This window comes from Kitasatospora sp. NPDC004723, assembly GCF_040609255.1.
Taxonomy (GTDB): domain Bacteria; phylum Actinomycetota; class Actinomycetes; order Streptomycetales; family Streptomycetaceae; genus Kitasatospora.
The window spans coordinates 1-56,243 of sequence record NZ_JBEXJT010000020.1 but is presented as its reverse complement, the minus strand read 5'-3'; the positions used below and the strand labels follow the sequence as shown (position 1 = coordinate 56,243).

Genomic DNA, 56,243 nt, shown 5'->3' with positions numbered 1-56,243 from the left:
GGACTGGGCGGAGGAGAACATGCCCGAGGTGCTGGCCCACCGGGAGGCCCACGACGCCCTGACCGGCTGAGCGGTCGGCAGGGTGACGGGCCATCAGGGGGCGGAGGTGGAGCCGGTCGTGGCAGGCTGACGGTATGGACACCGAAGAGCTGAGACTCGCGGTCTACCGTTCCTTCGCCGCCACCGGCCGGGCCCCCGGGCACGACCGGCTGGCCGCCGAACTGGGCGTCACCGCACCGGAGATCCGCGCCGGCCTGCGCCGGCTCGCGGACGCCCGGCACCTCGCACTCGGCCCCGACGACACGATCGTCATGGCCCACCCGTTCTCCGCCGTGCCGCTGGGCTTCTCGGTGATGGCCGGCGCCACCCTGTGGTTCGGCGGCTGCGCCTGGGACTCCTTCGCGCTGCCGCACCTGGTGCCCGGCGCCGATCCGGCACTGGTCGCCACCACCTGCCCGGCCTGCGGGCGCGCGCACGCCTGGACCGTCACCCGGCAGGCCCCGCCGGCGGGTGAGCAGGTGGCGCACTTCCTGGTGCCCGCGGCCCGGATGTGGCAGGACGTCGTCCACACCTGCGCCCACCAGCGGCTGTTCTGCTCCACCGACTGCGTCGACGACTGGCTCGCCGCCACCGGCAACCCGCGCGGCGCCGTCCTCGACCTGGCCACGCTCTGGCGGCTCGCCGCGCACTGGTACGAGGGCCGGCTCGGCTCGCCGTACACCCGGCGCGAGCCGGCCGAGGCCGCCGACCACCTGCGCTCGGTGGGGCTGAGCGGGGAGTTCTGGGGGCTGTGAACCGCTGACGCGGGCTCGAGCAACACCGAGGGAGCGCAGAAGGAGCGCCGAAGGAGGGTCGAAGGGACACCGAGGGAACGCCGAAGGCCCGTGCGGCCGCCGCCGTCGAGGCGGTGGCGGCCGCACGGGCCGGGGTCAGGAACGGAACGGCAGCGTCACAGGGCGCTGCACTGGCCGCCCTTCGGGCCGTTCACGGTGTTGCCGTGGCCGCCGTTGCCGGGGGCCGGGGTGTTGCCCGCGCAGTCCAGCGGACCGCGCACGGTGCTGCCGGCGACGGCGGTGCCGCCGGTGTTGAGGGCCAGGTGGGCCGGGCCGTCGACGGTCGACCAGAGCAGGGCGACCTGCCCGGTGGAGCCGCTCACCGCGACCGGGCCGGACACCTGGGAGTCGGTCAGCACGAAGGCCGCCGCGCCGCGGGCCGAGACCGGGCCCTTGAAGGTCGAGTTGTCGGCGACCAGCGCCGCGCCCGGCTGGACCAGCACCGGGCCGGTGACGGTCGCGCCGTCCAGGCAGGTGACGCCGGAGGTGACCGCGAGCTTCTTCTGGGCACCGCGCAGCGTGGTGGTGCACGCCGGGACCGAGCCGACGGTGAGCGCGCGCTCCGCCGTCACGCCGCCGACGGTGACGGTCAGCGTCGCGCTGCCCGGCCGCAGGCCGGTGAGCGTGCCGGTGGCCGGGTCGTACGCGGCGATGCTGCCGTGCGGGGCCTTGGCGGCCGGGCCGACGTGCACACCCCGCCCGCCCCACCGGGCGGTGACCGGCCAGGCGACCGGCACCGTCCGCTCGCCGTCCTGGGTGAACGTCGCGCTGACCGGCGCGGAGTCCAGCAGGCCGAGCGACTCGGGGGCGGTCAGCTGCACCGCGTCGGCGCGGGCCCGCACCTCGGCGCGCAGCCAGGCGGAGGCGTCGTCCGGCACCGCGTACGGGTCGGTGACCCTGCCGGCGGCCGGGTTGATGCCGAGCATCGTCCAGCCGGTGAAGCCGCCGCGGTCCGGCTCGGCGGCCGGGCCCTTGCCCGAGTTGCCGTTGATCAGGTACGGGACGCCGTCGACGCTGCTCGCGTGGAAGGCGCCGACGTGGCCGCTGACCATGGCGGCGGACTTGCCGCCCGCGCGGAAGCCGGCCAGCCACTGCTCGACCAGCGCGGCCTCCTTGCGGTCACCCAGCTGGCTGCCCTGGTCGGGCAGCGGGTCGCGGGTCGGGTGGTGGTCGAACAGCAGCAGACCGGTGACCGAGGGGTCCTGCGCGGCCTCGTCCAGGGTGGTGCGCAGCTTGGCGATCTGGTCGAAGCCGCTCGCCCGGAAGGAGCCCAGCGAGCTGTTCAGGGTGATGAAGCGGGTGCCCTTGACGTCGAACACCTCGCTGGTCTCGCCGAAGGCGGCCTTGAAGTTGTCGATGGTGCCGGGGCCCATCACCTCGTGGTTGCCGGGCACGTAGTGCCAGGGGATGCTGCGGCCGGTCAGCTGGTCGAACTCGTCCAGCACCTTGCGGGCGAGGGCGAAGTCGGCCGGGCTCGCCTCGTCGACCAGGTCGCCGGCGATGACCAGCAGGTCGGGCTTGGCGGCGGCGATGTCGCGCAGCGTGCGGCGGGCGGCCTGCACGATGTCGCTCTCCGGGGCGCGGGCGATGAACTGGGCGTCCGACATCACCGCGACCCGCAGCGGCTTGCCGTCCACGGTGCCGTCGGTGAGCACCACCGGGTCGGTGACCCGCGGGCGCACCGGCAGTTCGACGTCCGGCGCCACCTTGACCCGCAGGTCGGCCAGGGTCAGCGCGCCGGTGTAGGAGCGGGCGGCGCTGGTCTCCATCAGCCGGAAGCGCTGGAAGGTCAGCGGGTACTGCACACCGGCCGGGATCGGGAACTCGACCTTCTGCCAGCCGGTCCAGGTGACCATCGGCGCGTCCAGGTTGGCGGTGACACCGGCGGCGGTGCGGTACTGGATCCGCGGCCAGGCGCCGTTGCCGTCGCCCTCGATCCACATCGTGATCGAGCGCGGCTGGCCGGGCAGCACGATGCCCTCGGGGGCGATGGCGTACTGGCCGCGGGTGCCGGTCGACTTGGTGAAGTCGTAGGCCAGGCGCAGGCCCTTGCCGCCGTCGTGGCCGGCGGCCGGTGCGACGCCGCCGTCGGGCGCGCGGTCGTTGCCGGACTTCCAGGCGGCCGCGTCGGAGAAGTCGGCGAACGGCTTCTCGGTCATGCCGACGGTGACGGCGACGGCGGTCTCCAGGCCGCCCACGGTCAGCTTGAGGGTGGCGGAGGTGCCGTCGGCGAGCGCCTTGAGGGCGATCGATCCGTCGTCGGCGGCGGAGGTCCCGACGACGCCCGCGCCGCCGGTGACGGTGATGTCCGCGGCCTCGACCGGGGCGGCGTGGCCCTGGGCGTCGTAGCCGGTGACGGCGATCTTCGCGGTGGCGCCGGCGCCCTCCAGGCCGATCGGGTCGGTGCCGGCGGTGATCCGCACCGGAGCGCCGAGCACGGTCAGTGGCAGGGTGGCGGTCTCGGCGCCGTCGGCGGCGGCGGTGACGGCGGCCGGGCCGGAGGTGCGGCCGGTGACGACGGCCTCGGTGCCCTTGCCGGACACCTCGACGGCGCCGCTGCCCGGCGCGCCGCCGGTCGTGCCCTTGGCGGCCGACCAGCGGACCGGCGGGGTGGCACCGGCCACCGGGCCGAAGGTCTCGTCGTGCGGCAGCGCGCGGACGGTGCGGTGCAGGCCGGGGAAGACCCGGGCCGCGGTGTCCACGGTCTCCGCGGGCCGGACCCGGAAGCCCTTGACCTGGCCGGAGCCCGGCGCGGAGAACAGGCCCAGCCCGTTGGCGACGGCACGCTCCCCGCCGTTGTCGGACGGGCTGCTGACGGTGCCGGCCCGGGCGGTGCCGGGCAGCCGGGCGGCCATCGCCGCCGAGCCGCCGCCGTCCATGTTGAGCGCGTTCCGCGCGCCCATGTCCCGCATCAGCACCGCGAGGTCGGGCAGGCTGATGCCGGGGCTGTCGGCCTGCCGGCCGTCGATCGTGACCAGGTACATCCGCTTGTTGTCGGCGGAGAAGCCCACGGCGGTCCGGGCGTTGGGCTCGTTGCCGTCGTTCTCGCCGGGCCGCATCGCGACGCCGTCGCGGACCAGCACCTGGTAGCCGCCGACCGCCACCGCGACCTCGCCGAAGGAGGCGCGCGGCCGGTAGCCGGTGGAGACCTGGTCGCCGGGCTTGAGTTCGCGCAGCGCGCGGGCGCCGGCCTCCCGGCCGACCAGCACGGTGGCGCCCTCGGGCACGGCGGCGCCCGGCTGCTCGCGCACGGCGGTGACCCGGCCGTCACGCAGCTCCACCTCGACGACCTCGGAGGAGCCGTCGGCGACCTTGGCGCGGGAGGCCGTGCCCCAGGCGGGGGTGAACAGGCCGACGCCATCGGCGGGCAGGCCGTAGGTGTTGACGCCGTTGAGGGTCAGCTCACGGCCGCCGGGCAGGGCGGCGTGGCCCTCCAGGAACACCTCGGCCATCCGGGCGAGGCCGTCGGTGCCGACGGTCACGGCCTGGTTCCAGCCCTCGATCGGGGCGTGCACGAGGCCGCCCTCGCGGGAGACACCGACCCCGAGCGGCGCCTCGGAGGCGTTCATGTCGAAGTAGTCGCCGTTGATGGCGGCGACCGCCCCGGCGCCGCGGGCCATGTCGGTGACGGTCTGGCGGGTGGTCACCTGGCCGGAGGACAGGTAGTCGACGCTCAGGCCCTCGGTGGCGAGGTCGGCGACCAGGACCTTGCCGCGCAGCCAGCCGGTCTTCCCGAGCCGGTCGAAGGCGGTCATGGTCAGCCCGGGGGCGATCGGGGTGACCTCACGCCGGGTGACGACCGACTCCCCGGGGCGGTCGAGCACCAGGCCGGGTTCGGCGGCCGTGCGCTCGGCTCCGGCCGTGGCCGGTCCGCCGGGCGCGGCCCAGGCGCTGGAGGTGGCGAGGGCGGGCAGGCCGGCGGCGACCAGCGCGCAGAGCGCGACCACCGCGGCGGGCCGCCGGCGGCGGCCCGCGCCGGGTGCGGCGGCGGGTGCGGGAACGGGGGCGGTCGTCGTGGGGGTGACGGGCGGTGACATTCGGTGGTTCAGCTCCTCGTACTGCTACGGGACGTGTGTGCCGCCGGTGCGAGCGCAGGACACGGTCGGTGGCACGGGGCGCCGCTGGACGGCGCGGCCCGGGTGCATGATCACCGAGCCGACGGCAGCCAATCGTCCACGAAAGACCTTCACACCACGCGTCGGTGAACCGACCCGTTCGGCCGCGCGAACAAAAGCCCCATTCCTCTCGGGAACATGACACAACAGGACGTCCGGGCCATGGTGGTGAGGATCGCCGCTTTCCCGTCCTGCTGCAGAGTTCGACGCGCGCCGGGGGCGCACAGTGGAGCGCGCACCACCCCGTCCTCGTCAACGAGCCCCATCGGAGGGGAAGCCATGAGCATCCGTACCGCCGCCGCGGCCGTCGCCGCCACCGCCGCCCTCGCCGTCCCGGTCCTCGCCGCCGTCCCGGCCACGGCCGCGCCCGCCCGGGTGGCGACCTGTTCGACGTACAGCAACTACGTCAGTTACGGCGTGGCCTGCGACGGCACCCGCAGCTACTACGCCTGGGCCGTCTGCGCCAACAACCAGGTGGTGTACGGGGCCACCCGCTCGGGCGGGGTCTGGTCCTACGCCTACTGCAGCAACGTCGGTTCGACCTTCCGCAGCGGCGGCTACACGCTGATCTGACCGCCGGGGGAGCCGCCCGCGGCGGCCAGGGCGCGGTCCACGCGGTCGGCGAGCGTCGACCACGGACGGCAGTCGACCACCGGGAGCGCGTGCCGGCGGGCCTCGGCGGCGAGCCGGTGCGAGTACCGGGCACTGACCTCGGCGCGGTCCGCCTGCACGCCGCTCCCCGGTTCGCGGGCCGCGTAGTTGGCGGTGATCCGGGCGGCGTCGCCCTCGTGCAGGAACAGTGCCCGGACGTCCCGCCCCGCCGCCCGGCCCAGCGCGAGCGCGCGGGCGCAGCCGGCCGGGGTGAGGTAGTCGCCCTCGACGACGGCGGGGACCGGGACGGTCAGCCGGTTGCGCACCACCCCGAGCAGCGCCGGCTCCAGCGCCTCGGCGGTGGCGATCTGGAGGTCCAGCACCCGCTCGGGCGTCAGCTCCTCGACCGCGCCGCCCTCGCCGAAGTGGTGCAGGGCGGGGTGCTGTTCGGGGGTGGTGAGCTCCTGGACGGCGGCGACCACGTCGTCGAACTCGACGACGAAGGCGCCCGTGCCGGCCGCGATGCGGGCGGCGGCCAGGCTCTTGCCGACGCCGGAGGCGCCGCCGAGCAGGAGGAGGTCCCAGGTCCGGTTCGTCACCCCGCGACGCTATCGTGCGGGATCCGGTCGGATCATCCGGATTTCCCGGTCGGGTCCGCGCTGTGGTCGAGCCGCCGCTGCCACGTCGTCAGCAGGCCCTCCAGGGTGGCCGCCTCCTCGGGGGTGAGCAGGTCGAGCAGGCGGTGCTCATTGCGCATGTGGGCGGTGAACGCCTCGTCGATCAGCCGGCGGCCCGCCTCGGTGAGGGCGACCACCCGGCCGCGCCCGTCCGCCTCGCTGCGCCGGCGGGTGACCAGGCCGGCCCGCTCCAGCCGGTCGATCCGCTTGCTCATGGCGCCGGTGGTGACCATGGTGCGGGCGGCCAGTTCCCCGGGTGCCCGCTCGAACGGCGCGCCCGCCCGGCGCAGCGCGGCCAGCACGTCGAACTCGCCCTCGCCCAGCCCGTAGCGGCCGTAGACCAGGCAGAGCTCCTCGGTGAGCCGGCCGGCCAGCCGGTGCAGCCGTCCGATCACCGCCTGCGGGGAGACGTCCAGGTCGGGACGCTCACGGCGCCAGTCGGCCTGGATGAGGGCGACGCGATCGGGGGCCGGGTCCGTCGGGTGGCTGTCTCGGCTGCGCTCCATGTCCGGCATCCTAGCTCGATGGCTTCCCGGGAAGTTATATTGTCTTCCATGGAAGCAAGTTTTCGGTGGGTGCTGCTGACCGCCGTCGCGCCGGTGGCCTGGGGCGCCAACTACTACGTCACCCGCGAGTTCCTCCCGGCCGACCGTCCGCTGTGGGGCGCCGCGCTGCGCGCCCTGCCGGCCGGACTGCTCCTGCTGGCGCTGCGCCCGCGCCTGCCGCGCGGAGCCTGGTGGTGGCGCTCGGCGCTGCTCGGGCTGCTCAACACCGCGGGCTTCTTCGTCCTCCTCTACATCGCCTCGCAGTCGCTGGCCACCAGCGTCGCCTCCACGGTGATGGCGGCCTCACCGCTGGCGATGCTGCTGCTGGCCTGGGCCCTGACCGCCGCCCGTCCCGCCCGGGCCCATCTGCTCGGCGCGCTGGTCGGCCTGGGCGGCGTCGGGCTGATGCTGCTGACCCGGGCCGAACCGGCCTCCCTGCCGGGTCTGGCCGCCTCGGCGGCGGCGATGCTCGTCTCCTCGCTCGGCTATGTGCTGGCCGGCCGCTGGCGCGACGGCCCGGACGTGCTCGCCACCACCGCCTGGCAGCTGGTGGCCGGCGGGCTGGTCCTGCTGCCCTCGGCCGCGGTGGTCGAGGGCGCGCCCGCGGTGCCCACCGGGCGGGAACTGCTCGCCTTCGGCTACGTCGCGGTGGTGGCGACCGCGCTGGCCTTCACGGTCTGGTTCGCCGGCCTGCGCCGGCTGTCGCCCGGGACGGTCGGGCTGGTGGGACTGCTCAACCCGCTGACCGGCGTCCTGCTCGGCACGGCGGTGGCGGGCGAGGCGCTCGGTCCGCTCCAGTACGCCGGGCTGCTGCTGGTCCTGGCCGGGGTCGCCCTCGGGACCGTCTTCAAGGTCCCGCCCGCCGGGCGACGCCGGGAGGCCGAGGACGGCCCCGGCCGCCCGGGCCGGGGCGCTGCCCGGGCGAAGGCGCTCGGGCGGCGCGGCTGACCTCCCCTCCCGTCGCCGCCGGTTGACAGCCGGTCGGAGGGAATAACCGGGTGACCCGGGGCGGGCCGGTTCCTACACTCGACACCCAGAGGCGCGCCGCCCGGGATTCCGGCGGCGCGCGCCGTGACGAGTCGAGGGAGGACCGGTCGTGCGCCACCGCACCGCTGCCGTCGTCCCCTCGTCCCGGTTCGAGGTGATCCTGGTGTCCTCGTCCTTCCGGTGCCCGCCGCGCGGCCGGCACCGGGGGCGTGCGACGACCCTCTGACCCGGGCCCGGGAACACCCCTCGCCTCGCGGGTCGCCGTCGCCGCCGCAATCGCGCTGCCCTTCTCGTCCCGAGAGCTTCGAAAGGAACCGGGCCATGCGCACCGACGTCACCACCACCATCGCCGCCGTCCGCAACCTGGGCATCCTCGCCCATGTGGACGCGGGCAAGACCACCGTCACCGAGCGGATCCTCTTCCTGACCGGCGAGACCCACCGGCGCGGCGAGGTCCACGACGGCACCACCGTCACCGACTGCCACCCGCAGGAACGCGAGCGGGGCATCACCATCTCCGCGGCGGCCGTTGCCTGCGTCTGGGACGGTCACCGGATCAACCTCATCGACACCCCCGGCCACGTCGACTTCGCCGACGAGGTCGAGCGCTCCCTGCGGGTGCTGGACGGGGCGGTCGCGGTGTTCGACGCCGTCGCGGGCGTGGAACCGCAGAGCGAGAGCGTCTGGCGCCAGGCCGACCGGCACGGCGTGCCGCGGATCGCGTTCGTCAACAAGATGGACCGGGCCGGCGCCGACCTGGACGCGGCCGTCGCCTCCGTCCGGGAGCGGCTGCACCCCGCCCCGCTCGCCGTCCAGCTGCCGATCGGACGGGAGGGCGGCTTCACCGGTGTCGTCGACCTGCTGACGATGCGTGCCCTGACCTGGGACGACGGCCCCGACCGGGACGGCTTCCGGGAGGGGACGGTGCCCGACGGGCTGCGGGCCGAGGCCGGGCGACGGCGCCGGCTGCTGGACGAGGCGGTGGCCGGGCTCCATCCGGCCGCGCTGGAGGAGTACGTCGAGCACTCGGCGCTCTCCACCGTGACCCTGGCCGCGGCGCTGCGGGACCTCACCCGTAGCGGCGAGGCCGTGGTGGTGCTGTGCGGCTCGGCCTACCGCAACCGCGGGATCGAGCCGCTGCTGGACGCCGTCACGGCCTACCTGCCGTCACCGCTGGACGTCCCGGCGGTGCGCGGCGCCGCGGTCGGCACGGCGGGCGGGACGGCCGACGGTACGGAGGTGGAACGGTCCGCCGATCCCGGCGGGCCGCTCACCGCACTGGTGTTCAAGGTGAACGTCACCGCCACCGGCCGGCTCACCTATCTGAGGCTGTACGCGGGCACGCTGCGCAAGGGGGACACCGTGCTGGACGCCGGCACCGGTCGCACCGAACGGATCGCCCGGATCCTGCGGGTGCAGGCCGACAACCACACCGAGACGGACACGGCCGTGGCCGGGGACATCGTCGCGGTGATCGGCGTCAAGGCGGCACGCGCCGGCGCGACGCTCTGCGCACCCGCAGCGCCGGTGGTCCTGGAGCCCGCCGTCACGGCGGTGCCGGTGGTGACGGTGGCCGTGGAGGCGCGGCGCACGGTCGACACCGACCGGCTGGCCGTCGCGCTCGCCCGGCTCGCCGAGGAGGACCCGTCGCTGGTCGTCCGCACCGACCCGGAGACCGGGCAGCGGGTGCTGTCCGGGCTGGGCGAACTGCACCTGGAGGTGGCGGTGGAGCGGATCCGCCGGCTCGGACTGGAGGTGGCCGTCGGCCGCCCGCAGGTGGCCCACCGGGAGACCGTGGAACGCGGGGTCACCGGGCACGTCCACCGGCACGTCAAACAGGACGGCGGCGCTGGCCAGTTCGCCCACGTGGTGCTCGACGTGGCACCGCTGGACGGCCCGGCCGGGCAGCAGGAAGGGGGATTCGTGTTCGCGTCCGCCGTCACCGGCGGGCGGGTGCCGAAGGAGTACGTCCAGGCGGTCGAGGCGGGCTGCCGGGACGCGCTCGCGGAGGGCCCGCTGGGCGGCCACCCGGTCACCGGCCTGCGGGTCGTGCTGACCGACGGGGCCACCCACCCGAAGGACTCCTCGGAGCTCGCCTTCCGCACCGCCGGCCGGCTGGCGCTGCGCGAGGCCCTGCGGGCCTGCCGGATGGTGCTGCTGGAGCCGGTCGCCGAGGTGACGGTGACCGTGCCGCAGGAGTCGGTGGGCGGGGTCCTCGGTGACCTCGCCGCCCGCCGGGGCCGCGTCCGGGGCTCGGCCCCGCGCGGCGGGACGGCGGTGGTGACGGCCGTGGTGCCGCTCGCCGAGCTGTTCGGCTACGCGACCGCCCTGCGCAGCTGCACCCAGGGCCGGGGCACCTTCACCACCCGGCCGGCCGGGTACGCCCCGGCACCGGCCGCCGTCCGGTAGGGCGTGTCCTGGCCGGCGCCGGGCCGTCGGGAGCACCTCGGTGGCCCGGTGGCCCGGCGCCGGGTCTCCCGGAGGAGGTGCGACGCCGGACCGAGGCGTCCCTGACGGCCGGGCCGGCGGCTGCGAAACGCTCCGTCTCCCGGCAGCGGGTGACGGCCTCGCCACGGCAGGTCACCGACCGTTCCGTTGCCCCGGGGAACCGCTGCTGACCTGCGCGTCCGTTTTCGGCGGCGGCCCGCGGAGCCGCTACCGTGGCCGGGCGGCCGGGCCCGGCCGCCCGGCGCCGCGGGCGCCGTCGGCACCACAAGGGACGGACCGGAATGCAGTTCGACGACCAGGGCGACCTCGACACCTCGCAGGTGGACGACCGGCGCGGCATCCCCGGCGGGAAGATCGCCATCGGCGGTGGCGCGGTCGGTCTGGTCGCCGTGCTGATCGCGGTGCTCTTCGGCGTCGACCCCAGCATCCTCGGGCTCTCCGACGGCGGCGGATCGAGCGCCGGGTCCGGCCGGACCACCACCGCGGGGGAGGTGCAGCAGGCCTGCAAGACGGGTGCCGACGCCAATCGTCGCCAGGACTGCCGGATCGTCGCGGTCACCAACAGCCTCCAGGACTACTGGGGCGGCCAGCTGCCCAAGTCCGGCGTGGCCTACCGGCCCGCCGAGACGGTCCTGTTCACCGGCCGGGTCTCCACCGCCTGCGGCGCGGCGAGCTCGGCCGTCGGCCCGTTCTACTGCTCCGGCGACCGGCGCGCCTACTTCGACCTCGGCTTCTTCGACGAGCTGTCCACCCGCTTCGGCGCGCGCGGCGGCCCGTTCGCCGAGGCCTACGTCGTCGCCCACGAGTACGGCCACCACATCCAGAACCTGACCGGCACGATGCAGAAGGTCGGCCAGGACCGGCAGGGCCGGGACAGCGCCTCGGTCAAACTGGAGCTCCAGGCCGACTGTTACGCGGGCGTCTGGGCCCACCACGCCACCACCACCCCGCAGGCCTCCACCGGACGGCCGCTGATCAGCACTCTCACCGACCAGGACATCGCCCAGGGCCTGGACGCCGCGGCGGCCGTCGGCGACGACCGGATCCAGAAGCAGGCCACCGGCCGGATCGACCCCGACACCTGGACCCACGGCTCCTCCGACCAGCGCAAGACCTGGTTCACCACCGGCTACCGCACCGGCGACCCGGCCCGCTGCGACACCTTCGCCGCGCAGCGCTGACCGCTCCGCTCGCCCGCCGCGCCCGTCCCGCCCGTCCCGCCCGCCCCGGCACCCTGTCATCCGTCAGGGACCGGGGCGGGCGGCTGCTTCCTACGCTGCTGAGCACCGGCCGGACAACGGGCCGGACCAGCACCTGAGGGAGAACCACCATGCGCAAGATCCTGCACGCCGCCGCCGCGCTCGCCCTCGCGGCCGTTGCCGCCACCACGGCGGGGGCCTCCGGCGCCCGGGCCGCCGACGGCTCCTGGGACGGCTGTCCGTACGGGGCGGTCTGCGTCTACGCCCAGGACGCCGACACCAGCAGGCCGCCGACCGACGTCTTCTGGAGCTACGGCGCCCACAACCTCCGCAACCAGATCGGCCGGCACTGGGTGCTCAACAACCAGTCCGGCGGGGCGCACGCCCACCTGTGCACCGGCTCCAACGGCACCGGCTGCGGCGAGGACCTGGCCGCCCAGACGGGCGTCTACGCCGATCTGACGCCGATCAACTCCATCACGCTCGACCGCCCCTGACCCGCTGAGGGCCGCCCGTCCGCCGGCCGGCAACGCCCGCGGCGGGTCCTCCGGGGGGAGGATCCGCCGCGGACGGCCATGTCCGGGCGTCGGCCGGGGGCGGTCAGGGCCGGTGTGCGGCGATGGTCAGGAGTACCACTTGCGCTCGACCTGGTTCTGCGTGCCCAGGGTGAACAGGTCGATCCGGTCGGCGGCCCAGGAGACGGCGCCCGCCACCGGGACTCCGACGGCACCGACGTCGCTCCACTGGTGCCATCCGGTGGAATCGTAGGAGCTCTGCCAGATGTGGCTGCCCGGGCCGGCGGCGAAGACGTCCAGCCGGCCGACTCCCCGGGAGGAGAGCGCCGGGTTGCCGCTGATCTGGGCGGGAAGCGTCTCCCAGGCGGCCCAGAGGCCGTTGCTGTACCAGGTGTGGCGGAGCCGGCCGTCGGTGGCACGGCCGACGACGTCGATGCGGCCGGGGCCCCAGGAGACCGCGGCCGGCGCGCTGGCGAGGCCGCCGCCGAGGCTCTCCCAGCCGGTCCAGGCGCCGTTGGCGTAGGACCGGTGGAGCAGTTGGCCGTTGTCGATGAAGAGGTCGAGCTTTCCGAGGCCCTGGGAGCTGATGGCGGGGTTGACCGCCGTCACACCGCCGCTGAGGTCCTCCCAGTCGTACCAGGTGCCGTTGTCGTACCAGCGGTGGACCAGGTGGGAGCCGGTGTAGTCGGAGCCGACGACGTCGATGCGGCCGGGGCCCCAGGAGACGGCCGACAGATTGCCGGTCAGCTTGCCCCCGAGGGACTCCCAGGCGTACCAGGTGCCGTTGTCGTACCAGCGGTGCCAGAGGGCGTTGTCGCCACCGACGACGAACAGGTCGAGTCGGCCGGTGGCCCAGGACGAGACGGCCGGGGCGCTGATCGCCGCGCCGCCCAGGTCCTGCCAGTCGGACCAGCCGGCGGCGAGGACGGGGTTGGTGGCGGGGTCGAGACCGGCGGTCTGTGCGGCCTGCGTGGTTTCGGCGGTCGGTGCGGCCGGCGTTGGGACGGTGGCCGGTGCCGAGGCGGCGGCCGGTGCGAGTGCGGCCGTGCCCAGCAGGGCGAGCAGGACGGCGAGCAGTGCGGACAGCGGACGGTGCGACATCTCCCAGGTCCCCCCTCGGACGAATGGTCAAATCGGCTGGGCGTCAGATCAGTTGACGCTGCACGGGCAAGCTACCAGGGGGCCGCCACCGCCGTCCGGGGATCGCGAAGGGCGTGCGCCGGCCGGGGCGGGCGAGCTCCCGCGCTCCGGCGGGCGGGTCAGCCCGCCTCCGGTGACGGGCAGGTGAGGTCGTCGGGCGGAAGCGTCCCGGCGAGCAGGTAGGACTCCACGGTGGAGCGCACGCACGGGTTCGGCCCTGGGTACTGGCCGTGGTCCCCGTTGCCGGTGACCGTCACCAGGCGCGAGCCGCGCAGCGCCCGGTGCGCGGACAGCGCGGCCTCGATGGGGGTCGCGGGGTCGTGCACCGAGTTGAGCATCAGGGTCGGCGGCAGACCCGCGCCGGTGACCCGCACCGGCGGCGCCGTCGGCGCCGGCCAGGAGGCGCAGACCGCGGAGAAGGCGAGCATGCGGGCCCCGACCAGCGGCCAGCGCGCGGTGCTCTCGGCGCCCCGCTCCGCCCATACGGACAGGTCGCGGGTCCACGGTGTGTCGTTGCAGGTGACGGCGAAGTACTCGGCGAGGAACTCCGGGTCGAGGTACTGGCCGAAGACCAGCCGGGCGGCGGTGCGGGCGGAGGGCTCGGCGTTCGGCCAGTCGTCGAGCGCGGTCAGCGCGGTGGCCAGGAGGGGGAAGTTGTTCGCGCGGTAGACGACCTGGATGGCACCGTTGTCGAACTGGTTGGGCCCGATGGTGAGCGGGCCGTCGACGACCGGGTGCTCGCGCAGGGCCACCCGGCGTGCCTCCCAGCGGGCCTTCACCTCGGTGGCGGTCGTGCCGTAGTGGTAGGTGGCGTCCCGGGCGGCCAGCCAGGGCAGGAAGTCCTCCTCGAACCGGCGCTGGAAGCTCATCGGCAGCCGCTGCTGGAACCGCTCCCAGGTGCCGTCGAAACCGGTGTTGCTGTCCAGCACCATCCGCTCGACCCGCTGCGGGAAGAGCGTCGCATAGTACGCGCCGATCCTGGTGGCGTAGGAGGGCCCGAAGAAGCTGACCCGGCGCTCGCCGAGCAGGGCGCGCAGCAGGTCGAGGTCCCGGGCGGTCTGCTCGGTCGTCAGATAGGGGAGCAGGCCCTCGCTGCGCCGCTCGCAGTCGGCGGCGAACCCGCGCGAGGCGGCGATCACCCGGGCCCGGTCGGCCGGCGTGTCGTCGCGGAAGTCCCCGGCGAAGAACGCCTGGAACTCCGCGGGCGTCTGGCAGACGGCCCGGGTGCTCCGGCCGACGCCGCGCTGGTCGAAGCCCACGACGTCGTAGGCGGCGCCCAGCGCGGGCGCCTTGGTGACGAAGTCCGCCGGGCGCAGCAGGCCCTTGCCGCCGGGGCCGCCGGCGGCCGTCAGCAGGGTGCCGATCCGCCGGCCGGGCTCGCTCGCGCGGTGCCGCGAGACCGCGACGGTGAGGTCGGGGCCACGCCCGGGATGATGCCAGTCCCGGGGCGTGGTCATGGTGGCGCACTCCAGCGCGGCCTCGTCCGCGCAGGGCTGCCAGTCGAGCCGCTGGTGGGCGTAGCGGGCGGGGACGGCGGCCGAGGCCGGTCCGGTGGGGACCGCGACGGAGCCGGCCGTGCCCGCCGTCTGGGCCAGCGCGACGAAGGCGAGTAGCGCCGCGGTGCGTCGGCCGAGGGCGGAGAGCCCGGGGCGGCGCATCCGGCCGGTCCGTGCGGTGGGTGTGGTGGGTGCGGCGGAGGTGGTCCATGTGCTCGGCGTGGTCATGGGTCGATCATGGCCGCCGGAACGGTCGTGGTCGATCCAGTAGGCCCCCGTCTTCCCCCGGGTGCCTGGACCACCCTTGACGGTAAGTCAGCTTCAGGTCGGCCCCCCTCCCGGGGGAGGCTTCAGTAGCCGACGGTGAAGCGGAGGCGGTGGTGGGCGGGGTGCTCGGCCTCGTCGAGGAGGGCGACGGCGAAGTCCTCCATGGAGATGGCCGAGGTGCCGTCCGGGCCGACGAGGAGTTCGTCGCGGCCCAGCCGGTAGCGGCCGGTCCGCTCACCCGGTTCGAGCAGGGCGGCCGGGCTGAGGTAGGTCCAGTCGGCCTCGGCGTCCGCGCGGCAGAGGGCGAGCTGCTCGCCGCAGGCGTCGGCGATCGGGCGCAGGGCGGCGGGGAAGTCCGGGGCGTCCACCAGGGTGACGCCGTTGCCGCCGGGCAGGGTGAGGCTGCCGGCGCCGCCGACGACCAGCAGCCGCACGCCCGTTCCGGCCAGGCCGGCCAGCAGGCCCTTGGTCGCGGTGGCCAGTTCGTCCTCGTGCCCGGGGGCCGGTCGGGTGGCCGCGACCAGCAGGTCCTGGCCGGCGGCGAGGCGGCGGACGTCGGCGGGGTCGCGGGCGTCACCGGTGGCGGTCGCGACCGTCGGCGGGAGCCGGTGCGGGCGGGAGGGGTCGCGCAGCACGGCGGTGACCCGGTGGCCGCGGGCGGCGGCCTCGGCCACGACCCGGCTGCCGACGTTGCCGCTCGCGCCGAACACGGTGATGCGCATGGGAGTTCTCCTGGAGGTCGGTCGGGAGGGAAACGGGGGACGGTCAGACGGTCTGGCGGTCGCGGGTGCCGGTGGCAGCCGCGGCGGGTGCCCCGGCGACGACCTTCGACGGGGTGTGCGGCCGCTGGGTCTGCGCGGCGACGAGCGAGCCGAGCACGATCAGCGCGCCGACGGCCTGGACGGGCGCGAGGTCCTGGCCGAGCACCAGCCAGCCGAGCGCGGTGGCGACCACGGGGCTGAGCAGGCCGAGGAAGGTGACCGAGGTGGGCGGCAGGGCGCGGATGCCGCGGAACCAGAGTGCGTACGCGACGGCCGCGCCGATCAGGCTCAGGTAGCCGTAGCCGAGCAGGTTGGCGCCGGTGAGGTGGGACGGCGGCGGCCCTTCGACCAGCAGCGCGACCGGAAGGAGCAGCAGGCCGCCCGCGGTGAGCTGCCAGCCGGTGGTGGCGAGCAGCGGGGCCGGCGAGGTCCAGCGCTTGGAGAGGACGACGCCGGTGGCCATCACCACCGCGCCGCCGAGTGCGGCCACGATGCCGAGGGCGTCCAGCTGGGCGTTGGCGCGCAGTACGAGCAGGCTGACCCCGGCCACCCCGGCGATGCCGGAGACGAGGGTGCGCGCGGAGAGGCGGTCGCCGAGGAGCGCGGCCGACAGGCCCGCGGCGATCAGCGGCTGGACGGCGCCGACGGTGGCGGCGACCCCGCCGGGCAGGCGGTAGGCGGCGACGAAGAGGAGGGCGAAGAAGGCGCCGATGTTCAGGGCTCCGAGGACGAGCGAGCGCCACCACCAGCTGCCCTTCGGCAGACGGCGGGTGAGGGCGATCAGCAGCAGTCCGGCGGGCAGGGCGCGGAGCACTCCGGCGAGCAGCGGCCGCCCGGGCGGCAGCAGTTCGGTGGTGACGAGGTAGGTGGAGCCCCAGATGGCGGGCGCGAGGGCGGTCAGCAGCACGACGGCGAGTCGATTCCTTAGCACTAAGCCAATGTATCTCAGCGCTAAGGAATCTGGGCGGGGAGTGGGCGGTCGGGTGCTGTGAGGTATCTCACCGCTAAGGCATCGTTTAGGGTGGAGGGCATGGCAGAGCGCGAAGATCATGTGGACCGGGTGGTCCGGCAGTGGGGCGCGGAGCGTCCCGACCTCGATGTCTCCCCGATGGAGGTGATCGGCCGCCTCAAGCGGCTGAGCCGCCTGGTCGACGCCGAGCTGAAGGAGACCTTCGCCCGGCACGACCTCGACGCCGCCTCCTTCGACGTGCTCGCCACCCTGCGGCGCAGCGGCCCGCCGTACCGGCTCACCCCGACCGGCCTGATGCAGTCCGCGATGGTCACCTCCGGGGCGATCAGCCAGCGCCTCGACCGGCTGGAGGCCCGCGGCCTGGTCACCCGCACCCCCAGCGGCTCCGACGGCCGCAGCCGCGAGGTCGCGCTCACCGACGAGGGGTACGCCCTGATGGACCGCGCCCTGCCCGACCACCTCGCCACCGAGCGCCGCGTCCTGGCCGGCCTGGACGCGGCGCGGACCGCCGCCTTCGTCGACGCCCTGCGGACGGTGCTCGCCACCCTCGGCGACGGCCCCGGGTGACCACCGCTCAGGGGTTGACCGCGACCGCCTTGAAGAAGGTGTAGTGGAAGGTCCCGTTCGGCTCCGCCGCGCGGCGCAGCTCCGCGACGCCCCGGTCGAACGCCTCCGCCGTGCTGAGCCCGGCCTCGACCGCCTCGCCCCGCACCGCCTCGACCATCGCCACGAAGGTGCGCCGGGTGAACCCCTCGACCAGCGCCGGCCGGGCGCCGTCCGCGTACACCGTGCGCGGTCCCACCGCGACGTCCCGGAACCCGGCGCCGGTGAGCAGCGGGTACAGCCGGCGCCCGATCAGGGCGTCCCCGCCGCCGTCCGCCTGGAGCCGGACCAGGTGGTCGACGACGCGCTGCGCCGCCGCGCCGCGCGGGTGGAAGAACGCCGAGCCGTGGTCGCCCTCGATCACGGTGACGGTGCCGCCGGGCCGTAGCAGCCGGCGCAGCGCGGCCAGCGCCGCCGCCGGGTCGGCGAGGTGTTCCAGGACGAAGCAGACGAAGAGGTGGTCGAAGGAGCCGTCGGGGAAGGGCAACCGGTGCAGATCGCCGCAGTGCCAGCGGACGTCCGCGCCGGGCAGCTGCCCGGCGACCCGGTCCCGGGCCCGGGCGAGCGAGTCCGCCGAGACGTCGGCGGCGGTCAGCAGCACGCCGGGGTTGGCGGTCAGCAGGTGCACCGTCTGCGCGCCGACGCCGCACCCGACCTCCAGGACCCGGCTGCCCGCCGGGTAGGAGGTGCCGGCGTGCAGCAGGGCGGCCAGGGTGTCGGCCTGCTCGCCGAGGCGCCGGGCCTCGGTGGGGGAGTAGCCGTGGACGTAGCCGGTGTCGGCGGCGGCAGCGGGGGCGGCGTCGGCGGCCGGCTCGGGGCGGAGCGCGGCGGACTGCGGGGTGCTCGTGGTCATGCCTCCACCCTCCCGAAATAATGGACCCGTGCCCAGGTCCAATGAATGGCCGGTCGACAGGTCCACAACGGCCGGTGCCGACTTCCTCCAGCTCGACCCCCGCGAGGCTGCGGCCGGCGGACTCGCCGACTGGCTGGCCCGCCGGCTGCGGCAGGCGATCGCCGACGGCCGGCTGCCGGCGGGCAGCCGCCTGCCCGCCACCCGCCTGCTCGCCGCCGACCTGCGGGTCTCCCGCGGCGTGGTCACCGACGCCTACCGCCGGCTCGCCGAGGAGGGCCGGATCGCGGGCCGGGGCAGGGGTGGCACCGTCGTGGTCGACCCGTTCCCCCACCCCTCGGCGCCCCAGCCGCCCCCCGTCCCCGCCCGCGTGCCCGCCCCCGTACCCGGCCCCGCCCGCGTCGCCGCGTCGCCGCCCGGTTCGCCGTTCGACGGCCCGCTCGTCCCGGCCGGCTTCGACACCCTGCGCAACGCCCCCGCCCGGATCGACCTCTCGCCCGGAGTCCCGGACCTCGCCGCCTTCCCCCGCACCGCCTGGCTGCGCGCCGAACGCGCCGTCCTCCACGACCTCGCCGCCCGGGACCTCGGCTACGGCGACCCGCGCGGCACCCCCGCGCTGCGCCGCGCGGTCGCCGACTGGCTCGGCCGCAACCGCGGCATCCGCGCCGACCCCGAGGACGTCCTCGTCGTGGCCGGGGCCGCCCAGGCGCTCGCCCTGGCCGGCGAGGTGCTCCGCACGGTCGGCCTCGACGTCGTCGCCGTCGAGGACCCGGGCTCCCTCGGCACCCGGCAGCACCTCGGCCACCGGATCACCGCCACCCCGCCGGTCCCCGTCGACACCGAGGGCATCCGGGTCGACGCGCTGCGCGCCACCGGCGCCCGCGCCGTCCTGCTCACCCCCGCCCACCAGTTCCCGACCGGCGTGGTGCTCGGCGGCGCCCGCCGTCGCGAACTGCTCCGGTGGGCGGCCGAGGGCGGGCTCGTCATCGAGGACGACTACGACGCCGAACACCGCTACGACCGCCCGCCGGTGCCCGCACTGCGCGGCGTCCTCCCCGAGCAGGTCCTCTACCTCGGCAGCGTCTCCAAGCTCCTCGCCCCCGCGCTGCGCACCGGCTGGATGCTCGCCCCCGCCCGCTACCGGGACCTGCTGGTCGACGCCAAGCGGCTCAGCGACCTCGGCAACCCGGCGCTGCCGCAACTCGTCCTCGCCCACCTGATGGACTCCGGTGCGCTGGAACGCCACCTGCGGCTGCTGCGCCCGCGCCACCGGCGCCGCCGCGACGCGATGACCGCGGCCGTCGCCGCCCATCTGCCCGGCGCCGTCGTGCACGGCGCGGCGGCCGGGCTGCACCTCACGGTCACCTTCCCCGACGGCGCGGGCCGCACCGACACCGAGCTCGCCGCGGCGGCGCTGGCCCGTGGCGTCAAGGTGCAACCGCTGTCCTGGCACGCCCGCCTGCCGCACCCGCCCGGGCTCGTCCTCGGCTACGCGGCCGTCGCGCCCGGCGAGATCGAGGAGGGCGTCGCCGTCCTCGGACGGCTGCTCCGGGAGGCGGGCCGACCGTTGCCCGGGTGAGGCTGGTGGCACCTCGCGCACCGCGCGGGGTGCCGACGGCGGGCGCGCCGCAGCCGCCCCGCCGCCCCGCCGCCCCGCCGTCCCGGCCGGGGCGCGCCGGGTGAACCCGGACGCGAGCCGCTCCCCGGACCGCCCGGACCCGACCGACCGAGGGAGGCCGGATGCCGATATCCCGCCGAACGATCCGTCTCGCCCTGCTCGCCCTGCTGCTCTCCGCGCTGGCCCCGTCCGCCTCGTCCACCCCGCTGTCCCCGCTCTCCCCGCTCGCCCTGCCCGTCCGGGGCGCAGCGGCGGATCCCCCCGGGGAGGGGACCGAACCCGCGGCGACGGTTCCGACCCACTCCACCCCTACGGAGAGGACCATCCCCGTGTCCACCACCGATGCGCTCCAGCTCGCCGGCCGGCGGGTGGTCTACTCGTACCCCGGGCCCACCCCGCCGCCCGAACTGCTGAGCACCATCCGCGCGGGCCGCGCCGCCGGCGTCATCTTCTTCAAGGACAACGTCCCCTCACTGCCCCAGCTCCAGGCGGCCGTCGGCCAGTTGCGGCAGGCCGCGGCCGAGGCCCCGTCCGCCGCGCCGCTGCTGCTGATGACCGACCAGGAGGGCGGCCGGATCCGCCGGCTGCCCGGCGCCCCGGAGCTCTCCGCCAAGCAGACCGGCCTGGCCCCCGACCCGGCCGGTGCGGCCGCCGGCGCCGGGGCCGGAGCGGCCCGCACCCTGAGCGGGGCGGGCCTGAACGTCAACCTCGCGCCCGTGCTCGACGTCTACGACGCGCCCGACGACTTCATCGACCACTTCGAGCGCTCGTACAGCCAGAAGCCGGAGGTGGTCGCCGAACTGGGTTCCGCCTTCCTCGCCGCGCAGCAGAGCCTGGGGGTGGCCGCGACGGCCAAGCACTTCCCGGGCCTCGGCGCCGCCCCGGCCGGCGCGAACACCGATGCCGAACCCGTCGTCCTCCCCGTCCCGCTCGCGGACCTGCGGGCGCGCGGCGAGGAGCCGTACCGCGCCGCCATCGCCGCCGGGGTCCGGCTGGTGATGGCCTCCTGGGCGGTCTACCCGGCCCTGGACGCCTACCGCCCGGCCGGCCTGTCGCGCGCCGTCGTCCACGGCGAGCTGCGCGAGCGGCTCGGCTTCCGCGGGGTGACCATCACCGACGCCCTGGAGGCCGGCGCGCTCGCCTCCTTCGGTGACGCCGGCGAGCGGGCGGTCGCCGCCGCCGACGCCGGGATGGACCTCCTGCTCTGCTCCGGCCGCGAGGTCGGGCAGGGCGACGCCGCCGTCGCGGCCCTCGCCGCCGCCCTCGACAGCGGCCGGCTCGACGAAGCCGGGTTCACCGAGGCCGTCCACCGGGTCGACGCCCTCCGCGCCTCGCTGGCCGGCTCCTGACGGACGGTCCGCGGCCCCTTGGAGCGCTCGGCCTCCCGCGGCGCGCGGTCACCCGCGATCACGCATGCCACGGCAGTGGACCGGAATCGCGCCGAGCCGGTCCGCGAACGGGCCGGACCCGACCGGCCGGAGGGTTCCGGAGGTCCCCGAGGGGGCGGAGGGAGGCCGAAGGTGGCGCGGGGGTGGCGCGAAAAGGGGCGAGGGTGGCGCGAAGAGGGTGCACGAGCGATCAACACGCGCCGATCCTCAGCGGAAACGAGCGGACACGGAGGGTCATCCTGATGGCAGGCTTTCCGCCGTGACTGTGCACCCTCTCGTACACGAGATCGCCGATGCCTACCTGGCCCTGGCCGACGCCGCCTCGCCCGGGCTGGTCGAGGGCCTGTACGTGGTCGGTTCGACGGCCCTGGACGACTTCCACCCGGCACGGAGCGACATCGACTTCGTGGCCGTGACCGCGGATCCGGTCACGGCGGAGCAGCTCGGCGGGCTGGAACGCGCGCACGCCCTGCTCGCGGTGCGCTATCCGCGCCCCGCCTTCGACGGGCCCTACCTCACCTGGGACGAGCTGGCGGGCCCGCCCGCGCAGGCGCCACCGGGTCCGCACGTGTTCGGGGGGACGGTCCGGCACCGGGTCGCCTCGGACCGCACGCCGGTGCTCTGGCACACGCTGGCGCGGCACGGCGTCACGCTGTGCGGGCCGCGGGCCCAGGAACTGATGATCGACACCAATCCGGAGGAGCTGGCCGGCTGGACGGTCGCCAACCTGGAGGAGTACTGGCGCCCGTGGTGGCGGCGCTCGTCCCGGTTGGCGTCGCGCCCGGGGCTGGCCTGCCTGAACGGGTCGGGGCCGGTCTGGGGCGTGCTCGGGGTGAGCCGGCTGCACTACACGCTGGCCACCGGGCGGATCGCCTCCAAGCGCGGCGCCGGCGAGTACGCCCGGGCGGTGTTCGACGAGCGGTGGCACCGGATCGTGGACGAGTGCCTGCGGATCCGCGCCGGCGGGCGGGGGCGCTCGCTCTACCCGAACCCGTTCGTCCGGCGGGCCGACGCGCTCGCGTTCATGGACATGGCGATCGAGAACGCCCGGTGGCTGGGGGTGGACCGGCTGCCCCTCGGGGAGTAGCGGGAGGCATCGGCACTGGTCAAGGCCTTGATCACGCCATCCAAGGCCAGTTTCCAGTCTGATCATCAACTGTTTGGATCTTGGTCCTTTTCGGCATGCGATTCATCTGTCAGAGTTTCGACATGCCACATGTGACATGTCACATGTGGCACTGAGATGCCCATGAGAACGAAGAGAAGAAAGCGGAGGAGCGGAATCATGCGGATGAACCGACTCACCCTGACCGCGGCCGGCATCGCCGGCGCGGCGGCCCTGCTGGCCGTCCCGGCCCAGGCGAACGCGGCCCAGACCACCACCACCGGCACCACCGTGACCTGCGGCGCCTCCGGCCTGCAGGCCGGCCTGTCGACCCGGGTGTGCGCGGAGATCACCGGCGACAGCGTCCAGCTGTACGGCGAGATCAGCCTGGCCGGCCCGCCGAGCCCGGGCACCCCGTGGCCGCCGAGCGTCGACCTGATCACCAGCATCTCCGGCAACGTCGTCGGCGGCGCCTCGCTCGGCACCGTCAGCGGCCCGGCCCACTTCGCCGGCAGCACCGTCAAGGTTCCCGGCGTGAGCGGCACCGTGCCGGCCGGCTCGACCGTGCACGGCAGCTTCAGCGCCGCCACCTTCCCGTGGTCCCCGGCTCCGGTGACCATCGACGTCGTGGTGCCCGGCTGATGACGCGGTCCTAGCGGACTGACGGGGGTGGGCGGGCCCGGGGTGCGAGTCACCCCGGGCCCGTCCTGTTTCCGCCCGTTCCTTCCCTCCCGCGCGGCCGGCCGACCGTGACGACTTGAAGAAATCTTCACCTGCAACGATGATGCTTCCCGCCGAACAGGCCGATCCACGGCCCGTCCGGACCCCATCCGGCGACGAGCAGGGAGTGACGGACGATGCCGGTCCCGCTGTACCAGGCGAAGGCGGAGTTCTTCCGCACGCTCGGGCACCCGGTGCGCATCCGCGTCCTGGAGCTGCTCCAGGACGGACCGCGCCCGGTGCGCGAACTGCTGGCCGCGATCGAGATCGAGCCCTCGAACCTCTCCCAGCAGCTCGCGGTGCTGCGCCGCACCCAGCTGGTCACGGCGACCCGCGAGGGCAACACCGTCGTCTACGCCCTGAGCACGCCGGACGTCGCCGAACTGCTGCGCGCCGCGCGGCGGATCCTGACCGAGCTGATCACCGACCAGGGCACGCTGCTCACCGAGCTGCGCGCGCCGCAGGCCGGGGCCTCGCCCGCGGGCAACCGATGACCGGCCCGTCGAGCGAAGGAGTGCCCGGCCATGAGTGAGAACACCGGCGAGCGCGGGCGGGAGGACAGCGCCACCCGGGAGGAGAAGGCACGGCGCAAGGCCATGCTGATCCGGGCGGGCATCTACATCTTCGCCACCCACCTGTTCGCGGGGTTCGTGCTGCTGCTGTTCGCCCTCGGCGGCCGGAAGTGACCGGGACACCCTGGGTGCGGCCGGGCCGACCCGAGCCCTTCCGGGCGGTCCCGGCCGGGTGGCGGCCGGGACCGGTCCGGTGCGGTCGGACGGCCGCCGACCGGGATCAGTGCGCGGTGTCCTCCCCGGTGTAGCGGCGGCTGGTGCTGGTCCAGGCGTAGACGCCCTCGACCAGTTCCCGGGTGCCGTCGAGGTACCACCGGCCCGCCGGGTGCCGCACCTGCAGACTGCGGCGCAGCTCCTCGCTCTGCGCCGTCAGCCGGTCGATCCGGGCCCCGACCGCGCGGGCGGCCCGGCTGCGGGTGCAGCCGCGGATCCGTTGCAGGGTGAGCACGGTGTTGAAGGCCGCGACGTTCTGGCGTTCCTCGCGGTCCGCCGAGTAGAGGTCGTTGATCAGCGTCGCCGCGTCGGCGGTGTTCGCGCGCAGGCGGTGCAGCGCGGGGTCCGCGTGCAGTCCGGCCGGTGCCTCGCCGCCGTGGACGTGCTCCAGTATGTCCATGAACGGGTAGAGGCAGCTCGCATGGCGGCGCAGCCGCACCGTCTCGGCGAGGTCGGGCTGGGTGCGGGCGGCCCGGTGGGCGGTCTCGGCGAGGAAGGTCTCCAGGCACGAGCGCCACTCGGTGGCGGCGCGCCGCCGCCAGCCGGGCGGCATGGGGGCGCTCTGGCGCTGCCACAACTCCCGCCAGGCGTCGAGCAGGTGGGGTTGGGAGGTGCCCGTGGGGACGGGCCGCCCGGCGAGGACGGCGAGCAGGGGCTCGACGATCGCACGGGCCTCGACGGGGTCGCGGCCGGGCGGGCCGTCGAAGCGGTCGTCGAGGATGGTGAACCAGCCGAGGATGTCGATCAGCAGGTCCAGCTCGGTGTCGCGGGCGCGGGGGTACGAGTGGCCGATCAGCTCGGGCAGCGCGTAGGTGTGGTAGCGGGCGAGGTCCTCCGGGGCGAGCAGGCCGTGGGCGAGCGCCCATGCGCTGTGCCGGGCCTCGGCGGCGTGCAGTTCGCCCGGCGCGCGCGGCTCGTCCTGCGGGCGCAGCGCGTGGGGCGCGCGCCGGGCGGCCGGGGGCGTGGCCGGGAAGGGCCGCGCCTCGGGCCGGGGGGCGGCGGCGAGCCGCCCGGCCGTGGTGATCTGCCGGACGATCGCGGGTGGTCCCAGTGTGGTGACCGGCACGAGGGTGGTGAGCGGGCCCAGGTAGGTGGCCGGGCGCGCGGGGAGGGCCGTGATGCTTCGGGTGGCGCCGCCGGCACGGGGGGAACCGGTGCGTGCGGCGCTGCGCTCGGCCGGCCGGGCGGCGGTCTGCGGCGCCCTCACGTGCGCGCGGTCCGCGGCCGCGGACCGGCGGGTGGCGAGCGAGGACTGGGCGGGGAGCACGGCCGGGCGTCGGGGCCCCGCCGAGCCCGGGGGCCGCAGCGGTTCGACCGGGACGGCCGCTCCGCCGGGGGCCGCCGGACCGGCGGCGGCCACCGGACACCCCTCGCCCGGTCGCGGGCCGTCCGCGCCTTGTGAGCCGTGCGGACCGCGCGGGGCGGAGTCGGACCGGCGCGGGGCGGAGTCGGGCCGGCGGGGACCGATGATCGGGATCCTTTGGGCGGGCGTGTCGTCGAGGCCCGCCGACGGCGTGCGGCGCAGGCCGGAGGCGTGCGGCGCGCGTCCGCCGCGCGGGGTGAGCCGCACCCGCAGGCCCTGGGCCTGGACGGTCGTCCACACCACCTCGCGGGCCCGCGCACCGGCGACGGCCGTCGGGCGCCAGCGGCGCAGGATGGCGGCGGCGGCCACGGTCAGCTCGGCCCACGCGAAGGCCTCGCCGATGCACTTGTGCTTGCCGGCCCCGAACGGCAGGAACGCCTGCCGGACCGCGCCCCCGCCGCCGGCCGCGCCCGTCGCCCGGCCGTCGCCGTACCAGCGGCCGGGGTGGAAGCGGAGCGGCTCCGGGTACAGCGCGGGGTCGCGGTGGATCGCGGTGAGGCTGTAGAGCAGCTCGGTGCCGGCCGGGATGCGGTACCGGCCCAGCTCGACCGGTTCGCGCGCGGTGCGCATCAGGAAGGCGTTCGGCGCGTGCAGCCGGACGACCTCCTGGGTGACCGCGCGGGTGTAGGTGAGGCGGGCGAGTGCCTCGGGCGTGGGCACGGTGCCGGCCGGGAGGTGCTCGTCCAGCTCGGCCAGCACGCGGGCCTCGACCCGGGGGTGCCGGATCAGCTCGTCGATCAGCCAGGTGAGCGTGGTGGAGACGGTCTCGGTGCCGGCGCCGAACATGGTGATCGCCTCGGAGCGGACGTCCGCCTCGGTGAGCGGCCGGCCGGTCGCGGGGTCGACGGCGGCCCGCAGCAGCGCGGGCAGCGAGGCGCCGCGCCGGCTGCCCGGGCCGGTCACCGGGCAGCCGCCGTCCGGCGCGGTGCCGAACGCGCTCTCGAAGGCGTTCTCGAACGGGTCGCCGGGTGCGGTGCCGTTGACCGCCTGGTCGACGACCTGGTTGAGCACCCGCACGGCCGCGTCGAAACGCCGGTTGACCGGCAGCGGCAGCCGCGCGAAGGACCGGTGGGGGTAGAGCGACTGGACGATCTGGCCCTTCACCATGTCGGGCAGGGCCCGGTGGAAGGCGAGCGTGGCGTCCTCGCTCAGCCGGGCGTCGAACAGCGCCCGGGTGACGATCTCCAGTGCGAGGTGGTTCATCTCCTTGCCCACGTCGAGCACCTCGCCGGGGCGCCAGCGCCCGGCCCGCTCCTCGGTGACCCGGTGCATCACGGCGACGTACTCGGCCATCCGGTCCGCCCCGAAGGCGGGCTGGATGATCCGGCGGCGGTCGCGGTGGGCGCGGCCCTCGGACATCAGCAGGCCGTCGCCGAAGGCGGTCTTGAGGGTGTCCTGGACGGCGCCGCGCGGGCAGTCGTGGGCGAGTGCCACCAGCAGGGTGTGCACCAGGGCGGCATCGGTGACCACGCAGACCGTGCGTGGCCCGAGCCGGATCCGGACCACCTCGCCGTGCCGGGAGAGCGAGCCGAGGAAGCCGAGCGGGTCGCGCAGCAGCGCGGGGGCGTGGCCGAGGCCGGGCACGGCGCCGGGGGCGAGCGGGGGGACGGCCGCGCGGCTCTCCGCCGGGGGGGTTCTGGGCGGGGCAGGCGGTCTGCGGGTCTCATTCGTCAGGATCATGACATCACCTCTCACCAGATGGACCGGGGGGACGGACCGGTGGGACGGACCGGTGTGTCCGGCCGGGTGTCGGACCGGTCGACCGGCCCGGCGCTGCTGCGGTACCACCGGCTCCGCCGCCGCGACAGCCGGGATTCGGAAGCCTGTTGACGCAGACCCCCGCGCGCGCCACGGACAGAGGGCGCACGCCATGGGAAACGCGCCGGTACCGCGAGCGTTGCGCCGGACCCGGATGGATCACTCCATCGGTGGAGTGTCCTCAAGGTGTGCGCGGCGTGTCCCGATGAGGGCGCGCCGTCGGGCGCGGTCCGCGGATCCGGTCGCGCCACCCCGCACGCCACCCCTCGCGGGTGCTGGCGCGGAGGCCGGAGCGGGTGCCGGTCCGCGTGCCCGCTCGAAGGCCGGCACGGCTGTCCGACCGGGCCGTCCTGCCTGGCGGGCAGGGCCTTTCGGCCCTCGGCGGGACGGTGCGCACCGGTCCAGCATGGTGCAGAACGAAGGAGGACCCTCTGATGACCCGTCTGCGCCACCGGCCAGCCCTCGACGTCCGTGTGGAGATCCGGGGCGAACTGCCCCGGGAGGACGCCGAGTACGCCCGGGCCCGGTCGCTGGCGCTGATCACGGACCTCGGGCCGGACGCGCACGCCGCACGGCTGCGGCTCACCCGGCCGCGCGACCGGTCGGTGACCAGGCCCGCCGTCGCGCAGGCCTCGGTGGACCTGGAGGGCGCCGGACGGGTGCGGGTGGAACTGGCCACCGTGGCGGTGCGCGAGGCGGTCGACCTGGCGCTCGGCACGCTCGCCGGGCGCGCCGCGCGGCTGCGCGAGCTGGGCGACATAGGGCTCGCCTCGGCGTACGAGAGCTCCTGGCGGCCGCAGTACGCGGCGCGTGCGCTCGCCGACCGGCGGATCGTCCGGCACAAGTCCGTGCGACTGGCCCGCCGCACGCCCGAGCAGGCGGTCCGCGAGATGCTGGCGCTGGACTACCGCTTCCACCTCTTCTCGGACGCGCTGACCGGCCAGGACAGCCTGGTCCACCGCAGGCCCGGCGACGGCGGGTTCCGGCTGGTCCGGGCGCACTCCACGGCCCGGCCGGGCAGCCGGGGGCCGTCGCTCACCGAGAGCCCGAACCCGGCGCCGCGGCTGGATCCGGCCGAGGCCGCCCGCCAACTCTGGCTCACCTGCTGGCCGTTCGTCTTCCATGCCGATCCCGGCGACGGCCGCGGCCGGGTGCTCTACCGCCGCTACGACGGCCACTATGGCTTGATCACGCCGATAGCGGGAGCCCACTGACGGGCAGGTAATGATCGGCACGGGCTGACCGGTACACGACCGACAACGGACGAGCACACCCTCACGCTCTCGACGGGAACTGGGACCATGGACTGCGAAGAAGTCATGCTGACCGTCAGGATCACGGCCGCCGAGCGGGCCCTGCTGCGCGCACTCGCGCGCGGCCACGGCACCGACGTGTCGGACGTGGTCGTGGACGGTCTGCTGGACGTCATCCCCGGCCTGCACGTCCTGCCTGTGCTGCCCGTGCCGCCGGCCGGGCGGGTGCTGCCCGCCGTCGCCGGGGACCCGGGCGTCTCGCGGCTGCTGCGCGTGCTGGCCCGGCCCGCCCCGTGCGCGGTGACCCTCTGGCTGCCGGCCCCGGTCGCGGACCTGCTCCCGCTGGTCGGTGAGCGGATCGCCGCCGTCAGCGGGCTGCGGATCGGTCCGGCGAGCGCGGCGCTGGCCGCCGCACTGGGGTTCTGGCTGACCGGGGATCCGGGGCGGCTCGCCGCGGGCCTCGCCGGGCTGCACCGGCACGGCGCCCCCCGCCTCGCGGTCCAGCGGCTCGACGTCGCGGCCTGAGCCTGAGCGGAGCCCGGGCGAACGGGGCGCAGGCGGGCGGGGTGTGACGGACGGTGCTTCCGCCGACCGTCCGGATCCGGCCGCTCCGCGCGAGCCGGTTCCGGGGGGCACCCGGGGGCTCAAGGGCGCGTGGGGAGGCGTGCCGGGGGCGGCCGGGCGCTCGTCGTGCATCGGCGCTCCGTCGCCCGGTGCGGGACGGACGGGCCTCCGCCCGATGGTCGACGGACCGTCGGGCCGGGCGGGGCCGGAGCGGTTCCTGGGGGTCAAGTGGCATGTCCTGGACGGGAATTTGGCTGGTCAGAGCTCTGGTCACGACCTGCGCGCAGGTCTAGCATTCCGGTCACGGCAACCGGTGTCCGGACCCCCGGACGACCGGTGCGGTGGCCGCCACCACCCCCTGCCGGGGAGCGTACACCCCCCGAGTACGCTCCCCGGCGCCGCTTTGTGCGCGGTGGCCGTCGGGCCGCTTCCCTGCCCGGCGCTGCTGCGGATTGTCCGCCCCGCGCTCGGTAGCCGCATCGTCCGGCGCGCGCCCCCGTCGGGGTGGGCGTGCGCCCCCATGGGGGCGCGCACGCCCGGCGCGCGCCACCGGTCCCGCCGTCGAGCCGCCGTACTGATCCCGAACGGGCGTTCTCCGGAAGGCCGGGAACCGTCGCATGCGAACCCGGCGTCCCCACCCCCACGGGCGCCACCGGGCGCCCGCCCGAGGCAAGGAGCGTCCTGTCGTGCGCAAGGTACTGATCACCGGCGGAGCCGGCTACATCGGCAGCACCGTGGCGTCCGCCCTGCTGGACGCGGGCATCACCCCGGTCGTCCTCGACGACCTCTCCCGGGGCCGGGCCGAGTTCGTCGAGGGCCGGGAGTTCTACCAGGGGGACATCGCGGATCCGGAGCTGGTCGACCGGATCTTCGCCGAACACCCCGACATCGACGCCGCCCTGCACTGCGCCGCGCGGATCGTCGTCCCCGAATCGGTCTCCCGGCCGTTGTTCTACTACCGCGAGAACGTCGGCAAGACCGTCGACCTGCTGGAGTCGCTCCAGCGCAACGGCTGCACCCGGGTGGTCTTCAGCAGTTCCGCCTCGATCTACCGGCCCACGCCGACCGGCCGGGTCGACGAGTCCTGCCCGGTCGAGGCGAACAGCCCCTACGCGCGCACCAAGCAGATGATGGAGCAGGTGCTCCAGGACTGGACGCGCGGTGACGGGGCCGACGGGACGCGGGTCATCGCGCTGAGGTACTTCAATCCGATCGGCGCCGACCCGCAGCTGCGCACCGGGCTGCAGGACCTCCGGCCGACCCACGCGCTGGGCAAGTTGATCGAGGCGCACACCGACGGCACGCCGTTCACCATCACCGGGGTCGCCTGGGAGACCCGGGACGGGTCGGGCATTCGCGACTACGTCCACGTCCAGGACGTGGCCGAGGCCCATGTCGCCGCGCTGCTCCGGTTCGACGAGGTGGTCGGGGCCGCCGGGGAGGAGCGCTACCGGGTCGTCAACATCGGGACCGGTGGCGGCACCACGGTGCGCGAACTGGTGACCGCCTTCGAACAGGCGGTCGGCGCGAAGCTGGACGTCCGGGAGGCCGAGCCGCGGCCCGGCGACGTCCTCGGTTGCTACAGCGACGTGACGGCCGCGCGCGAACTGCTCGGCTGGACGGCGCGCCGGACCATCGCCGAGGGTGTCGCGGACGCGCTCGCCTGGCGGGCCCGCTGGTCGGCCCGCCTGGCCGCCACCGTCTGATCCTCGTCCGGGCCCCGCCCGGCCCGGCCGGGTCCGCGTTCGACCGGCCCGGGCCGGGGCGCGGTGCCGGCGTTACTTGGACTCGTCGAGACCGTTGATGAAGTCCTTGGCCTTGTCGGCGGCGGTGTCTATCTGGCCGCTGTACTTGCCGTCGGTCTTGTCGTCGATGACGTCGGCGACCTTGTCCAGGCCCTGGGTGATGGCGCCGCTGTGCTCGCGGGCGAGGTCGGTGGCCTTGTCGGCGAGGTTCTTGAGGTTCTCGAACATGATGGTCCTTCTGTTCGTCCGGCGCGTTCGCGGCCATCCTAGCCGCCGACGACCTGGCCCTTGAGCTGGCGTTTCCCCGGGGCGGGGGCCCGGCGGGATGACTTTGCAGGGGTGGGTTTGTATGCTCCTGGCTTGTTCTACAGCATTGTAGAAGTTCGCTGGCGGGTACCGCGGAAGGGGTGTGGGGCATGGCCGGGCAACGAGCGAGAACCTCGGAGCGGGAGGCCGGACCGCGTTCCGGCGCGGCCCCCGTGCCGGCCCCGCGCCGGGCAGCCGAGCGCCGGGCCGCCCCGCGCCGGGCGGCCGGCCGCGATCGCCGCACGGGTGATCGAAGCGCGGGCGACCGAGGCACGGGTGACCGGGGCATGGGCAGCCGCCGTACGCCCGACCGCCGTGCCGGGGCCCGGCGCTCGGGCGGCGCGCTGCCGGTGCTGCTCGCCGCGGTCGGGCTGCCGCTGCTCGGCGCGGTGGCCGGTGAACTGACCGGGTCGGGCGGCGGCGCGCTGTTCGCGGCCGGCGCCGTGCTCGGTTCCGGCGTCGCGGCGGCCCTCTGCGGCCGGGCCGGGCGCTGGTGGGTCGTCATGGCCGCGCCGCCCGTGGTGCTGGCCGCCCGGGCCGGCACCGCCTATCTCGCCGACCGCGAGGGCCTCCAGGGCAAGGCGCTCGCCTCGGCGGCGGTGCGCTGGGTGGTCGGCGCGTTCCCGGTGATGGCGTGGGCGGTGGCGGTCGCGCTGCTGGTCGTCGTGGTGCGGGTGGTCCTCGACCGGCGCGCCCGCCGGGGCCGGCGGTCCGCCGACCGCCGCCGGGCCGCCGGAACCCGCGAACCGGAGACGTCCGACTCCGCGAAGGACGGCACCGCGAAGCACGGCACCGCGAAGAACGACTCCGCGACGCCCGACACCGTGACCGGCGGGACCCGGACCGGCCGGACCCCGACCCCCACCCGGAGGAGCCACCGTGGCTGAGTCCCGCACCAGTCCGCTGACCGTCGCCGGCCGCGTCCTCGCCGGCACCGTCTCGGTGGCCGTCCTCGGCGCCAGCGGCTTCACCTGGTACGAGTACCGCCAACTGGACGGCGGCATGGTCAAGTCGGCCGCGCTCACCGAGGCGAAGAAGAACGCGCCGGCGCACCTCGACAAGTCCGTCAACCTGCTGCTGATCGGCCTCGACAGCCGCAAGGACATGGACGGCAACGACCTCCCCAAGGAGTTCGTCGAGGACGAGCTGCACGCCGGCTCCAGCGAGATCGGCGGCTACAACACCAACGCGCTGATCGTCCTGCACATACCGGCCAACGGCGGCAAGGTGACGGCGCTGTCCGTCCCGCGCGACGACTACGTGCAGACCGTCGGCGCGGACGGGAAGATGCACAAGATCAAGGAGGCCTACGGGATCGCCAAGGAGGCCGCCGAGCAGAAGCTGGGCGGCAAGGGGCTGTCCAAGTCCGAGCTGGAGCGGCAGAGCCGCGAGGCCGGCCGGGCCGCGACCCTGCAGACCGTGCAGGCCTTCCTGGACATCCCGATCGACCACTTCGCGGAGGTGAACCTGATCGGCTTCTACGACATCGCCAAGGCCGTCGAGCCGATCCAGGTCTGCCTCAACAACCCGGTCGACGATCCGATCGTGGCCCGGACGGCGACCCACGAGGGCGGCGGCACCGGGCTCAAGCTCCCGGCGGGCGTCAGCTCGCTCGACGCCCGGCAGGCGCTGTCCTTCGTCCGCCAGCGCCACCACCTGAAGAACGGCGACCTGGACCGGACCCACCGCCAGCAGGCCTTCATCTCCTCGGTCGTGTACAAGCTCAAGCAGCAGGGCGTGGTCAGCGACTTCGGCCAGCTCCAGCGGCTGTTCGACGTGGTGAAGAAGGACGTGGTGATCGATGACCAGTGGAACGTGCTCGACTTCGCCCAGCAGGCGCCCAACCTGACCGGCGGCAACGTCGAGTTCAACACGCTGCCGATCACCGGGTTCAAGACGATCGGCGGCCAGGAGGTCAACACGGTCGACCCGGACCAGATCAAGCGCATCGTGAAGCAGGTGTTCGGGCACGAGCCGCCGCCGGCCGCACCCGACGCGGCGGCGTCCACCGCAGCGGCCGAGCCGTCCGCCGCCGCGCCTGCCACCACCGGGCCGTCCGCCGCCGCGCCGTCCGCCGCACCGAGCAAGGCGCGGGCCGTCGTGGACGTCCACGGCGCGAGCGCCGAGGCGGCCGCCGCGGAGTCCAAGGCGCTGGCCGAACTCGGCTACCCGGCGGGCAAGGCGACCGAGACGGCCGCCGCCGGGCGGGCGAAGGCGACGACGGTCGCCTACGGCACGGGTGCCAAGGCCGACGCCGAGCAGGTCGCGGCCCGCTACGGCGCCACCGCCACCGCCTCCTCCGCGGTCCCGTCCGGCCACGTGGTCGTCACCCTCGCCGCCGCCCGCACGCCCGCGCCGTCCAGCTCCGCCGGTACGGCCGCGCCGACCGACGACCCGACCCCCGACCTGCCCATGCAGGGCCCGGCGGTCAAGGCGGGTGGCATCCCCTGCGTGGACTGAGGTGCGACGGCCGGCCGGTACGGCCCGTTCGGACGAACGCGCAGCCCGGCTCCAGCAGTTCGGCGGTGATCGGTGCTGCCGATGTCCCTGCACCCGGGCCCGGGCGGCGACGGTGACGTGCGACGGCACGGACCCCGGCCGGCACCGGGTGGTCCTCAACGACCGGATCGGTCCGGCCCTCGCCCGATGCACCGCGCCGTGCCCGGGACCGGCGGAAGCCGCCCCGGGCGCGGCGCCCTCGTCCGTGCGGGGGAACCGGGACGCGGGTCGGGGCGTCTTGGGACCGGAGGGCGGGCGCGGGGCCGGAGTGGCGGACGAGGGAGATCGGGTGGCGCGGGCGGGCCGGCGGCTGTGGCTGCGGCGGGTGTTGGTGGGGGCCTGCGGGGTCGTGGCGGCCGTGGAGGCCGCGCTGACGGCGGTCCGCCTCGGCGGGTGGGACGACGGGACATGGCTCGCGATGGCCGTGGTCGGGCTGCCGTACGCGGCGCTCGCCGGTCTGGTCGCGCTCGGCGTGCTGCTGGCCCTGCGTTCGTGGTGGCCGGCCGCGGTGGCCGGAGTCCTGGTGGCGGTGCAACTCGTCTGGCTGGTACCGAGGCTGGTCCCGGACGGCGGTGGCGCCCCGGCGGCCGGCGCACCGCGGCTGCGGGTCGCGACCAGCAACGCCTACCTGAGCCGGGCCGACGCGGACGCACTCGTCCGGCTGGTGCGCGAGCAGCGGGTCGACGTGCTCGCGGTGGAGGAGTTCGGCCCCGGGGCCGCCGACCGGCTGGACCGGGCGGGGATCGCCGAGGTGCTGCCGTACCGGGAGGCGCGGCCGGGCCGGGACACCGCGATCTACTCCCGGCTGCCGCTGACCCCGCTGGACGCCTCGGCCCCGGAGGCGGCCCGGGACCAGATCGCGGCCGAGGTGGCGGTCGGCGGACGCACCGTCCGGCTGACGGCCGTGCACACCTACTATCCGATGGGTGACGCCCGGCGCTGGGCGGAGGACTTCGACGGGCTGCGGGCGGCGGTGACCGGAGCCACCCGCAACGCCGTCCTGCTGGGGGACTTCAACGCGACGCTCGACCACACGCCGATGCGGGACCTGCTCGACACCGGCCTCACGGACAGCCACGCCGAACTCGGGCGCGGCGTCGCGCCGACCTGGCCCGAGTCCGGCACCTACTTCTCCGGCCTGTGGCCGCTGATCCAGATCGACCACGTGCTGCACGGGGAGGCGCTGCGCGCGGTGTCCGTGTCCGAGCACACGGTGCGCGGCACCGACCACCGCGCGGTGGTCGCCGAGCTGGCGGTCACGGGCTGACGGTGCTCCCGGCCGCGTCCCGGTCATCGGCGCCGTGTGCGGAGGCACTGCGGTCGGTGACCCACCAGAAGGCGAGCGTGAGCAGGCTGACGCCGCCGCCCAGCCGGCAGACGGCCGTCCAGCCGCCCCGCTCGTAGGCCACGGTGGAGAGGATCGCGCCGAGGGCGCTGCCGGCGGAGTAGAGCAGCATGTAGCCGGCGGTCATCCGGCTCTGCGCCTCGGGGCGGACCTGGTAGAGCAGGTGCTGGTTGACCACGTGCACCGACTGCACGCCGTAGTCGATCACCACTGTGGCGAGCACCAGCCACCACACCGAGTGCGGCAGCAGCGCGGCGATCGGCCAGCCGGCGAGCATCGCGGCGAGCCCGAGCGCCAGGGTGCGCCGCGCCCGCCCCCGGTCGGCCTGCCGTCCGGCGCGCCCGGCGCCGAGCGCCCCCGCGGCGCCGGCCAGGCCGAAGAGCCCGATCACGGTGTGGCTGAGCCCGAACGGCGGGGCGGCCAGCGCCAGCACCATCGGGGTGAGCAGCACGGTGACGGCGGTGAAGATCAGCAGCGCGAGCCCGGCCCGGATCCGGAGCACGGGCTCCCGGGCGAACAGCGTGAAGACCGAGCCGACCAGCCGCGGATAGCGGATCCGTTCCGGCCGGCGGCGCGCCTCGGCCGGGACGACGGCGGCGAGGAGGACGGCCATGGCGGCGGTCGCGACGGCGGAGACGACGTAGACGGCGCGCCAGCCGGCGAGGTCGCCGATGGTGCCGGCGACCGTCCGGGCGAGCAGGATGCCGACCACGATGCCGCTGGTGACGGTGCCGACCACCCGGCCCCGGTCGGCGGGGTCGGCGAGCGAGGCCGCGTGGGCGACCATCACCTGCGCCACCACGGCGAGCACCCCGACCGCCGCCATGGCGAGCAGCATCAGCGGGGCCGAGGGGGCGACGGCCACGGCGCCGAGCGCCACCACGGAGAGGCCGAGCTGGGCGGTGGTCAGCAGCCGGCGGTCGAGGTGGTCGCCGAGCGGGACGAGGAGCACCAGGCCGACGGCGTACCCGATCTGGGTGAGGGTGCCGACCAGGCCGACCGTGGCGCGGCCGATGCCGAGGTCGTCGCCGATGAGGTCGAGCAGCGGCTGGGCGTAGTAGACGTTGGCGACGGCCAGGCCGCTCGCCACGGAGAACAGCCAGGCGACGGCGGGGGAGAGCCGACGGGCGGTTGCGGAGTCGGTGTCGGTTGCGGTGTCGGTGTCGGTTGCGGTGTCGGCGGCGGTTGCGGTGTCGGCGGCGGTGCGGTTGGTACGGGCGGGCGGGACCACGGGGGCGGGCACGGGCGAGGCCTCCTTCGTGCGGCGGGGTGGTTTTAAAGTGCTACCGCATCACCCTCGCACGGAGAGGTTTCTTTAAGCAACCACTAGTCGTCGGCAGCCGGCGCGATAGGGTTGCAGGGTGAAACCGGCCCCGCCGGAGCGCGGGGCCGCAGGTGAGAGGAGGGGGCACGTGCCGAAACGCACCTCGCACGAGGACTCGGCCTGCCCGGTCGCCCGGCCGCTGGACGTCCTCGGCGACGGCTGGACGCTGCTGATCGTCCGTGACGCCTTCGACGGGCTGCGCCGCTTCGGGCAGTTCCAGAAGAACCTCGGCCTGGCGAAGAACATCCTCTCCGCCCGCCTCGCCACCCTGGTCGCCAACGGCGTGTTCGAACTGGCCCCGGCCGCCGACGGCAGCCCGTACCAGGAGTACGTGCTCACCGAGAAGGGGCGGGCGCTCTTTCCCGTCGTCACCGCGCTGCGCCAGTGGGGCGAGCAGTACTTCTTCACGGACGACGAGCCGCGCGCCCGCCTGGTCGACCGGGCCGCCGGTGCGCCGGTCGCCCGGGTGGAGGTCAGGGCGGCCGACGGCCGGGTGCTCGGACCGGACGACGCCGAGGTGCTGCTGCCCTGACCGCGCGCCGTGCCCCGCCCACCGGAGTCGTGGACGGGGCGCGCGGGGGACCGGGGGGTGTCAGCAGTTCCGGATCGACCGCACGGGCGTCCAGTCCTGGGTGTGGTTGGCGCCCCCGTCGGCGGTGAAGGACTTCAGCGCGCGGCCGTTCGCGTCGTAGAACGAGGACCTCGTGCCGCTGGTCTGGTTGTCGGCGTAGAACCCGTGGCCGCTCCAGCCGCTGAGGCTGTAGCGGGCGCAGGTGTAGAGGTAGAAGATCTTGTAGTCGCCCGTCGTGGGGTCCCAGACCAGGGTGCAGAGGTTGCCCGGGGCGCACTGGTAGTCGCTGTTGGCCGGGACGTGTCCGGACGGGGCCGTCGGCGACACGGTCGGCGAGACGGCGGCGGGCGCGGCCTGGGCCGGGGCGGTGCCGGCGAAGGCCGTCAGCAGGGCGGTGAGGGCGCCGGCGGCGCCGAGGGCCGAGCGCTTGGGGCGAGAGCGGAGCATGGGTCCTCCCACTGTTCGGATCGGCTCGGCCGGTGGGTCCGGCGGCCGTCGCGGGCTCGTCGGCGGAGGTCTTCGTCGCGGTGGCACGGGTGGCGCGGCCGGCGTTCCCCCGACGGGGTGAACGGCGCCGGGCCCGGGTCCTGCGGGCGGACGACCGGTCCGTCCGGCCGGCGCAGGAGGTTCCTGCCGCCCGCATCCATTTCTCCCCCCGCTCCCCGCCCGCCGCAACAGCAGCCCGCCCCTCGCCCGGCGCGCGCCCCTCGCCCGGGGCCGTTCGGTCGTCCGCCCGGCCGTGCGCGCGCCGCGCTGCCCGGGCGGGGCGGCGGCTCGTGGGCCACCCTGGTGCCAGGCGAGGGGCGGGCCCGGAACGGACGCGCGGGGGACACCGACCCCGACAGGGAGGCCCGTATGCAGCAGCAGGCCCGTTCGAGCCCGCCGCCCGGCGCGGCGGCGGCCGGACCGCCCGGCGCCCTGCACGACTGGCTGGACGCGGTGGCCGTCGTCGTGGCCGGCCTCGCCGCGATGCTGGTGGTGGCCGCGCTCGGCCTCTGGGCGGCCGGCGCCGACGCGCTGCCCGGCGGCGCCTTCCCGTTCGTGCTCGCCGCCACGCTCGCGCTCGCCGTCGGCGGATCGGTCGAGCTCGACGGCGGCGCCGGCTTCTTCGCCTCGGTCGACGCCGGGATCACCGCGATGCCGCTCTCCGTCGGCCTGGTCGGCGCGCTGGCCGTGGCCGAGGTGTTCCTGCGCCAGTTGCGCTACCGAGCGGTGGCCGGCGGCCGTGAACTGCTCGGCCGCGCCGCCCGGACGGCGGTGGTCTGGCTGGTCGCGCTGGCGCTGCTCTGCGCCGTCGCCCGGCACACCTTCACGGTGACGCTCGGCGACGGCCTGGCCGAACAGCTCGGCGGCGCCCTCGGCCTCCACCCCGAGGTGGGCTTCCGCGCGGAGCCCGCCCGTACCCTCGGGCTCGGGCTGCTCTGGCTGCTCGTCGTGCTCGCCGCGACCTTCGCCGTCTCCCGCCGGGCGCCGCTGCCGCGCTCCCTGGTGCCCTTCCAGCAGGCCGTCCGCCCGGCCGCGTTCGCGATGCTGCTGGTGCTGCTCGGCTACGTGCTGCTCGGGGTGGCGGCCGCGATCGGCACGGCGGTCGTGCACGGCGACGCCCGGCAGGTCGCCGCCGTCGCGCTGCTCGCCCTGCCCAACCTGGTCTGGATCGCCTTCGGCGTCGGCCTCGGCGGCGAGTGGCACGGCCACCTGGTCGGGGCGATCGGGCTGCCGGTGCCCAAGCCGCTGGCCGCCGTGCTGCGCACCGGCGAGGGCGGGGGCGGCACGGTGAGCCTCGGCACGCTCGCTGAACAGGACGGCCGGGCCTGGTGGCTGCTCCCGCTGGCCGCCGTCCTGATGCTCGCGGCCGGGGTGCTGGCCGCCCACCGCTCACCGCGCGGGGTCCGCCCCTGGCGGCACGCCGTGCGGCTGGCGGTGGCCGCCGCCGTCACCGTGCTGCTGGTCGGCGTCTGGACCAGGGTCTCCGCCGACTACGGCCTCTCGGTGCTCGGCGTCGGGCTCGGCGAGGGCGGCCTGGGGGGCCTGCTGAGCTCCGTCCTCGGCCCGGCCGCCGGTCCGTCCGGTCCCGCCGCCGCGCTCGCCGGGGGCACCCTCACCCTCGACCCCCAGCTGTGGACCCTGGTCCCGCTGGCCGCCGGCTGGGGTCTGCTGGCCGGCGCCCTCGGTGCCCTCGCCGCCGCCCGCCTCCCCCGTCGCGGCGAGGTCGGGTAGCCCGGGGCGGGTGCCCGGCCGGGCGGCCGGCTGGGCGCCCGTCAGCTCGCGGCCTCGGCCAGCAGGACGACGGCCGGGGGGAGGGCCTGGCCGAGGGCCCCGGGCCAGAGCCGGGGCTCGGAGACGACGAGGGTGGTGCCGGCCGCGATCATGAAGGCGCTGAGATAGGTGATCAGGGTGCGGCCGACCACGGGCTCGCCGCGGTGCAGTGCGACCAGTCCGGCGACCAGGCCGAGGGCGAGGAAGAGGTTGTAGAAGCCGACGTTGACCCGCCAGAGGCGGACCTGGGGGGCGTCGGACGTGGAGGCGGTGAGCAGCCGACGGACCCTCGGGTGGCCGTAGAGGAAGCTTTCCAGCGGCCACACCACGAGGTGGACGGCGGCGGCGATCAGCGCGAACACCTGGCTGACGGCGTTCATCCGGAACTCCTGCGCGCGGGTCGATCAGCTGCGGATCATTCTAGTCCGCCCGCCGTCCGTCCGCCGTTCCGTACCGTCCGTCCGGTCCGATACCACGGAATTGGACTGGACCACTGGATCACTGCCGGGAGACTGCCCTATCGTTCGGAGAGATCTGCACGGTCGTCCGGGGCATTCCGCACGACTCACTCGACCGCCCCGGGATGAATCGATGAGCGTCTGGCCGAAGTTGCGCGACACCCGTACGGTCAGAGCGGGCACCGCCCCGGGAACGATGGTCCGCTGCGGTCTGGCCGACACCATGCTCGCCGACCTCGCCGTCTCGGTCGTCCTCTTCTTCGAACGCGCGCTGGACGAGGACCGCCTCGCCGCCGGCCTGGCCCGGGCGCTGGAGCGCGTCCCGGTCTTCGCCGGCCGACTGCGCACCGTCGACGGGGTGTTGGAGGCGGTCTGCGACGACTCCGGTGTCCCGATGGTGAGTTACCGCGTCGACGGCACGCTCGCCGAGTCCATGGGGCGGGTCACCGCGCCCGGAGCGCTGCACGTCGACCCGCTGGACGCCCGGGCCGCCCGCACCGGCGGCGGACCGCTGCTCGCCGTCCGGGTGACCCGCACCGGTGACGGCGGCACCGTGCTCGGCTGCTCCTGGCACCACGCTATCGGCGACCTGCACAGCTTCGCGCTGCTGCTGCGCGCCTGGTCGGCGGCGGTCGAGGGCGAGGAGCTCCCGGCAGCCGAACTCGTCGAGGACCAGGACGGATTGCTCGACCGGGTGCTGCCCGCCGAGGACTGCGGCCGGCCCGGATTCCGGGTGCCCGGACCGGCCGAGCGCGCTGTGCTGGACCGCGAGGTGGCGGCCGGTCCGCGCGCCAACCGGACCGTCCAGCTGTACTTCGGCGACGCCGAGACAGCCCGGATGCGCGAGGAGTTCGGCGCCGCGGCCGGCCGCTGGGTCTCCTCCGGCGACGCGCTCTGCGCCCATGTCGTGCACACTCTGCGGGAGTTGGACGGCGACCGGGAGACCCGCTGGCTCACCGTCCCGGTCAACGCCCGGCGCCCGCTCGGCCTGTCGGACGCCCTGGTCGGCAACCTGCTCGGCGACATCCACCTGCCGTACGCCCCCGAGGAGGGCCCGGCCGCCCTCGCCGGGGCGCTGCGCACCGCCGTGCTGGGGTACGCGGAGGACCACCTCAACCTGCGCGCCAATCTGCGCTTCCTGGCCGAGCTGGGCCGCCCCGGGCTGGGCTCCTGCGTGCCGATCGGCTTCGACCCGACGCGGCGCCGGATCAGCTTCTCCAACTGGAGCCGCTTCGGCCTCTACGACGCGACCTTCCAGGGCCAGCGGCCGGTCTTCTTCAGTCCGGCCGCCAACTATCCGCTGCCGTGGGTCTGCTGGGCCGTCGAGGGCTTCGGCGGCACCGGGCTGCTGATCACGGCGGTGCTCCCGGCCCGGCTGGCCGCGCGGCTGCGCGGGACCGAGGGACGGGCGCTGCTGCACCGCTACCGGGACCCGTCCGACGAGCTGCCGGCCCTGCTCGCGGCCGTGCCCAAGGTGCTCTGAGCCCGGACCGGACGACAGGGGGCGGCCACAAGGACCGCCCCCTGGAAAGCAGCTGATGAAGCGTCATTTCATGACGGCGCGCAGCGCGTGCCGCAGCTGCTCCCGGTCCGGCTGCAGCGCCCGGTCGAGCGCGGGGGCGAACGGCAGCACCGCCCCGTCCGGCCGGGTGACCCGGCGCGGCGGTGCGGTGAGCCGGAACTCCTCGGCGGCGGTGGCCAGCACCTCGGCGCCGATCCCGCAGCTGCGGTTGGAGTCGTCGATCACCACCAGCCGCCCGGTGCGCTCCAGCGAGGCGCCCAGCGCGGCCCAGTCGAACGGGTGCAGCGTGCGCGGGTCGAGCACCTCGACCGAGATCTCCCCGGCGAGTTCCTCGGCCACCGCCAGCGCGTCGTGCACCAGGTGCCCGACGGCGACCAGGGTGACGTCCGTGCCGCTGCGGTGCACCCGGGCGGTGCCGAGCGGGATCGGCGCCAGCTCCCAGGTGACGGTCTCGCGGACCGGCAGCGCGGCGGCCGGGGCGAAGACCACCACCGGGTCCGGGTTCCGGATCGCCGAGCGGAGCAGCCCGTAGGCGTCGGTCGGCGTGGCGGGGACGACGGTCTTCATCCCGGCGTGCGCGAAGAGGCTGTACGGGTGGTCGGAGTGCTGGCCCGCCCAGCCGTCCCGGGAGCCCGAGCCGGGGACCAGACAGGTGAGCGGGACGCCCGCCTGGCCGCCGGTCATCAGCGAGAACTTGTGGGCCTGGTTGACGAGTTGCTCGAAGACCAGGAACAGCAGCGAGGGGATCTGGAACTCCAGCACCGGCCGCCGCCCGGCCAGTGCCGCGCCGAGCGCCATCGCGGTGAACGCCTGCTCGGAGAGCGGGGTGTCGACGATCCGGTCCGGCCCGAACCGGTCCAGCAGGCCGAGGGTGGGCCCGGCCATCCCGGCGCCGATGTCCTCGCCGAACACGCAGACCGCCGGATCGTCGGCCAACTCGTCGGCCAGCGCCCGGTTGAGCGCCTTGGTGTAGGAAAGCCTCATGTCACCGCCCCCGCCCGGGGCCGCAGCCCGGAGGCGTACAGGTGGTCGGTGGCGCCGGCCGGGTCCGGGTGCGGCGAGGCGAGCGCGAACTCCTCGGCGGCCACGATCTCGGCGGCCACCCCGGCGTCCAGGGCGGCGGCGCGGTCGGCGCCGATCGCGGCGGCGGCCCGGGGGAGCGGGTCGCGCTCGCGCCAGGCGGCAACCTCCTCGGGGGTGCGGTAGTGCAGTTTCATCCGCCGTTCCATGGTGTGGTGGCCCTCGAAGCGGTAGGTGCGGCACTCCAGGAAGCCGGGACCGCCGCCGGCCCTCGCCCGGGCGACGGCCTGCTCGGCGGCGGCCCGGACCGCCTCGGTGTCCATGCCGTCGACCTCGGCGGCGGGGATGCCGAAGGCGGCGGCCCGGCCGGTCGCGCTGCCCGCCACCGCGGTGCCGGCGGGCAGGGTGGTGGCGTAGCCGTTGTTCTCGCAGACGAAGAGCACCGGCAGCCGCCACATCGCGGCCAGGTTGAGCGACTCCAGCAGCACGCCCTGGTTGAGCGCGCCGTCGCCGAAGAAGGCGACCGCCACCGCGTCCGAGCCCGCCTGCCGGTCGGCCCAGGCGGCGCCGACCGCGATCGGTGCGCCGGCGCCGACGATGCCGTTGGCGCCGAGGATGCCCAGCCGCAGGTCGGCGGCGTGCATCGAGCCGCCCCGGCCGCGGTTGGAGCCGCCGGTGCGCCCGGCCAGTTCGGCCAGCAGCCGGGCCGGGTCGAGGCCCCGGGCCAGCACGTGGCCGTGCCCGCGGTGGGTGGAGGCGAGCCGGTCGCCGGCCCGGAGCGCGGCGCAGACGCCGACCGCGACGGCCTCCTGCCCGATGTACGGGTGGATGCCGCCGGTGATCACCCCGGACTTCACCAGGTCGAGCGCCCGTTCCTCGAAGGACCGGATCAGCCGCAGCATCCGGTACCGCCGCTCGGGCGTGTCGAGCGCGGCGACGGCGGGTGCCGTGGTCGTCACCGGGCGCCCCGCCACACCGTCGGGCAGAACTCCGGGTCGGCGTAGTCGGGGTGGCCGTCGGCGGTGCCGCGCACCAGGACGTCGTGGTTGTAGACGACCGTCCCGCCGTCCGGGCGGGTGGCGCGCCGGTAGGCGTTGGCGCCGTCCTGGAGGTGCAGCGAGACGGCGCGGCGCGGGTGGGCGGCCAGGTTGGGTCCGCTGCCGTGGTAGGTGCGGCAGTGGTGGAAGCTGACGTGGCCGCGCGGGATGGTCATCGGGACCTTGCGGACCTCGGTCCCGTTGTACGCCGCGTTGGCGTCCAGGATCGCGTCCAGCTCGGAGTTGTCGCGGTCGGCGAAGTGCCGGGTGGAGTCCTCCTCGGAGGGCAGCTCCTTCCAGCGGTGGCTGCCGTCCACCATGGTGATGGTGCCGTTCTCCTCGGCGCAGTCGTGGAACGGCAGGAACGCGGTGAGCATCCGGTCCGAGCTCGAGGTCTGCCAGTAGTGCTTGTCGAAGTGCCACGGCACCTGGTTGCTGGGCTCGCCGGGCACCGGGGGCTTGTAGATGAGGGTGGCCTGGAAGATCCGGACCTCCTCGGCCTCGGCGAGCAGCGCGGCGACGGCGCCCAGCAGCGGCTTGCGCAGGATCGCGCCGATCGCGTCGCTCTCGTAGTGCACGTAGTCGTTGTGGCGCTGGACCGGGCCGTGCGCCGGCTCCCAGGAGGCCAGCCGGGGCGGGCGGACCGGCAGGGTGCGGTCGCGGTGGCCCTCGTAGTAGAGCTCGGTGGCGGCCTGCAGGGCGTCCAGCTCCTCGTCGCTGAACAGCTTGCGGGACAGGTACCAGCCGTGCTCCAGGTAGCCGGCCACCTCCTCGGGGGTGGGCAGCAGGGCGCGTTCGGCCTCGGTGAGGTGGAACTCGGGTGCGGCGGGCGCGGTGGTCATGGGGGACGGGCCTCCTGTGGTGGTGAGGGCTCGGGTGGGCGCCGGCCGTGGTGCGGCCGGCGGCGGCTCAGACGGAGGCGGCGGCGCGCTGCCGCTCGACGGCTTCGTACAGGGCCTTGATGTTGGCGGTGCCGAAGGTACCGGCGCCCTGGCGTTCGATCAGCTCCACGAAGTACGTCCGCCGGGGGTGTGTCGAGCGGGCGAAGATCTGGAACAGCTGCCCGCCGTGGTCCTGGTCGACCAGCACGTCCAGCTCGCGCAGCGTCCCGACCGGGATCGCGGTGCCGCCGAGCCGCTCGGCGAGCGCGTCGTAGTAGGTGCCGGGGGTGGTCAGGAACGCCACGCCGCGCTCGCGGATGGTGCGTACGGCGGTGGCGATGTCGCCGGTGCGGAACGCCAGGTGCTGGACGCCCGCGCCCTCGTGGTCGGCGAGGAAGGTGTCGATCTGCCCGGGGCGGCGGGTGGTGTCGGGCTCGATGAGGGTGAAGGTGACCTCGCCGGAGGCGCTCTGCACCACGCTGGAGTCCATCGCCTGCTCGCCGACCTCGATGTACTCGCCGAAGATGCGGTGCATGCCGAGCGCGGCCTCGCAGAACTTCACGGCGTGCGCCAGCTCGCCGGCCGGCAGGCAGATCGCGGCGTGGTCGAGGGCGTCCAGCAGGCGCGGCGAGCCGTCGGCGGGCTCGGGGGCGGCCGGCGCCTCCGGGACGAACCGCAGGGCGGTGTCGCCGAAGCCGGCCACCAGCCCGCCGGCCCGGTCCAGCACCCGGGCGCCGTGCCGCTCGGCACGGTCCAGGGCGGCCTGCGGGTCGGGGCAGGAGAGCGCGAGCACCGCGACGCCCTCGCCGTGCCGGGCGGCGTAGCGGGCCACCGGGTGCGCCGGGTCGGTGGCGGAGCGCAGCAGGAAGCGGATGGTGCCCTGCTGCACCAGGAGGGTGCGGGCGTGTGCGGACTCGGCCGCGGCGAGCTGGTCCGGATCGGGTGTCGCGCCGGTGAAGCCGTAGTCGGCGCAGAGCTCCGCGGCGGTGGTGTCGGCGTCGGCGCAGTGGTACTCGACGTGGGCGATGGACTGGATGGACAACGGGATCTCCCCGGGGGATCGCGAGTTGACGAGGGGCCTGGCACGGGTGTCCGCGCCGCGTCGCCGGGCGGCGTCAGCGGAGGGACGGGGTGGAGGCGGGCTCGAAGACCAGGCTGAGGTTGTGCCCGCCGAAGGCGAAGGCGTTGCTCAGGGCGGCGGTGAGCGGGACGGTGCGGGCCGCGCCCCGGACGTGGTCCAGGTCGCAGGCCGGGTCCGGCTCGTCCAGGTTGACGGTCGGCGGCAGGGTCCCCCGGGCCACCGCGAGCGCGGTGACCGCCGCCTCCAGCGCGCCCGCGGCGCCCAGCAGATGGCCGGTGGCGCCCTTGGTGGAGCTGACCGCGGGGCGGTGCGGGCCGAAGACGGCGTTCAGCGCGGCGCTCTCGGCGACGTCGCCGAGCTTGGTGCCGGTGCCGTGGGCGTTGACGTAGCCGATGTCGGCGGGCGCGAGACCGGCGTTGGCGATCGCGGCGCGCATCGCGTCGGCGGCGCCCGCGCCGTCGGGACGGGGCATGGTCGGGTGGTGGGCGTCGGTGGAGGCGCCCCAGCCGGTGAGCTCGGCGTAGCCGGCGGCGCCGCGGGCGGCGGCGTGCTCGGCGCTCTCCAGCACCAGGACGGCGCTGCCCTCGCCCAGCACGAAGCCGTTGCGCCGCCGGTCGAAGGGCCGGCTGGCCTGCGTCGGATCGTCCCAACCGGAGGACAGTGCACGGGCGTTGGTGAACGCGGCGGCGATCGTCGGGTGCAGCGAGGACTCGGTGCCGCCGCACACCACCACGTCCGCGTCGCCGGAGCGGATCAGCCGCAGCCCCTCGGCGACGGCCTGGGCGCCGGCCGCACAGGCCGTCACGATGGCCGTGCTGAAGCCGCGGATCCCGTGCTTGATGGCGATCCGGGCGGTGGCCATGTTGGAGAGCATGCCGGGCAGCAGGTACGGGCTGACGCCGGGACGGCCGCGTTCCAGGCGGCGGTGGGACTGCTGCTCGAAGGTCTCCAGACCGCCGCCGCCGGTGGCCAGCACCACGGCGGTGCGGTGCGGGTCGGCGTCCTCGCCGACCACCAGGGCGGCGTCGGCCAGCGCGTCGTCGGCGGCGGCCAGGGCGAGCAGCACGAAGCGGTCCACGCAGCGGGTCTCGGTGGGCGGCAGCACCTCGCGGCCGTCCACCGCCGGGGCGAGGCCGGCCGCGGTCAGCCAGCCGTGGGCGGCGTGGCCCTCGGGCAGGGCGCGGATGCCGGTGCGGCCGGCGGTGAGCGCGTCGAAGACCTCGGCGGGCTTGCGGCCGAGCGGGGTGACCAGGCCGATGCCGGTGACCACGGCGCCCGGGCGGCGAGCGGCGCTCATGCGCTCACCCCGGCGGCGACCGCGTCCAGGTAGCGCCGGCGCAGCAGCACCTTGCGCACCTTGCCGGTCGGGCCGAGCGGGATGTCGCCCCCGGCCACCACGACGACCTGGCGGACGGTGGCCGCGGCGGCCTCGTCCAGCGCGGAGGTGACGGCCTTGGTGCGGTCGGCGGCCGGGTCGGCCCCGGCGGCCAGGACCAGCAGTACGTCGGTGACCACCCGGTCGCCGTCGCGCACCGCGACCACCGTGCAGTCCAGCACCTCGGGGCAGGCGGCGAGCACGCGCTCCTCCGACATTGCGGTGAACAGCCGCTTGCCGTCGCCGAGTTCGACCGAGTCGACGGCCCGGTCGACGTGGTAGTAGTAGCCCTCCTCGTCCCGGTACATCAGGTCGCCGGTGAGGAAGCGCCCGCGCAGCCGGGTGCGGTAGGTGGTGGCCGAGTCGTTCCAGTAGCCGAGCGCCAAGGTCGGTGAGGTGGTGGCGAGTTCGCCGACCTCGCCGGGGCCGAGCGGTTCGCCGTCCGGGCCGACCAGCTCGCAGTCGACGAAGGCGTGCGGGCGCCCGACGCAGCGGCCGTAGCGATCGGTGCCCGGGCCGTGGGTGATGAAGAAGTGCGAGTGGCCCATCTCGGTGGAGCCGAGGCCGTCGACGAACAGCGAGCCGGGCACCCGGACCCGGCCCTCGCGGGTCACCGACTCGCGACTGCCGGCGGCGACCAGGCGGCGGATGTGCACCTCGTGGGCGCAGTCGCCGGTGTTCCACCAGAGCGCGACGGAGTCCAGGTCCCGCGCGGCGAGGTCGTGGTGGGCGAGGTCGGCCCAGGTGGCGGCGAAGCCGACCACGCCGCTGGGGCGCCACTGCTCGATCGCGTCCAGCACGCCGGCGCCGGACTGGCTGGACAGCACGGCGAGTCGGGTGTGCGAGGCGAGGGCGAGGTTGACCGCGATCAGGGTGGCGGCGTGCGGGGCGGGCAGCGCGCTGAGCATCCGGTCCTGGCCCTGCGGGCGGGGCAGCCGGGCGCGGTGGCGGATCGCCGCGTACAGGCTCGCGTGCGAGTGCACCACGGCCTTGGGCATGCCGGTGGTGCCGGAGGAGTGGGTGATCGCGACCGGGTCGCCGGCCCAGTGCCGGTAGGGCGCGGGGGCGGCCTCGGGGTCACCGGAGCCGAGGGTGGCGATCTCGGGCAGCACGGGGGCGCCGGGCTCGTGGCCGGCCAGCGCGGCCAGGTGCGGGGCGTCGGCGAGGATGCCGACCGGGCCGAGCTTGGCGATGTAGCGGGCGGCCCGCTCGCCGTCCAGGTGGGGGTTGAGCAGCGCGGGGATGGCGCCGAGCCGGGCCAGTGCGAGGAAGGCCAGCACGTGGTCGGCGGCGTCGCTCGCGTACACCACCACCGGGTCGCGCCGGCCGATGCCGAGGGCGTGCAGGGCGGCGGACCGGGCCCGGACGGCGCGGTCCAGCTCGGTGAGGGTGAAGGGCTGCCAGGCGGCGTGGTCGTCCACCGGGGTGTCGAAGGTCAGCAGCGGCTCGTCGAGGCCGAGGCCGAGCGCGAGGCGGCTGGTGAGGACGTTTCCGGCGCCGACGGCCGGGTCGTCCGCCAGCAGGGTGCGGATACTGCGGATGCTCACGGGGTGGATCCCTCCCGGGGTGCGGGCGTGCGGGGCGTGCTGCGGCGGGACGCGGCGGGTGGGGGACCGTTCGCGCCGGTGGTGCGCAGGGGTGGACGGACGGCGGCGGTTCGGGTCGGTCTCGGGACGGGGGTCAGACGGCGGTCACCAGCAGGGCCACCGCCCGGTCGGTGCCGCCTCCGCCTCCGCCTCCGTCGCCGGTGGAGTCGGTGGAGTCGGTGGAGTCAGTGGAGTCGGCGGGGTCGGCGGGGTCGGCCTGCTCGGCGGCGATGACGAGGACCTGGTCGGCGTCGCCGTCGGCGAGCAGCAGCTCCGCCAGGTCGAGTGCGTCCTGCGGGACCCGTCCGGGTGGCGGGGCCTGCACCGGACTGATCGCCACCACCGGGCCGGTCAGGCCCCAGCGGGCGGCGATGTGGCCGAGCACGGCGTTCGGGTTGGACTGGAAGAACAGCAGCGGGGGCATCCGCCGGCCGGTGTCGGCGGCGGCCTCGTCGATGGCGCGGGCGGTGGCCCGGTCGCCACCCGTGCTCGCCAGCAGCAGCGCGGTGCGGCCGGGGGCCGGGGCCGCGCCGTGGCGGGCGCGCAGGCAGCGTTCGGCGGTCTCGGCCACCAGGGGGTTGAAGGAGGAGGCGGCGAAGCCGGGCAGCGGAGGGAGCGGCTCGGGCTCGCGGGCGTCGGGGTCGGGCCAGGCGGCCTCGGCGAGGATGCGCAGCGTGGTCATCGGGCGGCCACCAGGAGTGCGGTGTTGGCGCCGCCGAAGGCGGAGTTGAGGGTGAGCGCGTAGCGCGGCCGGGCGGCGCGCGGGCCGTCCAGCACGAGGTCCAGGCCGATGTCCGGGTCCGGGCCCAGCCAGCCGGCGTTGACCGGCAGCGCGCCGGCGGTCAACGCGCCGATGGTGACGACGAGTTCGAGCAGTGCCGAGGCTTCGAGTGCGTGGCCGTGGACGGCCTTGCTGGAGCTGACGGGCAGCCGCGCGGTGTGCGCGCCGAAGACCCGGTGCAGGGCCTTGGCCTCCGCGAGGTCGGACAGCGGTGAGCCGGTGCCGTTGGCGTTGACGTAGCCGACCTCGGCCGGCGCGATCCCGGCCCGCCCCAGCGCGGCCTCGACCGCCCGTGCCACGCCGTCGCCCTCGGGTTCGGGGCGGCAGACGTGGTGGGCGTCGCCGGCCCGGCCCCAGCCGGCCAGCCGGGCCAGCACGGGCGCGCCGCGCCGCTCGGCCTCCGGTTCGGCCTCCACCAGTACGGCGGCGGCCGCGTCGCCGAGCAGGGTGCCGCTGCGGCCGGCGCTGAACGGACGCAGCTCGCCGTCGCGGGCCAGCGCCCGGCCGGCGTCGAAGGCGGCGAAGACGCCGGGCTCGACCAGGTGTCCGGCGGCGACCAGGACCCGGGGGTGGCGGCCGGTGGCGACCAGCGCGGCGGCGTCGGCGACGGCGGTCGCGGCCGCGACGCAGGCGCCGGTGTAGGCGCGGGTGACCCCGGGGGAGCCCCAGGCGGCGGCGGCCCCGCCCGCGACCGCGCCGACGGCGGCCCGGGTGCGCAGGTCGCTGTGCAGGGCGAACAGCACGGGCGGACCGCCCTCGGGCGCGGCCGGGTCCAGGCCGGCGCGGCGGCAGGCCTGGCCGACGGCGGCGAGCACGGCGTCCGCGAGCGGGCGCGGCTCGGGCAGCAGCGCGGCGCGCACGGTGCGGCGTGCCGAGACGTCGAACCGGGTGACCGTGCCGAACGCGGCCTTGCCGTGGACGACGGCCTCGGTGAGCGCGGCCGGTCCGTCGCCGGCCGCGCTGAGCACGCCGACACCGGTCACCACGGGCCGGACGGCGGGCGGGGCGTGGCGGTTCATGGCCGCGCGGCCCCCGGGGTGGTGTCCACGGGGGAGCCCGCGGCGTTGACTGCGGCGTCCACGGTGGCGCGGAACACCGCCACGGCGTCGTCGACCGTCCGGACGGCCTCGAAGGCATCGTCGTCGAGGTCCGGCTCGATGCCGTAGCGCTGCTCGAACTCAGCTATCAGCCAGGTGAGTTCGAGCGAGCCGAGTTCCTCGGGGACATCCTCGGCGGAGCGCTGCCCGAAGGCCGCGAGCATGGCGAGGACCTCGGCCCGGTCGGGGCGGGCGAGGTCGGTCACGCCGGGCTGCCCGAGGCGGCGGTGGCGGTGGTGGCGGCGATCCGCGCGGCGACGTCGGCGGTGAACTCGTCGAGCGTCATCAGCGCGGTGCTCTCCATCTCGTCGAGGTCGAACTTGACCCCGTACTCGTCCTCGACCTGGACCGAGAGGTCGGCGAGGGCGAGCGACTCCAGGTCCAGGCCGGCCGGGCCGAGGTCGGTGTCGCCGGTGACCTCGGAGACGTCGTACTGCATCTCGGTCAGTGCGGCGAGGACGAACGCGCGGATGCGGTCCTGCATGGTGGGCTCCTTGTGCCCGGGCGCGCACGGCGCTCGGGGTCGTCGGGGAAGGTACGTGGTCCTTCGGGTCGTCGGCGGTGGCGCCAACGGGCAGTCGGATGCCGCCCGTTGGGGAGCCGCCCGGGCCCGTCACGGACGCGCCCGGGCACGCCGGATCACGGCGCGGCGGGTCGCGAACGGCACCGGTGCCGGTGCCGGTGGCTCAGCCGGCGGCGGCGCGCAGGGCCACCGGGTCGCGCAGCAGCTTCCCGGTGGCGGTGCGGGGCAGCTGCGGCAGGAAGGCCAGCCGGCGTGGCCGCTTGTAGGCGGCGAGCTGCCGGGCGAGGCCGTCCTGGACGAGTGCCCGGTCGGCGCCGTCCTCGGCCGAGAGGTAGGCCTCGATGGCGCCGTCGTCGAAGACCACCACGGCCTCCCTGACCTGGGGCAGCGCGGCGAGGGTCTGCTCGACCTCGGTGAGGTCGACCTTGAGGCCGCCGATCGAGACCTGCGAGTCCCGACGGCCGAGGACGGTGACCCGGCCGGTGTCCGGGTCGAGGACGGCGGCGTCGCGGGTGTGCAGCCAGCCGTCCGCCCAGCGGGTCGGGTCGTCGAGCCCGGGGTAGGGCGAGGCGGGGGTGCCGAGTTGGAGCTCGCCGCCCACCAGCCGCAGCTCCATGCCGTGCACGGGCTGCTTGGCCGGGTGCAGGGTGCCGTCCAGGTCGGTGGCGATCACCCCGGTCTCGGTCATCCCGTACATGGTGCCGAGCGGGACGCCGTAGCGCGCGGTGAACGCCGCGGGCAGGCCCGGGCGGACGAGTTCGCCGGCCACCACCATCCGCCGCAGCTGCGGCAGTTCGGGTGGTTCGGCCGCACCGGCGAGCAGTTCCGCGTGGAACGGCACGCCGATCACGGTGGTCGGGCGGCCGTCGGCGGCGACCGCCGCGAGGATGCCCGCGGCCGTCATCCGGTCCGGGACGGTGAGCGGGGCGCGCGCGGACAGGCTGTTGAGCAGCCCGCCGACCAGGCCGAGCACATGCACCACCGAGGACAGCAGGACGACCCGCTCGCCCTCGCCGGGGAATGCCGACAGCCGTCGGTAGCAGTCGAGTTCGCGGATCAGGTCGCTCGCGGTCCGGGCGATCACCTTGGCCGGGCCGGTCGAGCCGGAGCTCAGCTGGACCAGCGCGTGGCCGGTCCCGGCGGGCCGTCCGGCGGGCAGCCGGACGGCGACCGGGTCGGCCGGCGAGTAGCCGCGCAGCGCCGCGGCCGCGGGCCGCGAGGCCGAGCCGACCAGCACCTGCGGGGCCAGTCGGCCCACCGCCAGCTCGACCTCGTGGTCGGTCAGGCGGTGGTCCAGGAGAGCGACCTGGGCCCGCAGTCGCCAGCCCGCCAGGAGCACGGCGACGAAGCCCAGGGAGGGCGGCAGCCGCAGGGCGACGGTGCCGCCCGGGCCGAGGCCGGCCGCGGCCAGCCGTTCGGTCTGCTCGGCGACCAGCGCGCGCAGGGCGTCGCGGTCGACGGGCGTGCCGAAACGGAGGCACTCCTCACCCCCGGGGCCGGCCAGCAGCACCCGGTCGACCCAGTCGGCGGGAGCATCGGCGTGCGGGGGTGAGGCGGGCGGCGGTGAAGAAGGGGAAAAGCCGGTCAACGCCACTCCACACAGTGAGGAGATTTGTCATGGACACCGGACGATGTTCACATGACATCACAAGCAATACGTCCAATTCCGTTGCCAGACCATTGCACAGACGATTGGTCAAATCAAGGTCTATACCAATGTGGTGCAGACCTCCTACGCTGCCGATCCGTGGACCGGTCCGAACGCGGCCGGTCCGGGAACGAGGATGCCCGTGGCACCACTCACACTGGCCGGGATCGAACGCGCTGCGCGCGACCAACTGCCCCCAGAAGTATGGGACTTCGTCGAAGGCGGCAGCGGTTCGGAACGCACCGTGGCGGCCAACCGGGAAATGTTCGGACGCTATGCGTTCCGCCCCCGCGCGCTGGTCGACGTCTCCATCTGCGCGCCGGCCGTCGAGTTGCTCGGCAGCACCCTGCAACTGCCGGTCGGAATTGCCCCGATGGCCTACCACCGACTGGTCCATCCGGACGGCGAAACGGCGACCGCGCGGGCAGCCGGAAAGGCCGGCGCCCTCCTGGTCGCCGGAATCTTCGCCAGCCGCACCCTGGAGGAGATCGCCGCCGCCGCGACCGGCCCGCTCTGGCTCCAGCTCTACTGGCTGCGCCGCCGCGACGCCCTCGCCGCGCTGGTGGAACGGGCCGAGGCGGCCGGCTTCGCGGCCCTGCTGCTCACCGTCGACGCCCCCCGGATCGGCCGCCGGCTGCGCGACCTGCGCAACGGCTTCGCCGTCCCGCCGGAGATCCGCGCGGTCAACCTCGACCCCGCCCTGATGGCCGCCAGCCACCGCGCCGGCCACGGCAGTTCGGGCATCGCCGAGCACGCCCGCGAACAGTTCGACCCCACCCTGACCTGGTCCGACCTCGCCTGGCTGCGCGAACGCACCCGGCTGCCGCTGGTCCTCAAGGGCGTGCTGACCGCCGAGGACGCCCGGCTCGCGGCCGAGCACGGTGTCGACGCGGTCGTCGTCTCCAACCACGGCGGTCGCCAACTCGACGGCGCGCTGCCCGCCCTGGCCGCCCTTCCCGAGGTCGTCGACGCGCTGCCGCCGCACCTCCCGGCGCTGCTCGACGGCGGGGTGCGCGGCGGCGCGGACATCGCCGTCGCCCTCGCCCTCGGCGCCCGCGCCGTCCTGGTCGGCCGCCCGGCGTTCTGGGGACTGGCCACCGGCGGCGAGGCCGGCCTGACCCGCGTCCTCGACCTGTTGCGCGACGAACTGGAGCACACCATGGCCCTGTTGGGCCGACCCGCGGTCGCCGACCTGGACCGCACCGCCCTCGCGCCCTGGCCGCGCTGACCCTCCCGCCCACGCACCCCGACGCAACGATCGGAACACCGACACCATGAGCAGACAGGACGCCTTCCCCGGCTGGGACTGGGACGACCCGGACGGCCTCGCCGAGCAGCTCGACCGCTTCAGCGCCGACGTCGCCACCTGTCGGACGCTGGAAGCCGCCGCCGGCGGACTCCCGTACGACCACGCGGACTTCACCGACCTCGGCGTCACCGGCCTGGAGTTCGCCGCCTTCCGCACCGCCCACCCGGCCGGCCTCGGCACCGACCTCACCGCCCTGCGCGGCCCCGACACGACCACCGAGCCCGGCACCCTCTACCGGGTCGACGGCGACCGCTGGTTCACCCAGCTCGACATCGCCGAGCCGCTGCCCTTCGCCGACGAAAGCGTCGACTGGGTCTACGCCGAGCACCTCATCGAGCACGTCACCATGCCGGTCGCGGTCGGCTGGCTGCGCGAGGCCCGCCGGGTGCTGCGGCCCGGCGGCGTGCTGCGGATCACCACCCCCGACCTGGCCCGCTACCTGGTCGGCTACGCCACCGGGGACGGCTTCCTCACCAAGCACCGCCGGCGGCTGACCACCATGGGCTTCGGCCCGCCGATGCCGCAGCGCCCCGCCTTCCTGGTCAACCAGATCTTCCGCCACTACGGTCACCAGTGGATCTACGACCTCGACGAGCTGCGGCACGTCCTCACCCTGGCCGGCTTCGAGCCCGGGCGGATCCGCCACTGCGCCTACCGCGAGGGGGCCCGCACCGACGTCGCCGACCTGGACACCCCCTTCCGCACCGACGAGACCGTCTACGTCGAGGCCGACCGCTGACCCAGCCCCGTCCCGAGGGAACCCCGATGCCCCTGCACCCCCAGGCCCAGGCGCTGCGCGACCGCCGCGCGAGCGCCGGAACGGCCCCGCTCTACAGCCTCACCGTCGCCGAGGCCCGCGCCGCCGACCTCGCCGACATCCGCGCCGCCGCGGGCACCCCCGAGCCGGTGGCCGCCGTCGAGGAGCACCGCCTCCCCGGCCCCGGCGGCGAACTCGCGCTGCGCCTCTACCGGCCCGAACCGCCCGCCGACGGCCGCCCGTCGCCGGTACTGCTCTACCTGTTCGGCGGCGGCTGGACCCTCGGCTCGCCCGATACCAGCGACGCGATCTGCCGCGCGCTGACCAACGCCGTCGGCTGCGCCACCGCCTCCGTCGGCTACCGCCTCGCCCCCGAGCACCCCTTCCCCGCCGCCGTCCGGGACTGCGCCGCCGCCGCCCGCTGGCTCGCCGCCCACGCGGACGGGCTCGGCGTGGACGCCGGGCGCCTCGCCGTCGCCGGCGACAGCGCGGGCGGCAACCTCGCCGCCGTGCTCGCCCTGCTCGCCCGCGACGAGGGCGGTCCGGCGCTGCGCCACCAACTGCTCGTCTACCCCAACACCGACGCCCGCGCCGACACCCCCTCGCTCCGCGAGCACGACGACCCGGCGCTGTTCAACCGCCGCTCGGTCGCCTGGTACTGGGGCCACTACCTGGCCGACCCGGCGGACGGCGCCCACCCGCACGCCTCGCCGCTGCGCGCCGCGAGCCTGGCCGGCCTGCCGCCCGCCACCGTCATCACCGCCGAGTACGACCCGCTGCGCGACGAGGGCGAGCAGTACGCCGAGGCGCTGCGCGCGGCGGGCGTGCCGGTGGCGCTGCGGCGCTGGGCCGGCATGCCGCACGGGTTCTTCGCCATGACCGGCACCCTGGACGGCGCCGCCGAGGCCCAGGCGTACGCGGCCGCGCGGCTGCGCGAGGCCCTCGCGTGAGCGCCCCCTCCGTCCCCTCCGTCTCCACCGTCCCCTCCGCGCCGGCCGCGCCCGCGGAGGACCGGCCCGCCGAGGCCGTCACGCTCCCGCTCGGCGAGCTGCACGGCTCCCTCGCGGACCCGCTGCTGGACGCGATGACCTTCCTCAACGAGGTCACCACCCGCTACCCGCAGGCGGTCTCCTTCGCCCCCGGCCGCCCCTACGAGGGCTTCTTCGAGCCCGAGGACGTCCCCGTCTACCTGGACGCCTACCTCGACCACCTGGCCGCGAGCGGCCTGGACCGCGACGCGATCCGCACCACCCTGTTCCAGTACGGGCCGACCAAGGGCATCATCAACGACCTGGTCGCCCGCACCCTGGCCCACGACGAGAACCTCACCGTGGCCCCCGAGGCGCTGGTGCTGACCGTCGGCGCCCAGGAGGGCATGCTGCTGGCGCTGCGCGCGCTCTGCGCCGGTCCGCAGGACGTCCTGCTGGTCAGCTCGCCCTGCTACGTCGGCGTCACCGGCGCCGCCCGGCTGCTCGACCTGACCACCGTGCCGGTCCCCGAGGGGCCGGACGGCGGCCCGGACCCGGCGGCCGTGCGCGCCGCCGCCCGGGAGGTCCGCGCCGCCGGCCGGCGCCCGCGCGCCCTGTACGTGGTGCCGGACTTCGCCAACCCCTCCGGCACCTCGATGCCCGTCCCGGCCCGCGCCCGGCTGCTGGCGGCGGCGGCCGAGGAGGACCTGCTGGTCATCGAGGACAACCCGTACGGCTTCTTCGCCCGGGACGCGGGGGAGCGGCCCGGCGAGCGGCCCACCCTCAAGGCGCTGGACCGCCACCGCCGGGTCGTCTACCTGGGCTCCTTCGCCAAGACCTGTTTCCCCGGCGCCCGGCTCGGCTACGTCGTCGCCGACCAGGAGGTGCTCGGCCCCGGCGGGCGGCGCACCCTGCTGGCCGACGAGCTGGCCCGGCTGAAGAGCATGACGACGGTCAACACGCCGGCGCTCAGCCAGGCCGTGATCGGCGGCATGCTGCTCACCCACGACTGCCGGCTGCGGGCCGCCAACGCGCCCGCCACCGCCCACTACGCGGCCGTCATGGACGTCCTGCTGGCCGAGCTGGACCGGTGCTTCCCGGCCGCCGAGCGGGAGCGCCTGGGGCTGTCCTGGAACGTGCCGGAGGGCGGCTTCTTCGCGGTGCTCACGGTGGCCTTCGCGGCCGACGACGCGGCGATGGAGCGCTGCGCGCGCGAGTTCGGCGTGCTCTGGACGCCGATGACGCCGTTCTACCCGGCCGGCGGCGGGGAGCACCGGCTCCGGCTCTCGATCAGCTCGCTGACGCCCGCCCGGGTCGCGGCCGGCGTCGCCCGGCTGGCGGACTTCATCCGCACCGAGACCGCCCGGGGGGCGGCGGGGTAGTCCGCGCGCCCGGAACGCCACGGCGGCGGTGCCCCCTGGAGCAGGGGCACCGCCGCCGTCGTCGTACGGCCGCCTGGGCCTTCGGGGCCGCAGGGACGAGCAACTGGCGCATGCCCGGCCGATGATGACGGTCCGGTGGCAACCGGGCCCTGTCGGTCTGGGCGGCGGCCGGCGCCAGCGGCATGATCATCGGCTCGCTGGCCGGCGGGGTGCTCACCGAG

Annotated in this window: 51 protein-coding genes (1 of these 51 running past the window's edge); 27 read left to right on the top strand and 24 right to left on the bottom strand. The window is 75.6% G+C overall.

The annotated features are described in order from the left end of the window. On the top strand, positions 1-70 hold the 3' portion of the coding sequence (locus ABZW10_RS20495; protein WP_355367595.1) for a helix-turn-helix domain-containing protein. The gene continues 332 nt to the left of window position 1, outside the view; the window shows 70 of its 402 coding nt (coding positions 333-402); its start codon lies off the left edge, out of view; its stop codon occupies positions 68-70. Between the two features lie 64 nt (positions 71-134). After that, on the top strand, positions 135-794 hold the full coding sequence (gene merB / locus ABZW10_RS20490; RefSeq protein WP_355367592.1) for an organomercurial lyase: 660 nt from the start codon (positions 135-137) through the stop codon (positions 792-794). A gap of 155 nt (positions 795-949) precedes the next feature. Here merB and ABZW10_RS20485 read toward each other — a convergent pair whose 3' ends face one another. Beyond that, on the bottom strand, positions 950-4,870 hold the full coding sequence (locus tag ABZW10_RS20485) for a phosphodiester glycosidase family protein (protein WP_355367589.1): 3,921 nt from the start codon (positions 4,868-4,870) through the stop codon (positions 950-952). Between the two features lie 357 nt (positions 4,871-5,227). Here ABZW10_RS20485 and ABZW10_RS20480 point away from each other — a divergent pair, with 357 nt between their 5' ends. Beyond that, positions 5,228-5,521 carry a hypothetical protein gene (locus ABZW10_RS20480; protein ID WP_355367586.1) on the top strand — a complete coding sequence of 98 codons (294 nt, stop codon included), beginning with the start codon at positions 5,228-5,230 and terminating at the stop codon, positions 5,519-5,521. On the opposite strand, the gene ABZW10_RS20475 is transcribed toward ABZW10_RS20480, so the two are convergent. After that, entirely contained in the window at positions 5,506-6,138 is a 633-nt protein-coding gene (locus tag ABZW10_RS20475) for an AAA family ATPase (protein ID WP_355367583.1), read from the bottom strand. The two genes, ABZW10_RS20480 and ABZW10_RS20475, sit on opposite strands and share 16 nt — an antisense overlap. Before the next feature lie 32 nt (positions 6,139-6,170). Continuing rightward, on the bottom strand, positions 6,171-6,722 hold the full coding sequence (locus ABZW10_RS20470) for a MarR family transcriptional regulator (protein WP_355367580.1): 552 nt from the start codon (positions 6,720-6,722) through the stop codon (positions 6,171-6,173). A 48-nt stretch (positions 6,723-6,770) separates the two neighbouring features. Between ABZW10_RS20470 and ABZW10_RS20465 the strand changes: the two genes are divergently transcribed. From ABZW10_RS20465 to ABZW10_RS20450, 4 genes are all read left to right on the top strand, one after another. After that, entirely contained in the window at positions 6,771-7,709 is a 939-nt protein-coding gene (locus tag ABZW10_RS20465) for an EamA family transporter (RefSeq protein WP_355367577.1), read from the top strand. 360 nt (positions 7,710-8,069) lie between these two features. Then, complete coding sequence (gene fusA, locus ABZW10_RS20460; RefSeq protein ID WP_355367574.1) at positions 8,070-10,157, top strand: elongation factor G; 2,088 nt, start codon at positions 8,070-8,072, stop codon at positions 10,155-10,157. Positions 10,158-10,477: 320 nt separating this feature from the next. Then, positions 10,478-11,377 carry a neutral zinc metallopeptidase gene (locus ABZW10_RS20455; RefSeq protein ID WP_355367571.1) on the top strand — a complete coding sequence of 300 codons (900 nt, stop codon included), beginning with the start codon at positions 10,478-10,480 and terminating at the stop codon, positions 11,375-11,377. Positions 11,378-11,526: 149 nt separating this feature from the next. Continuing rightward, on the top strand, positions 11,527-11,892 hold the full coding sequence (locus ABZW10_RS20450) for a hypothetical protein (RefSeq protein ID WP_355367568.1): 366 nt from the start codon (positions 11,527-11,529) through the stop codon (positions 11,890-11,892). A gap of 126 nt (positions 11,893-12,018) precedes the next feature. Here the strand turns inward: ABZW10_RS20450 and ABZW10_RS20445 are convergent, their stop codons facing one another. The 4 genes from ABZW10_RS20445 to ABZW10_RS20430 form a co-directional block, all read right to left on the bottom strand. Then, positions 12,019-13,011, bottom strand: a complete 993-nt coding sequence (locus ABZW10_RS20445) for a hypothetical protein (RefSeq protein WP_355367565.1) — start codon at positions 13,009-13,011, stop codon at positions 12,019-12,021. Between the two features lie 158 nt (positions 13,012-13,169). Next, positions 13,170-14,774 carry an alpha/beta hydrolase gene (locus tag ABZW10_RS20440; RefSeq protein WP_355367562.1) on the bottom strand — a complete coding sequence of 535 codons (1,605 nt, stop codon included), beginning with the start codon at positions 14,772-14,774 and terminating at the stop codon, positions 13,170-13,172. A gap of 122 nt (positions 14,775-14,896) precedes the next feature. Continuing rightward, positions 14,897-15,535, bottom strand: coding sequence for an NAD(P)H-binding protein (locus ABZW10_RS20435; RefSeq protein ID WP_355367559.1), 639 nt, complete (start codon positions 15,533-15,535; stop codon positions 14,897-14,899). Between the two features lie 43 nt (positions 15,536-15,578). Further along, positions 15,579-16,505 carry an EamA family transporter gene (locus tag ABZW10_RS20430; protein ID WP_355367556.1) on the bottom strand — a complete coding sequence of 309 codons (927 nt, stop codon included), beginning with the start codon at positions 16,503-16,505 and terminating at the stop codon, positions 15,579-15,581. A 99-nt stretch (positions 16,506-16,604) separates the two neighbouring features. Between ABZW10_RS20430 and ABZW10_RS20425 the strand changes: the two genes are divergently transcribed. Continuing rightward, entirely contained in the window at positions 16,605-17,111 is a 507-nt protein-coding gene (locus tag ABZW10_RS20425) for a MarR family transcriptional regulator (protein WP_355367553.1), read from the top strand. A gap of 7 nt (positions 17,112-17,118) precedes the next feature. Here ABZW10_RS20425 and ABZW10_RS20420 read toward each other — a convergent pair whose 3' ends face one another. After that, entirely contained in the window at positions 17,119-18,000 is an 882-nt protein-coding gene (locus ABZW10_RS20420) for a methyltransferase domain-containing protein (protein WP_355367550.1), read from the bottom strand. 28 nt (positions 18,001-18,028) lie between these two features. On the opposite strand from ABZW10_RS20420, the gene ABZW10_RS20415 reads away from it, so the two are divergent. From ABZW10_RS20415 to ABZW10_RS20390, 6 genes are all read left to right on the top strand, one after another. Beyond that, positions 18,029-19,576 (top strand): PLP-dependent aminotransferase family protein, encoded by a 1,548-nt coding sequence (locus ABZW10_RS20415; protein ID WP_355367547.1) that lies wholly within the window; start codon positions 18,029-18,031, stop codon positions 19,574-19,576. A 161-nt stretch (positions 19,577-19,737) separates the two neighbouring features. Next, positions 19,738-20,964, top strand: coding sequence for a glycoside hydrolase family 3 N-terminal domain-containing protein (locus ABZW10_RS20410; protein ID WP_355367544.1), 1,227 nt, complete (start codon positions 19,738-19,740; stop codon positions 20,962-20,964). A 298-nt stretch (positions 20,965-21,262) separates the two neighbouring features. Next, a complete protein-coding gene (locus ABZW10_RS20405) occupies positions 21,263-22,090 on the top strand; it encodes an aminoglycoside adenylyltransferase domain-containing protein (RefSeq protein ID WP_355367541.1) in 828 nt (275 codons plus the stop codon). A 198-nt stretch (positions 22,091-22,288) separates the two neighbouring features. Further along, positions 22,289-22,750, top strand: a complete 462-nt coding sequence (locus ABZW10_RS20400) for a hypothetical protein (RefSeq protein ID WP_355367538.1) — start codon at positions 22,289-22,291, stop codon at positions 22,748-22,750. Positions 22,751-22,965: 215 nt separating this feature from the next. Further along, the gene (locus tag ABZW10_RS20395) at positions 22,966-23,322 is read left to right on the top strand and encodes a metalloregulator ArsR/SmtB family transcription factor (RefSeq protein WP_355367536.1); all 357 of its coding nucleotides are present in this window, start codon (positions 22,966-22,968) and stop codon (positions 23,320-23,322) included. A gap of 30 nt (positions 23,323-23,352) precedes the next feature. Beyond that, positions 23,353-23,514: a DUF6126 family protein gene (locus ABZW10_RS20390; RefSeq protein WP_355367533.1), complete on the top strand. Its 162-nt coding sequence runs from the start codon at positions 23,353-23,355 to the stop codon at positions 23,512-23,514. 106 nt (positions 23,515-23,620) lie between these two features. On the opposite strand, the gene ABZW10_RS20385 is transcribed toward ABZW10_RS20390, so the two are convergent. Then, complete coding sequence (locus ABZW10_RS20385; RefSeq protein ID WP_355367530.1) at positions 23,621-26,656, bottom strand: cytochrome P450; 3,036 nt, start codon at positions 26,654-26,656, stop codon at positions 23,621-23,623. A gap of 512 nt (positions 26,657-27,168) precedes the next feature. Between ABZW10_RS20385 and ABZW10_RS20380 the strand changes: the two genes are divergently transcribed. From ABZW10_RS20380 to galE, 3 genes are all read left to right on the top strand, one after another. Next, positions 27,169-27,948, top strand: coding sequence for a sigma 54 modulation/S30EA ribosomal C-terminal domain-containing protein (locus tag ABZW10_RS20380; RefSeq protein ID WP_355367527.1), 780 nt, complete (start codon positions 27,169-27,171; stop codon positions 27,946-27,948). Between the two features lie 87 nt (positions 27,949-28,035). Next, on the top strand, positions 28,036-28,512 hold the full coding sequence (locus ABZW10_RS20375; RefSeq protein WP_355367524.1) for a hypothetical protein: 477 nt from the start codon (positions 28,036-28,038) through the stop codon (positions 28,510-28,512). Positions 28,513-29,237: 725 nt separating this feature from the next. Then, positions 29,238-30,257 (top strand): UDP-glucose 4-epimerase GalE, encoded by a 1,020-nt coding sequence (gene galE / locus ABZW10_RS20370; protein WP_355367521.1) that lies wholly within the window; start codon positions 29,238-29,240, stop codon positions 30,255-30,257. 72 nt (positions 30,258-30,329) lie between these two features. On the opposite strand, the gene ABZW10_RS20365 is transcribed toward galE, so the two are convergent. After that, complete coding sequence (locus ABZW10_RS20365) at positions 30,330-30,524, bottom strand: antitoxin (protein ID WP_355367518.1); 195 nt, start codon at positions 30,522-30,524, stop codon at positions 30,330-30,332. A gap of 365 nt (positions 30,525-30,889) precedes the next feature. Between ABZW10_RS20365 and ABZW10_RS20360 the strand changes: the two genes are divergently transcribed. The 3 genes from ABZW10_RS20360 (at position 30,890) to ABZW10_RS20350 (ending at position 34,368) form a co-directional block, all read left to right on the top strand. Next, positions 30,890-31,489 carry a DUF6542 domain-containing protein gene (locus ABZW10_RS20360; protein ID WP_355367515.1) on the top strand — a complete coding sequence of 200 codons (600 nt, stop codon included), beginning with the start codon at positions 30,890-30,892 and terminating at the stop codon, positions 31,487-31,489. Continuing rightward, positions 31,482-33,062, top strand: coding sequence for an LCP family protein (locus ABZW10_RS20355; RefSeq protein WP_355367512.1), 1,581 nt, complete (start codon positions 31,482-31,484; stop codon positions 33,060-33,062). Before ABZW10_RS20360 ends, ABZW10_RS20355 begins: the two co-directional genes overlap by 8 nt. Before the next feature lie 328 nt (positions 33,063-33,390). Next, entirely contained in the window at positions 33,391-34,368 is a 978-nt protein-coding gene (locus ABZW10_RS20350; protein WP_355367509.1) for an endonuclease/exonuclease/phosphatase family protein, read from the top strand. On the opposite strand, the gene ABZW10_RS20345 is transcribed toward ABZW10_RS20350, so the two are convergent. Continuing rightward, positions 34,358-35,689 (bottom strand): MFS transporter, encoded by a 1,332-nt coding sequence (locus ABZW10_RS20345; RefSeq protein ID WP_355367506.1) that lies wholly within the window; start codon positions 35,687-35,689, stop codon positions 34,358-34,360. The genes ABZW10_RS20350 and ABZW10_RS20345 overlap by 11 nt on opposite strands. 169 nt (positions 35,690-35,858) lie before the next feature. Here ABZW10_RS20345 and ABZW10_RS20340 point away from each other — a divergent pair, with 169 nt between their 5' ends. Next, positions 35,859-36,302, top strand: coding sequence for a helix-turn-helix domain-containing protein (locus ABZW10_RS20340; RefSeq protein ID WP_355367503.1), 444 nt, complete (start codon positions 35,859-35,861; stop codon positions 36,300-36,302). A gap of 60 nt (positions 36,303-36,362) precedes the next feature. Here the strand turns inward: ABZW10_RS20340 and ABZW10_RS20335 are convergent, their stop codons facing one another. Continuing rightward, positions 36,363-36,788 (bottom strand): hypothetical protein, encoded by a 426-nt coding sequence (locus tag ABZW10_RS20335; protein ID WP_355367500.1) that lies wholly within the window; start codon positions 36,786-36,788, stop codon positions 36,363-36,365. 408 nt (positions 36,789-37,196) lie between these two features. Here ABZW10_RS20335 and ABZW10_RS20330 point away from each other — a divergent pair, with 408 nt between their 5' ends. After that, the gene (locus tag ABZW10_RS20330) at positions 37,197-38,558 is read left to right on the top strand and encodes a streptophobe family protein (RefSeq protein WP_355367497.1); all 1,362 of its coding nucleotides are present in this window, start codon (positions 37,197-37,199) and stop codon (positions 38,556-38,558) included. A 41-nt stretch (positions 38,559-38,599) separates the two neighbouring features. On the opposite strand, the gene ABZW10_RS20325 is transcribed toward ABZW10_RS20330, so the two are convergent. Then, positions 38,600-38,977, bottom strand: a complete 378-nt coding sequence (locus ABZW10_RS20325; RefSeq protein ID WP_355367494.1) for a DUF1304 domain-containing protein — start codon at positions 38,975-38,977, stop codon at positions 38,600-38,602. Positions 38,978-39,188: 211 nt separating this feature from the next. Here ABZW10_RS20325 and ABZW10_RS20320 point away from each other — a divergent pair, with 211 nt between their 5' ends. Next, on the top strand, positions 39,189-40,538 hold the full coding sequence (locus ABZW10_RS20320) for an acyltransferase (protein ID WP_355367491.1): 1,350 nt from the start codon (positions 39,189-39,191) through the stop codon (positions 40,536-40,538). Positions 40,539-40,601: 63 nt separating this feature from the next. On the opposite strand, the gene ABZW10_RS20315 is transcribed toward ABZW10_RS20320, so the two are convergent. From ABZW10_RS20315 to ABZW10_RS20265, 11 genes are all read right to left on the bottom strand, one after another. Next, positions 40,602-41,561 (bottom strand): transketolase C-terminal domain-containing protein, encoded by a 960-nt coding sequence (locus tag ABZW10_RS20315; protein WP_355367488.1) that lies wholly within the window; start codon positions 41,559-41,561, stop codon positions 40,602-40,604. After that, positions 41,558-42,556, bottom strand: a complete 999-nt coding sequence (locus tag ABZW10_RS20310) for a thiamine pyrophosphate-dependent dehydrogenase E1 component subunit alpha (protein ID WP_355367485.1) — start codon at positions 42,554-42,556, stop codon at positions 41,558-41,560. The genes ABZW10_RS20315 and ABZW10_RS20310 overlap by 4 nt, the downstream gene beginning before the upstream one ends. Next, positions 42,553-43,476 (bottom strand): phytanoyl-CoA dioxygenase family protein, encoded by a 924-nt coding sequence (locus ABZW10_RS20305; RefSeq protein ID WP_355367482.1) that lies wholly within the window; start codon positions 43,474-43,476, stop codon positions 42,553-42,555. Before ABZW10_RS20305 ends, ABZW10_RS20310 begins: the two co-directional genes overlap by 4 nt. 67 nt (positions 43,477-43,543) lie before the next feature. Then, the gene (gene hppD / locus ABZW10_RS20300; protein ID WP_355367479.1) at positions 43,544-44,557 is read right to left on the bottom strand and encodes a 4-hydroxyphenylpyruvate dioxygenase; all 1,014 of its coding nucleotides are present in this window, start codon (positions 44,555-44,557) and stop codon (positions 43,544-43,546) included. A gap of 73 nt (positions 44,558-44,630) precedes the next feature. Next, complete coding sequence (locus tag ABZW10_RS20295; protein ID WP_355367476.1) at positions 44,631-45,893, bottom strand: beta-ketoacyl-[acyl-carrier-protein] synthase family protein; 1,263 nt, start codon at positions 45,891-45,893, stop codon at positions 44,631-44,633. Then, positions 45,890-47,518 carry a class I adenylate-forming enzyme family protein gene (locus ABZW10_RS20290; protein WP_355367473.1) on the bottom strand — a complete coding sequence of 543 codons (1,629 nt, stop codon included), beginning with the start codon at positions 47,516-47,518 and terminating at the stop codon, positions 45,890-45,892. Before ABZW10_RS20290 ends, ABZW10_RS20295 begins: the two co-directional genes overlap by 4 nt. A gap of 133 nt (positions 47,519-47,651) precedes the next feature. Next, the gene (locus tag ABZW10_RS20285; protein WP_355367470.1) at positions 47,652-48,239 is read right to left on the bottom strand and encodes a hypothetical protein; all 588 of its coding nucleotides are present in this window, start codon (positions 48,237-48,239) and stop codon (positions 47,652-47,654) included. Beyond that, the gene (locus ABZW10_RS20280; protein ID WP_355367467.1) at positions 48,236-49,357 is read right to left on the bottom strand and encodes a beta-ketoacyl synthase N-terminal-like domain-containing protein; all 1,122 of its coding nucleotides are present in this window, start codon (positions 49,355-49,357) and stop codon (positions 48,236-48,238) included. The genes ABZW10_RS20285 and ABZW10_RS20280 overlap by 4 nt, the downstream gene beginning before the upstream one ends. Continuing rightward, the gene (locus ABZW10_RS20275; protein WP_355367464.1) at positions 49,354-49,641 is read right to left on the bottom strand and encodes an acyl carrier protein; all 288 of its coding nucleotides are present in this window, start codon (positions 49,639-49,641) and stop codon (positions 49,354-49,356) included. The genes ABZW10_RS20280 and ABZW10_RS20275 overlap by 4 nt, the downstream gene beginning before the upstream one ends. Further along, the gene (locus ABZW10_RS20270; RefSeq protein WP_355367462.1) at positions 49,638-49,919 is read right to left on the bottom strand and encodes a phosphopantetheine-binding protein; all 282 of its coding nucleotides are present in this window, start codon (positions 49,917-49,919) and stop codon (positions 49,638-49,640) included. Before ABZW10_RS20270 ends, ABZW10_RS20275 begins: the two co-directional genes overlap by 4 nt. Before the next feature lie 202 nt (positions 49,920-50,121). Continuing rightward, positions 50,122-51,546: a fatty acid--CoA ligase family protein gene (locus ABZW10_RS20265; protein ID WP_355367460.1), complete on the bottom strand. Its 1,425-nt coding sequence runs from the start codon at positions 51,544-51,546 to the stop codon at positions 50,122-50,124. Positions 51,547-51,748: 202 nt separating this feature from the next. Here ABZW10_RS20265 and ABZW10_RS20260 point away from each other — a divergent pair, with 202 nt between their 5' ends. From ABZW10_RS20260 to ABZW10_RS20245, 4 genes are read left to right on the top strand one after another with little or no spacing between them, the layout of a single operon-like run. After that, entirely contained in the window at positions 51,749-52,834 is a 1,086-nt protein-coding gene (locus ABZW10_RS20260; RefSeq protein ID WP_355367457.1) for an alpha-hydroxy acid oxidase, read from the top strand. A 46-nt stretch (positions 52,835-52,880) separates the two neighbouring features. Continuing rightward, on the top strand, positions 52,881-53,654 hold the full coding sequence (locus ABZW10_RS20255; RefSeq protein ID WP_355367454.1) for a methyltransferase domain-containing protein: 774 nt from the start codon (positions 52,881-52,883) through the stop codon (positions 53,652-53,654). A gap of 26 nt (positions 53,655-53,680) precedes the next feature. Next, positions 53,681-54,622, top strand: a complete 942-nt coding sequence (locus tag ABZW10_RS20250; protein ID WP_355367451.1) for an alpha/beta hydrolase — start codon at positions 53,681-53,683, stop codon at positions 54,620-54,622. Then, positions 54,619-56,022, top strand: a complete 1,404-nt coding sequence (locus tag ABZW10_RS20245; RefSeq protein ID WP_355367448.1) for a PLP-dependent aminotransferase family protein — start codon at positions 54,619-54,621, stop codon at positions 56,020-56,022. Before ABZW10_RS20250 ends, ABZW10_RS20245 begins: the two co-directional genes overlap by 4 nt. Positions 56,023-56,243 lie beyond the last annotated feature (221 nt).

Coding starts and splice junctions, on each gene's coding strand:
- ABZW10_RS20420 (WP_355367550.1), bottom strand. CDS start 18,000: ATGACCACGAGCACCCCGCAGTCCGCCGCGCTCCGCCCCGAGCCGGCC.
- fusA (WP_355367574.1), top strand. CDS start 8,070: ATGCGCACCGACGTCACCACCACCATCGCCGCCGTCCGCAACCTGGGC.
- ABZW10_RS20395 (WP_355367536.1), top strand. CDS start 22,966: ATGCCGGTCCCGCTGTACCAGGCGAAGGCGGAGTTCTTCCGCACGCTC.
- ABZW10_RS20270 (WP_355367462.1), bottom strand. CDS start 49,919: ATGCAGGACCGCATCCGCGCGTTCGTCCTCGCCGCACTGACCGAGATG.
- ABZW10_RS20360 (WP_355367515.1), top strand. CDS start 30,890: ATGGGCAGCCGCCGTACGCCCGACCGCCGTGCCGGGGCCCGGCGCTCG.
- ABZW10_RS20390 (WP_355367533.1), top strand. CDS start 23,353: ATGAGTGAGAACACCGGCGAGCGCGGGCGGGAGGACAGCGCCACCCGG.
- ABZW10_RS20280 (WP_355367467.1), bottom strand. CDS start 49,357: ATGAACCGCCACGCCCCGCCCGCCGTCCGGCCCGTGGTGACCGGTGTC.
- ABZW10_RS20295 (WP_355367476.1), bottom strand. CDS start 45,893: ATGAGCGCCGCTCGCCGCCCGGGCGCCGTGGTCACCGGCATCGGCCTG.
- ABZW10_RS20380 (WP_355367527.1), top strand. CDS start 27,169: ATGACCCGTCTGCGCCACCGGCCAGCCCTCGACGTCCGTGTGGAGATC.
- ABZW10_RS20480 (WP_355367586.1), top strand. CDS start 5,228: ATGAGCATCCGTACCGCCGCCGCGGCCGTCGCCGCCACCGCCGCCCTC.
- ABZW10_RS20445 (WP_355367565.1), bottom strand. CDS start 13,011: ATGTCGCACCGTCCGCTGTCCGCACTGCTCGCCGTCCTGCTCGCCCTG.
- ABZW10_RS20425 (WP_355367553.1), top strand. CDS start 16,605: ATGGCAGAGCGCGAAGATCATGTGGACCGGGTGGTCCGGCAGTGGGGC.
- ABZW10_RS20285 (WP_355367470.1), bottom strand. CDS start 48,239: ATGACCACGCTGCGCATCCTCGCCGAGGCCGCCTGGCCCGACCCCGAC.
- ABZW10_RS20450 (WP_355367568.1), top strand. CDS start 11,527: ATGCGCAAGATCCTGCACGCCGCCGCCGCGCTCGCCCTCGCGGCCGTT.
- ABZW10_RS20320 (WP_355367491.1), top strand. CDS start 39,189: ATGAGCGTCTGGCCGAAGTTGCGCGACACCCGTACGGTCAGAGCGGGC.
- ABZW10_RS20440 (WP_355367562.1), bottom strand. CDS start 14,774: ATGACCACGCCGAGCACATGGACCACCTCCGCCGCACCCACCACACCC.
- ABZW10_RS20375 (WP_355367524.1), top strand. CDS start 28,036: ATGGACTGCGAAGAAGTCATGCTGACCGTCAGGATCACGGCCGCCGAG.
- ABZW10_RS20255 (WP_355367454.1), top strand. CDS start 52,881: ATGAGCAGACAGGACGCCTTCCCCGGCTGGGACTGGGACGACCCGGAC.
- ABZW10_RS20325 (WP_355367494.1), bottom strand. CDS start 38,977: ATGAACGCCGTCAGCCAGGTGTTCGCGCTGATCGCCGCCGCCGTCCAC.
- ABZW10_RS20250 (WP_355367451.1), top strand. CDS start 53,681: ATGCCCCTGCACCCCCAGGCCCAGGCGCTGCGCGACCGCCGCGCGAGC.
- ABZW10_RS20410 (WP_355367544.1), top strand. CDS start 19,738: ATGCCGATATCCCGCCGAACGATCCGTCTCGCCCTGCTCGCCCTGCTG.
- ABZW10_RS20385 (WP_355367530.1), bottom strand. CDS start 26,656: ATGATCCTGACGAATGAGACCCGCAGACCGCCTGCCCCGCCCAGAACC.
- ABZW10_RS20470 (WP_355367580.1), bottom strand. CDS start 6,722: ATGGAGCGCAGCCGAGACAGCCACCCGACGGACCCGGCCCCCGATCGC.
- ABZW10_RS20305 (WP_355367482.1), bottom strand. CDS start 43,476: ATGACCACCGCGCCCGCCGCACCCGAGTTCCACCTCACCGAGGCCGAA.
- ABZW10_RS20330 (WP_355367497.1), top strand. CDS start 37,197: ATGCAGCAGCAGGCCCGTTCGAGCCCGCCGCCCGGCGCGGCGGCGGCC.
- ABZW10_RS20335 (WP_355367500.1), bottom strand. CDS start 36,788: ATGCTCCGCTCTCGCCCCAAGCGCTCGGCCCTCGGCGCCGCCGGCGCC.
- ABZW10_RS20315 (WP_355367488.1), bottom strand. CDS start 41,561: ATGAGGCTTTCCTACACCAAGGCGCTCAACCGGGCGCTGGCCGACGAG.
- ABZW10_RS20485 (WP_355367589.1), bottom strand. CDS start 4,870: ATGTCACCGCCCGTCACCCCCACGACGACCGCCCCCGTTCCCGCACCC.
- ABZW10_RS20435 (WP_355367559.1), bottom strand. CDS start 15,535: ATGCGCATCACCGTGTTCGGCGCGAGCGGCAACGTCGGCAGCCGGGTC.
- merB (WP_355367592.1), top strand. CDS start 135: ATGGACACCGAAGAGCTGAGACTCGCGGTCTACCGTTCCTTCGCCGCC.
- ABZW10_RS20365 (WP_355367518.1), bottom strand. CDS start 30,524: ATGTTCGAGAACCTCAAGAACCTCGCCGACAAGGCCACCGACCTCGCC.
- ABZW10_RS20465 (WP_355367577.1), top strand. CDS start 6,771: ATGGAAGCAAGTTTTCGGTGGGTGCTGCTGACCGCCGTCGCGCCGGTG.
- ABZW10_RS20455 (WP_355367571.1), top strand. CDS start 10,478: ATGCAGTTCGACGACCAGGGCGACCTCGACACCTCGCAGGTGGACGAC.
- ABZW10_RS20400 (WP_355367538.1), top strand. CDS start 22,289: ATGCGGATGAACCGACTCACCCTGACCGCGGCCGGCATCGCCGGCGCG.